The organism is Herbaspirillum sp. CAH-3, assembly GCF_009668275.1.
In the GTDB taxonomy this organism is placed as follows: Bacteria; Pseudomonadota; Gammaproteobacteria; order Burkholderiales; family Burkholderiaceae_D; genus Herbaspirillum; species Herbaspirillum aquaticum.
Genome location: NZ_VSWE01000017.1, coordinates 1 through 56,701, shown reverse-complemented (window position 1 = coordinate 56,701; position 56,701 = coordinate 1). Strand labels below are relative to the sequence as shown.

The following is a 56,701-nucleotide window of genomic DNA, read 5'->3' as shown; positions in this document are numbered from 1 at the left end:
CTGGCGGGCAACCTGGCCAGCGGCAAGTCGCCGATTGCGCGGCCCGAAGGGACGCCCGCCCCTTCCAATGCCGAGGCGCCGCCGCTGGATCCGCAGCAATTGCTGCGCACGCTGGGCCCGGCGATCACGCCACAGGCCAGCGCCCAGATCAACGCCGCGCCGGAGAACCAGCGCGCCGGCCTGATCCTGGGCAGTCCCGATTTCATGAAACGCTAATCTTGCCGAGGCTCGCATGAACCGCCGCCATTTCCTCCGATATCTGGGCGCTGCCGGTAGCGGCGCCATCCTGGTCCCGATCGGCCTGTCCGGCTGCGTCGTCGTGCCCACCGGTGACCAGACCATCAGCCGTGCCAGCCACACTCCCGGCAAGGTCGCCTACGGCTCCCCTGCCCCGCGCGCGCATGCCCAGGGTGACGGTGCGCCGCGCATGGTGGTGGTGTTCCTGCGCGGGGCCGTCGATGGCCTCAACGTGGTGGTGCCGCATGGCGATCCGCTGTACTACCAGGCGCGTCCGACCATTGCGGTGGCACGTCCCGGCCAGGCCAACGGCGCGCTGGACCTGACCGGTTACTTCGGTTTGCATCCGGCGCTGCAGCCGCTGATGCCGTACTGGGAAAGCGAGCAGCTGGCCTTCGTGCATGCATCGGGTTCGCCCGATGGCTCGCGCTCGCACTTCGAAGCGCAGGACTATATGGAAACCGGCACACCCGGCCAGCACAGCACGCGCGATGGCTGGCTCAACCGGGTGATGGATTACCTGCCGCCGGCCGAGTCGCCACTGCAGGCCATCAACGTCGGCAGCGCCACGCCGCGCATCCTGAGCGGCCACAACGTGGCGGCCAATCTGCAGACCGGGCGCGATGCCACGCGTCCGAGCATGATTGACCAGCCGCGCTGGAGCCAGGTCTTCGATCCGCTGTATGGCGGTGATGATGCGCTGGGCAAGGCCTATCGCGATGGCATGGCCGCGCGCAAGCAGCTCATGGCCGAGATCAACAGCCAGGAGCAGCAGATGGCCAACAACGGCGCGCCGTTGCCCAATGGTTTGTCCATGGACACGTCGCGTTTGGGCCGGTTGATGCGGCATGATCCGCGCATCCGCCTGGCCTTCCTGGCCGTAGGTGGCTGGGACACGCACATCGCGCAAGGCAACGGCACCGGTCAGCTGGCCGGGCGGCTGTCGCCGCTGGCCACCGGCCTGGCTACGCTGGCACGCGAACTGGGGCCGGCTTTCAATGACACGGTCATCGTGGTGATGTCCGAATTCGGCCGCACCTTCAAGGAGAATGGCAACGGCGGGACCGATCATGGCCACGGCAATGCGATGTGGCTGATGGGGGGCAATCTGCGCGGCGGCAAGATTTATGGACAGTGGCCGGGGCTGAACCAGACGGCCTTGAACGAAGGGCGCGACCTGGCGATCACGACCGATTTTCGTGCGGTCTTGTGTGCTCTGTCGGAGCGGCATATGCGCATCCCGGATCAGGCATTGGAGAAGATTTTTCCACAATATGCTGCGGGTACAAGACAAATTCCTGATCTCTTCATCTGATATTTTGCAGAGATCGCAGATACGTCAAACGTAAAAAAACCGCATCGAATCGATGCGGCTTTTCGCTTTTACCGCAGCTGTCCGAGTCATTCCGCCTCGGCAATCCACGCCGCCTGAATGGCTTCCAGAATGCGCTCACCAGAGCGATTGGGATCATCCTCAAATCCCTCCAGCTCCATCACCCAACGATGCAGGTCGGTAAAGCGGAGGGTCTTGGGATCGACGTCGGGAAACTTGTCGTAGAGTTCCTCGGCGATCTGCTGGGTGTCAGTCCATTTCATGTCAGTCTCCCCGGTGCCACGGCACCGAACGAAAACCCCGGAAGATCAGTGATTCTCCGAGGCGTGGTTGATGGTGTACTTGGGGATTTCGACGGTCAGGTCGTCTTCGCCCAGCACCACCTGGCAAGACAGGCGGGACGTCGCTTCCAGGCCCCAGGCCATGTCCAGCAGGTCCTCTTCCTTGTCGGTCGGGTCCCCAAGGGTCTCGAAGCCTTCGCGGATGACGACGTGGCAGGTGGTACAGGCACAGGACTTCTCGCAGGCGTGCTCGATGTCGATGTCGCTGTCCAGCAGCGCATCGCACAAGGTCTTGCCGGCGGGGGCATCGATCACCGAGCCTTCAGGGCAGAGGACCGGATGGGGGAGGATGACGATCTGGGGCATGGTGGCTCTCGTGTTTTCTCTATCGTGTCTACAGTGTGCGGGTGACGGAATCGCTTACGCGACTTCGTCGAGCTTCTTGCCAGCCAGCGCGGCGTGGACGCTGCGGTCCATGCGCCGTGCGGCGAATTCTTCCGTGCCATGCGCCAGCGCATCCACCGCCGCCTTGATGGCCAGGTGGTCGGCACCTTGCGCGGCGACGGTCACGGCGTCGATCTGCGCTTCGATGGCCACGCGCTCCTCTTCCGACAGCAGCGCGGCATCGGCCTGCAGGGCCGACCGCGTGGCCAGGACGATGCGCTCGGCTTCGACCTGCTCTTCGCGCAGGGCGCGGCGTTGCATGTCTTCATCGGCCGAGCTGAAGGATTCCTGCAGCATGCGGGCGATTTCATCGTCACCCAGGCCATACGAAGGCTTGACGGTAATGGAGGCTTCCACGCCCGAGGTCATCTCGCGCGCCGACACGGCCAGCAAGCCATCGGCATCGACCTGGTAGGTCACGCGGATGCGCGCCGCACCGGCGGCCATGGGCGGGATGCCGCGCAGTTCGAAACGGGCCAGCGAACGGCAGTCAGCCACCAGTTCGCGCTCGCCCTGCACCACGTGGATCGCCATGGCGGTCTGGCCATCCTTGAAGGTGGTGAATTCCTGCGCACGTGCACACGGAATGGTGGAGTTGCGCGGGATGACCTTCTCGGCCAGGCCGCCCATGGTCTCGATACCGAGCGACAGCGGGATCACGTCCAGCAGCAGCCAGTCGTCGCCCGGCGCACGATTGCCGGCCAGCAGGTTGGCCTGCACGGCCGCGCCCAGCGCCACTACCTTGTCGGGGTCGATGTTGGACAGCGGATTGGTCTTGAAGAACTCGCCCACCGCGCGGCGGATGTGCGGCATGCGGGTCGCACCGCCGACCAGCACCACACCATCGACATCTTCCACGGTCAGGCCGGCGTCGCGCAGGGCCTTGCGTACCGGCGCCACGGTCTTGGCGACCAGGTGCTGGGTGATTTCATTGAATTGTGCGGCGGTAATCGACAGGTGCACTTCTTCGCCGGACTTGAGCACGGCATCGATCTGCACTTCATCCTTGGTCGAAAGCAGTTCCTTGACCTCGCGCGCCTTGACCATCAGGAGGCGCGTATCTTCATCCGACAGCGGCTGCAGTTGCGCTTCGTGGCTGATCCAGCAGAACAGGCGATGGTCGAAGTCATCCCCGCCCAGCGCCGAGTCGCCGCCCGTGGACAGCACTTCGAAGACGCCGCGCGTGAGCTTGAGGATGGAAATGTCGAAGGTACCGCCGCCCAGGTCATAGACCGCGAAGATGCCTTCGGAGGCATTGTCCAGGCCGTAGGCGATCGCGGCCGCCGTCGGTTCGTTGAGCAGGCGCAGCACATTGAGGCCGGCCAGTTGCGCCGCGTCCTTGGTGGCCTGGCGCTGGGCATCGTCGAAGTAGGCCGGCACGGTGATGACGGCACCCACCAGGTCGTCACCCAGGGCATCCTCGGCGGTCTGGCGCAGCGTGGCCAGGATCTGGGCCGACACTTCCACCGGACTCTTCACGCCCGCCACGGTCTTGATCTGCACCATGCCAGGCTGGTCCTGGAAGTCGTAGGGCATGTTCTCGGCATGGGCGATGTCCTTGAGGCCGCGGCCCATGAAGCGCTTGACCGAGACAATGGTATTGCGCGGATCGATGGTCTGCGCGGCCTGGGCCTTGTAACCGATGTTGGCATGGCCGTTGGGCAGGTAGCGCACGATCGAGGGCAGCAGCACGCGGCCGTCGTCATCGGCCAGGACTTCGGGAATGCTGTTGCGCACGGTCGCCACCAGCGAATTGGTGGTACCCAGGTCAATGCCGACGGCCAGACGACGCTGGTGTGGCGCGGTGGACATGCCCGGTTCGGAAATCTGCAGTAAAGCCATAAGGTGTGGACTCGTCGTGGAGCGTTGGGGCGAAGTGACTCGCTGTTATTCGGGTAAGGCCATCCGGATGCCCAGGCCGATGAAGGCACAGCCTGCCAGGCGATTCAGATGGACGGAAGCGGAAGCGCGACGGCGGAAAACTGCACCGACGGCACCGGAAAAAAGCGCAATGGCGCTGAAGATGACGAAGGCTTGGGCGATGAACACCAGCGCCAGTACCAGCATCTGCAGGGCTTCATGGCCAGCCTCGCGCTGCACGAACTGCGGCAGGAAGGCGATGAAGAACAGCGTCACCTTCGGGTTGAGCATATTGGCCAGCACGCTCTGCCAGTAGATGCGGCGCAGCGGGACGGCAGCTGTGCCCTGCCCGCCTGCGGCCAAGGCAATACCGCTGGAAGCCGAGCGCAATGTGCGTATGCCGAGATAGGCGAGATAGGCCGCTCCCGCATATTGCAGCGCGTGGTAAGCCGGCGGATAGGCCTTGATGAGCGCAGCGAAACCCAGCACCGCCAGCAGCGTATGAAAGATCAGGCCTGAACAAAAACCGGCCGCAGCCACCAGCCCGGCCTTGCGCCCTTGAGCGATGCCGCGCGTGAGCACATAGATGTTGTCCGGACCCGGCGCCAGGGTCAGCGTCATCGCGGCCAGCAGGAACAGGAACAGATCGGGCATCGTGCGTCTCCGGTCAGCCTTCGATCAGGGCGAAAGCATCGCCGATCTCGGTGCCGAACTTGTCGAGGAACATCAGCTGGCGTACCAGCTTGCCGGCACCGGCGTAGTCACCCGCGTCCAGCAGCGCTTCGATGCGCGCGATCTCGGCTTTCTTCTCGCTCAGCAGTTCGGTGTTGAGCTGCTCCAGGGCGTCGATGTCCTTGCCGGCCTTGGCGTCGTCCAGTGTCTCGCGCCATTCCATCTGCTGCATCAGGAAGGCCGGGGCCATGGCGGTGTTGGATTCGGTCTGCAGGTCCACGCCGTGCAGTTCGCACAGGTAGCGGGCGCGCTTCAAGGGATTCTTCAGCGTCTGGTAAGCCTCGTTGGCCCGTGTGGCCCACTGCATGGCCACGCGCTTCTCGGCGTCGCTGGCGTGGGCGAACTTGTCCGGATGAGCCTGGCCCTGCACGCTGTGGAAAGCCTGCTCCAGCGCCTTCTGGTCGATGGCGAAGCGTTGCGGCAGCTGGAACAGGTCGAAGTGGTTTTGCATGGCTGAAAAATAAAAAGCCTGTCGGACTGCAACAGGCTTGGCACATCAGGGACAGCGGACGGTGACCGGGTCGGCCCCGCGCGGAGCGATCACGAGGCAGTCAGGCTATCACGATCCGGCTAAGCTATGGCCGCCTGCACCGCAAAGCCGGTGCGACGGCATCGACAAGAACTTGAAAATGCAGCTCAGATGCGGAAGCTTTCGCCGCAGCCGCACTCATCCTTGACATTGGGGTTCTGGAACTTGAACCCTTCATTGAGTCCTTCACGCGCGAAGTCCAGCTCGGTGCCATCGATGTAGGGCAAGCTCTTGGGATCGACGAAGACGCGCACGCCATGCGACTCGAAGACGGTGTCTTCGGACGATTGTTCATCCACATACTCCAGCTTGTAAGCCAGGCCGGAGCAGCCGGTGGTGCGCACACCCAGGCGCAGGCCGATACCCTTGCCACGGCGCTCCATGTAGCGGCTGATGTGTTTTGCTGCCTTCTCTGTCAACGTGATTGCCATGATGCTTGCCTTACGAAATCGAAAACGGCCTTGCTGTCTTGCCCGTCAAGCCGCTCAGGCGGCTTGCTGCTGTTCGCCGTGCTTGGCCTTGTAGTCCTGCACGGCGGCCTTGATGGCGTCTTCGGCCAGGATCGAGCAGTGGATCTTCACCGGCGGCAGCGCCAGTTCTTCGGCGATCTGGGTGTTCTTGATGGACAGTGCTTCGTCCAGGGTCTTGCCCTTGACCCATTCGGTCACCAGCGAGGACGAGGCGATGGCCGAACCGCAGCCATAGGTCTTGAACTTGGCATCCTGGATGACGCCATCCGCGCCGACCTTGATCTGCAGCTTCATCACGTCGCCGCAAGCCGGAGCGCCGACCATGCCGGTGCCCACGGTGTCGTCGCCCTTTTCGAAGGCGCCGACGTTGCGGGGGTTTTCATAGTGGTCGAGTACTTTTTCGGAATAAGACATGTTCTTTGCTCCCTAGATGATGGTTTCGACCATCGCCCTGCCCTGCTGCGGCTGCTGGCGATGGCTGGCAGAATCCTGGTTTAGTGGGCCGCCCACTGGATGGTGGACAGGTCCACGCCGTCCTTGTACATGTCCCACAGCGGGGACAGCTCGCGCAGCTTGCCGACCTTGCTCTTGATCAGCTCGATGGTGAAATCGATGTCTTCCTCGGTGGTGAAGCGACCGATGGTGAAGCGGATCGAGCTGTGTGCCAGTTCGTCGCTGCGGCCCAGGGCGCGCAGCACGTAGGACGGCTCCAGGCTGGCCGAGGTGCAAGCCGAACCGGACGAGACGGCGATGTCCTTGATGGCCATGATCAGCGATTCACCTTCCACGTAGTTGAAGCTCACGTTCAGGTTGTGCGGCACGCGGTGATCCATGTCGCCGTTGATGTAAGTTTCTTCGATCTCTTGCAGGCCCTTGGCCAGGCGGTCACGCAGCGCGCGGATGCGGGACAGTTCGCTGTCCATTTCTTCACGCGCCAGGCGGAAAGCTTCACCCATGCCCACGATCTGGTGCGTGGCCAGGGTGCCCGAACGCAGGCCGCGCTCGTGGCCACCACCGTGCATCTGCGCTTCGATGCGCACACGCGGCTTGCGGCGCACGTACAGGGCACCGATGCCCTTGGGACCGTAGCTCTTGTGGGCCGAGAAGCTCATCAGGTCGACCTTCCAGTTCTCCAGGTCGATCTTGACCTTGCCGGTCGCCTGGGCGGCGTCGCTGTGGAAGATGATGCCCTTGGAGCGGCAGAACTCGCCAATTTCCGGCACCGGCTGGATCACGCCGATTTCATTGTTCACCAGCATGACCGAGACCAGGATGGTATCCGGACGCACGGCGGCAGCGATCTGCTCGACCGTCACCAGGCCATTGTCCTGCGGCTGCAGGTAGGTGGCTTCGAAGCCCACGCGCTCCAGCTCGCGGAAAGTATCCAGCACCGCCTTGTGCTCGGTCTTGACGGTGATGATGTGCTTGCCCTTGGACTTGTAGAACTGCGCCGCGCCCTTGATGGCCAGGTTGTTGCTCTCGGTGGCGCCGGAGGTCCAGATGATCTCGCGCGAATCCGCGTTGACCAGCTTGGCCACTTCTTCACGCGCCTCTTCCACGGCCTTTTCAGCGGTCCAGCCGTACATGTGGCTGCGCGAAGCGGGGTTGCCGAACTGCTCGCGCAGGTAAGGGATCATCTTGTCGGCCACGCGCGGATCGACCGGGGTGGTCGCCGAGTAGTCCATGTAGATCGGGAAGTGCGGAGCCTTGATGGTCTCCAGCAGGCTTTTTTCCAGGGGTGCGTTCATAAGGTCCTTGCTCCAAATCAGGCTGCGGCTTGCGGGCGGTGCATCACCACCACGCTCTGCGAGTCGGCGGCACGGTGCTCGGCCGCCTTGGGTTCTTTTTGCTGGTCCACCAGGTCCTGGAGGGATACCGAATCCAGGTATTCGACCATCTTCTCGTTCAGGGTGGACCACAGCTCATGCGTCATGCAGCGTGCGCCGCCGGGATGGGCCGCGCTGTGGCAATTTTCCTTGCCACCGCACTGGGTTGCATCCAGGGGTTCGTCCACCGCGATGATGATGTCGGCAACCGACACGTCGGCCGCCTTGCGGGCGAGATTGTAACCACCGCCAGGCCCCCTCACGGACTCGACGATCTGGTGACGCCGCAACTTGCCGAACAACTGCTCCAGATATGATAAAGAAATTTCCTGGCGCTCGCTGATGGCCGACAGCGTGACGGGGCCCTTGCCCTGGCGCAAAGCCAGGTCAATCATCGCAGTCACGGCAAAACGGCCTTTGGTGGTAAGACGCATGAAGTTCGCTCCAGAAACAAATGCACCGGCGGGGCCGGTTACCCTGAATTCCCGAATATTTGAGTCAAGTATAGCAAACCCGAGTAATTCTGTCAGGTACCCTGCCTTTTCCTTCATATCGACCAAAACCTGGCCTGGCGCAAGCCGTCGAAAAAATCACTTGAAACTTGTCTGACCTCTTGCGCAAAGTGCGCTACTCTCACGGCTACGGCTGGTCCTGGCGTTGTGGCAGCTTATCGATCTGGTAAGATGGCGCGACTATGTTCACCCCGCCTGATGCGGACCGATCACAACCATTCACAATCCGGTCTGCCAGCGCTCCCGAGAAATAAAACGATATGGATGTAAGCGATACCCCCAACCCGCTGCTGCGCCCGCGCCGCAAGCCCCAGAGCCTGTCGCAGGAAGTGGTGGCGGCGCTGACCGCAATGATGAGCAGCGGCAGCCTCAAGCCCGGCGACAAGCTGCCTACCGAATCCGAGATCATGCAGACCCAGGGCGTGTCGCGCACCGTGGTGCGCGAAGCCATCTCGCGCCTGCAGGCGGCCGGACTGGTGGAAACGCGGCACGGCATTGGCACCTTCGTGTTGGAAGCCAAGAAGGGTTCCAACATCAACATCGACCCGGCCACCATCACCACCATGCGTGACCTGCTGGCGCTGCTGGAGCTGCGCATCAGCCTGGAGACCGAGACCGCAGGCCTGGCCGCATCGCGCCGCAGCGATGCCCAGCTGCAGGAAATCCGCGAGGCGCTGGACCTGTTCCATGCCAACCAGAAAAGCGGCGGTGACACCGTGGGCCCGGATTTCCGCTTCCACTTCGCCATCGCCAACGCCACCGGCAACCGTTATTTCATCGAGATCATCAGCCATCTGGGCATGGGGGTGATCCCGCGCAAGCGCATCAATACCGCCGAGCTGGCGCATGACCAGCAGGCCAGCTACCTGGAGCGGGTGCAGCGCGAGCATGAAGACATCTATGAAGCCATCGCGCGGGGCGACACCGAAGCGGCCCGCGCGGCCATGCGCAATCACCTCACCAACAGCCGCGAGCGCCTGCGCCGCGCGCAGCAGGAAGCCGAATCGGGCACGGCGGCCAACGCCTGACCGCCTTCAAGCCCAACCGGTCCGTGCTGCACGGACCGGCCCCCTCTGTACTTCTCTCCCTCTTCAGCAAGCACGCACCAGCCGGCGATCGCGTCGCCCGGGCTCGCCGCCAATCCCCTCCTCCATCCCTGCGCAAAACGTCATAACAAATTGCTGGCTTTCTGAAATCTTATGTTGTACGATGACTGATATCCTAATTGGATACAAGAAGACCAGAGACAACATTCATCCTAATGCCTCGTTTTCCAACCCATTCCTAACGGCGTCGAGCGAAACCATGTCCCAGTACACACCCCAAGACCTCAAACAGATCCTCTCTTCCGGCCTGCTGTCATTCCCGCTGACGGACTTCGACGAGCAAGGCGATTTCCGCCCCAAGACCTACATCGAGCGCCTGGAATGGCTGGCCCCCTATGGCGCCAGCGCACTGTTTGCCGCCGGTGGCACGGGTGAGTTCTTCTCGCTGGTCCCGGGTGAATATTCGGACATCATCCGCACCGCCGTCGACACCTGCCGTGGCAAGGTACCCATCATCGCCGGCGCCGGCGGTTCCACCCGCGCGGCCATCGCCTACGCCCAGGAAGCCGAGCGCCTGGGTGCCCACGGCATCCTGCTGATGCCCCACTACCTGACCGAAGCCAGCCAGGACGGCATCGCCGCCCACGTGGAAGCGGTCTGCAAATCGGTCAATTTCGGCGTCATCATCTACAACCGTGCGGTCTGCAAGCTCAACGCCGAGACCCTGCAACGCCTGGCTGACCGCTGCCCCAACCTGATCGGTTTCAAGGACGGCATCGGCGAGATCGAACCGATGGTGCATATCCGCCGCAAGCTCGGTGACCGCTTCACCTACCTGGGCGGCCTGCCGACCGCGGAAGTCTACGCCGCCGCCTACAAGGCGCTGGGCGTGCCGGTGTACTCCTCGGCGGTCTTCAACTTCATCCCCAAGACCGCCGTCGAGTTCTACCAGGCCATCGCCAAGGAAGACCACGACACCGTGGGCAAGCTGATCGATGACTTCTTCCTGCCCTACCTGGCCATCCGCAACCGCAAGGCCGGTTACGCCGTCTCCATCGTCAAGGCCGGCGCCAAGATCGTCGGCCACGATGCCGGCCCGGTGCGTACGCCCCTGACCGACTGCACGCCGGAAGAGCACGAAGAGCTGGCTGCGTTGATCAAGAAGCTGGGCCCGCAATAACGCGCGTCTGATCTGGTCGGAGCAATCAAGGAAGGGGGGCCGCAGGACACTGCGGCCCCCCTTCCTTTTTGGGCGATATGAAAGAAAGTGCAGGCGCTGTCCGAAAAAAAACCTCCGTGGCCCAAGCGACGGAGGTTTTCGTGAAGCAAAGCACCAACAATCAGAACTCTTCCCAATCCTGTGCATCGTCCTTGATGCGGCTGCTCGGGGCAGGCGGCGCGGCCTTGGCAGGCGGCAACTTGGGAGCAACCTTCGGTGCCGCCGCCGCAGCGGGCGCGGGCGGCGCCGGCTTCAAGGCAGGTGCAGCGGGTGCAACCGGGGCCGGCGGCGGTGCCATCGGTGCCGGACGCGGCTTGGCCGCCGGGCTGGCAACCTGGTGCGCATCGATCTTGAAGATGCTGACCGCACCGACCAGGTTGGTCGCCTGGGCCTGCAGCGATTGGGCCGCAGCGGCCGCTTGCTCCACCAGTGCGGCGTTCTGCTGGGTCACTTCATCCATCTGGGTGATGGCGCGGTTGACCTGTTCGATACCGGTGCTCTGCTCGCGGCTGGCTTCGGCGATCTCGCCCACGATGTCGGTCACGCGCTGCACGCTGGTGACCACTTCGCTCATGGTGGCACCGGCCTGCTCCACCAACTGGCTGCCGGCTTCGACCTTCTCCACCGAATCATCGATGAGCGACTTGATCTCCTTGGCAGCCGCCGCCGAACGCTGGGCCAGCGAGCGCACTTCGGACGCCACCACCGCAAAGCCGCGGCCCTGCTCACCGGCGCGCGCGGCTTCCACCGCCGCGTTGAGCGCCAGGATGTTGGTCTGGAAGGCGATGCCGTCGATCACGCTGATGATGTCGACGATCTTGCGCGAGGATTCATTGATGGCCTGCATGGTATCGACCACCTGCGCCACCACTTCCCCGCCCTTGCTGGCGGTGGAGGAGGCCGAATGCGCCAGCTGGTTGGCCTGCAGGGCATTGTCGGCATTCTGCTTGACGGTACCGGTCAGCTCCTCCATGGAGGCGGCGGTTTCTTCCAGCGAACTGGCCTGCTGCTCGGTACGCGAAGACAGGTCCATGTTGCCGGCGGCGATTTCCTTGGCATTGGTATCGATGCTGTCCGAACTGCTGCGTACGCGCGAGACCGTGGTCAGCAGCGCCTGTTGCATGCTGCGGATGGCCGAGAACAGGCGGCCGATCTCGTTGTTGCTGTGGACGTCGACCTTGGTGGTCAGGTCGCCATTGGCCACCAGATCCAGCAGATGCACGGCGCGGTTGAGCGGCGTGAGGACGATGTTGCGCAGCAGGAAATGCACTCCGATCACCAGGAACATGGCGCCGATCAGGCCTGCGATTACCATCCAGACCACCATGTTGTACTCACGGGTGCGCTCGCTGGCCGCATTGTCGTTGAGTTCCATGGCGCGTTTCTGGAATGCATCCAGCGCCTTGGAGAACCGGCCACCGGCCGGATTGATCTGCTTGTCATTCAATTCGGAGTAGGCGCCGGTGTCACCCGCCTTCAATTGGCTGGACGCCTTGGCCAGCAAATCGGAGAGGGCTCGCGCCGATTCGATCAGTTCCTTCTTGACCGCCGTTTCCTCACCGGCCAGATCGGGCAACTTGCTGAACTCGTCGACGAATTTGAGGCCGCGCTCGTAGCTGGCCTGGGCACTCTTGAGGGCCGCCTCGGTGACCGCAGGATCGTTCTTTTCCTTCTGGTTGGCATAGGCGCGCGTCAGCGCCGAGCGTGTACGGGTGGTGTCCTTGTAGGCGTCATTGATGACGATGACGTGCTCGGCAATCTCGTGCACGTACTCCGTCGCCTCGTTGGCGCGGCCCAGCGCAAAGATGCCCACAGCAGCACCCACTACGATCATGCATGAAAACAGCGCAAGCGCGCTCATCAGGCTGAAGCGAACCGTCAGATTTCGCATTCCCTCTCTCCGCTTAATATTTGTACAACACGTGAAATGAACAACATGGCACAGACGATACATCAGCGAGTCACGCTTCATATCGGCGGCAAACCAACCAAAACTCCCCCAATTCCCGGTTAGGGCGGCCAGCAAATGTCGGCTTTCGCATTGTGCACCGGCAACACCCGGGGCTGGCTGTTTTGGATCAAGCCAACTTCATATGACGAGGCCCAGATGTGAAAAAGCTTGCCGGGATGACATCCGGCAAGCTCGAAAAACAACATATCAAGGCTTCGGCAGGTGAAGCAAATCCCTTCAGGATCAGCGCACGCCGGGCAGGTCGATGATCTCGACCCAATTCGGATTGCGCCCCAGTGTGTAGCGGAAGACAGGGGTAAGTGCCCCGCTGTCGCGGTCGATGGCGTAGCTGGTCAGGCCGGCCTTCTGGCCGACAGCCAGCAAATAGCGCCCTTGCGGATCGATGTTGAAACCGCGCGGCTGGGTTTCGGTGGGAACGTTGAGGATGCGGGTCAGCTTGCCGCTGGCCGGCTCCACGCGATAGCCGGTGAGGGTGTTGGAGGTGCGCTCGGTGGCATAAAGAAAACGACCATCCGGGGTCAGGTGCAGGTCGGCGGCGGCCAGTTGTTCGCTGGTCTTGAAGCCATCGGGCAAGGCCGAGTCGCTGCCCTGCAGGGTCAGGGTGCCGGACTGGCGGTTGTAGCCATAGGTGTTGACGGTGGCATCGAGCTCATTGGTCGAATAGACGAAGCGCTGGTCCGGCGAGAACACGAAATGGCGCGGCCCGGCACCGGCCTTGGTGGCGACCGACGGCGGGCTGTTGGGTGCGACCGCGCCTGTGGCCGCGTCGAAGCGGTATTGCAGGATCACGTCGCTGCCGAGGTTGCTGGCAAAAACGAAGGCATTGTCAGGCGAAACCTGCACGCAATGCGCGTTCTTCCCGGTCGGGATCACTGCCAGCGGCGGCGACTGCACGGTGCCGTCGGCCCCGATGGCATTGACCGAGATCTTGTTGCCCGAGTAGGACGCCGCCAGCAGGTAACGGCCGCTGCGGTCGGTGGCGATGTTGGCCATGTTGTCGGCCAGTGGCGCCTTGGACAAGGCCTTGAGCTTGCCGCTCGCGGGATCGATGGCATAGCTCACTACCGAATAGGGCTGGCCGCGCAGCGCGGCGTAGAGGAATTTGTGGTCCGGGCTCAGGGCCAGCGGCATCACGGTGCTGCCCGTATCGACCTTGTCGATCAGGTTGACGCTGCCATCGCCATTGAGCTGGAGCACGTAGATGTCCTGGCTGTCGGCATTGGAGACGTAGGCGACGGTGGCCGCACCGGCATGCGTGGCGGCCAGGCTGAGGGCGGAAGTGGCGATCAAGGTGGCGAGGCGCGAAGAAGGTGAAGAAGGGGAAGAAAGGGTGTTGCTCATGCTGTCTCCTGGCGAATCATCTTGTTGTTGGCATCACGATGGAACAAAAAAAGGCCCGCAAGCGGGCCCCAAGGGAGGATCAGGTCACGGGTGCCGGATTGAACAGGGTCAGCGCGTTGTGCAGCTTCCATTGTTCGGCCCAGGTGCGCTTCTTGCCGCTGGCCACGTCCAGCATCAGCTGGAACAGTTCCCAGCCGACCTGCTCGATGGTGGCTTCGCCGCTGGCGATGCGCCCGGCGTTGACGTCCATCAGGTCATGCCAGCGCCGCGCCAGGTCATTGCGGGTGGCGACCTTGATGACCGGCACGGCCGCCAAACCATAGGGCGTACCCCGGCCCGTGGTGAAGATATGAAGATTCATGCCGGCCGCCAGCTGCAAGGTGCCGCAGATGAAGTCCGAGGCCGGCGTGGCCGCATAGATCAGGCCCTTCTGCTGCAGCTTGTCGCCCGGCGAGAGCACGCCCGAAATCGGGCTGGAGCCGGACTTGACGATGGAGCCCATGGCCTTCTCGACGATGTTGGCCAGTCCGCCCTTCTTGTTGCCGGGGGTGGTGTTGGCACTGCGGTCGACGCCGCCTTGCTTGAGGTAATTGTCGTACCAGTCCATCTCGCGGATCATGGCCTGGGCCACTTCCTCGTTGACGGCGCGAGAGGTCAGCTGGTCGATGCCGTCGCGCACTTCGGTCACTTCCGAGAACATCACCGAGGCGCCGGCGCGCACCAGCAGGTCGGTTGCAAAGCCCACTGCCGGGTTGGCCGTCACGCCCGAGAAGGCGTCGCTGCCGCCGCACTGCACGCCCACCACCAGGTCCGAGGCCGGGCAGGTTTCGCGACGGCGCTTGTCCAGTTCGGTCAGGCGCGCCTCGGCCATCTTCATGATGGAATCGATCATGGAGTTGAAACCGACGTGCTCCGCATCCTGCAGGCAGACCACGTAGGGCTCGCCGGCCTTGTGGATGGGGATCATGTTTTCCGGCAGCAGGCGGTTGGGCTGGAGCTTTTCGCAGCCCAGGCTCACCACCATGGCCTGGCCGCCGAAGTTGGGGTTCAGGCTGATGTTGCGCAGGGTGCGGATGGGGATGCCGGCATTGGGCGCATCGATGGCCACGCCGCAGCCGTAGGTGTGCTCCAGCGCCACCACATCTTCCACATTGGGATACTTGGGCAGCAGTTCGGCGCGGATGCGCTTGACCGCATGCTCCACCACCCCGGCCACGCATTGCACGGTGGTGGTGATGGCCAGCAGGTTGCGCGTGCCCACCGAGCCATCGGCATTGCGGTAGCCCTCGAAGGTATAGCCTTCCAGCGGCGGCTGCGGCGCCGGCTTCCTGGTGGCGATGGGCAGGTTGTCCAGTTCGCGCGCCGGCGGCATCTGCACCAGCGATTCCTCGATCCAGCTGCCCTTGGGGATGTCGCGCACGGCGTAGCCGATGGCCACGTCATAACGCACGATGGCTTCGCCCTGCTTGAGGTCGCGCAGCGCGATCTTGTGGCCCTGGGGAACGCGGTCGACCAGGGTCAGGCCATCGGGGAAGACGGTGCCGGCCGGCAGGCCGCCGTCATTGACGACGATGGCGACATTGTCGGTGTCGTTCATCATGATGTAGCGCGGAGTGAATGCCTGGCTGGCGGCGGTATCGGTGCTCATGCTAAGTCCCATACAACAGAGTGCTGCAATTCAAATGAAGGGCGGCCACTGCAACAGCGGCCGCCGGCAAAACGGATCAGGCGTCCTTGAGTTCGACGCGCTTGATTTCCTTGACGATGACAAGATAGCTGATCACGGTCACCAGCGCATTGATGCCCACGAAGACCAGGGCACCGGAGAAGGAACCGGTTTCCTTGACGATGTAGCCGATCACGATGGGAGTGGTGATACCGGCCACATTGCCGAACATGTTGAAGAGACCACCGGAGAGGCCCACGATCTGCTTGGGCGCGGTATCGGCCACCACCGCCCAGCCCAGCGCGCCCACGCCCTTGCCGAAGAAGGCCAGCGCCATGATGCCCACCACCATCCACTGCGCGTCGACGTAATTGCACAGGATCATGGTCATCGACAGCAGCATGCCGCCCACGATGGGGATCTTGCGCGACCAGGTGACCGACATGCCGCTCTTGATGAGACGGTCCGAGATCAGGCCGCCGACCACGCCTCCGATGAAGCCGCACACCGCCGGGATCGAGGCCACGAAACCGGCCTTGAGAATGGACATGCCACGCTCCTGCACCAGGTACACCGGGAACCAGGTCAGGAAGAAATAGGTGATCACGTTGATGCAGTACTGGCCGATGTAGACGCCCAGCAGCATGCGGTTGGACAGCAGCTGGCGGATGTAGCCTTTGCCCTTGGTGGAAGGTGCGGCGACCTTCTTGTTGTCCATGTCGACCAGGCCGCCCCCGGATTCGATATGCTGCAGTTCAGCCGCGTTGATGCGCGGATGATCCTTGGGGCTGTAGATGATCTTGCCCCAGACCATGGCCAGCAGGATGCCGACCACGCCCATGACGGTAAACACATGGTGCCAGCTGTAGGTATGCACGATCCAGGCCATCAGCGGCGTGAAGATCACGGCGGCGAAATACTGCGCCGAATTGAAGATGGCCGAGGCCGTGCCGCGTTCCTTGGTCGGGAACCAGGCCGCAACGATGCGGCCATTGGCCGGGAAGGACGGCGCTTCAGCCAGGCCCACCATGAAGCGCAGCAGGAACAGCGCGATCACGGCTGCGCCCGTGCTCATCCAGGTCACACCGGCCTGCAGGAAAGTGAAGAAAGACCACAGGGCGATGCTCCACATGTAGATCTTCTTGGAGCCGAAGCGGTCCAGCAGCCAGCCACCCGGCAGCTGCGCCAGCACATAGGCCCAGCTGAAGGCCGAGAAGATGTAGCCCATGGTGACCGGATCCAGCGACAGCTCGGTCTTCATGGCCGAACCGGCGATGGACAGCGTGGCACGGTCAGCGTAGTTGACGGTGGTGACGACGAACAGCAGGAACAGGATCAGGTAGCGGATATGGGTCGGCTTGCCGGCCGCCGCGCCGCTGGGGGTGTTGCTTTGCGCCAATTGGTTTCTCCAGGTCTCTCGCCATCCGCTCCGCCAGCCTGCCCCGGAAGCGCCGCCGCAGGAACGCGGACGGAGTGGCGTCAGGACTTGCCGGAGGTGTCTCTTGGCGTATTGTTGTGTGTTGAGGTGATTGTTATAAGACGTCATACAACAGCAAGCGCAGTATAACAGGACGCGAAGCGGACGCAAGCGGTGAATGTGAAGGAATCTGCACTTCAGGCTGGTTCCGGCGCGGCCAGGTTGTCTGACATGTCCCTCTGGCGCACTGACGAAGTGGCGCGGCGCAGGTATGATGCGCGCACTCTCCTACTCCGTGACCACCCGATATCCCCATGACATTCTCTTCCTCCGCCTCGCGCGGCTCTTCTGCCTGGCTCAAGCCGCTGCTGTTCGTCCTGGTGGCGGCCATCGGCCTCTACTATGTGAAGTGGTCGCCCTACTACCTGAAATCCTTCGTGGCCGCCGACAAGCACAGCATTGGCGGCTCCATCCTGGCCAATGCACCCACCGCGCCCTGGTCGGCTGCGCTGGAATATGCCACGGTCTACTTCCTGGCCATCTGGAAAGCCGCCGTGCTGGGCGTGCTGCTCGGCTCGCTGGTGCAGGTGCTGGTGCCGCGCGACTGGCTGCTGCGGGTGTTCGGCCGCGCCGGCCTCGGCTCGACCCTGCGCGGCGGCCTGTTCGCCTTGCCGGGCATGATGTGCAGTTGCTGCGCCGCGCCGGTGGTGGCGGGCATGCGCCGCCAGCAAGTGTCGGTCGGTGCCGCCCTGGCCTTCTGGATCGCCAACCCGGTACTCAATCCGGCCACGCTGGTGTTCATGGGCTTCGTGCTGGGATGGGATTTTGCCGTGCTGCGTTTGCTGGCGGGCGTGCTGCTGGTCGTGGGCGTCTCGCTGATCGCACAACGGGTGGCACAGACGGAAACCCTGCCACAGGCTGCTTTGGACGCAGTGGCTGCCGCCGAATATGAACCGATGGATGATGGCCGACATTTCCTGGTGCGCTGGGGCAGCAAGCTGTGGCAACTGTTCTGGACCACGGCACCGGTCTACATCGTGGTGGTGCTGGCACTGGGTGCGGCACGTGTGTGGCTGTTCCCGCAGGTCGATGCCAGCATGGGCAACAGCCTGCTGTGGATCGTGGCCCTGGCGGTGGTGGGGACGCTCTTCGTGATCCCGACGGCGGCCGAGATCCCCATCGTGCAATCCATGCTCTCGCTGGGCATGGGCGTGGGTCCGGCCGTGGCGTTGCTGATGACCCTGCCCAGCATCAGCTTGCCTTCGTTGCTGATGCTGCGCACATCCTTCACACCGCGCGTGCTCATGACCGTCACGCTGCTGACCATGCTCGTCGGGGCGGTCAGTGGGCTGGTGGCGGTGGTGTTGCTGTAAATTGATTCAGGGCCGGTACTGTCGCAGGAAGCTGACCACCTCGGTCTGCTGCCCTGCGAACAGCAGGCGGGAGCGCTTGGACTCCCGCTGGAAGGCATAGATGGGATCGTAGTATTCCGCCAGCAAGGCATCGATCCAGGCACGGTGCAAGTCGACCACGCCGTCTTTCTCCTGGCGCGCCAGCGCCGTTTCCATCATCTGCAGCAGGCGGCGGTAGCGCTGGTCGCCCAGGCGCTTGACCAGCTTGCCCAGGGCAGCCAGCAGATGGGCGCGATAGCGTTCAAAACCGTGGCGCGGATCCAGCGCCACGTACTCCTCGCACAAGCCACTGACGTAATCGCGCAGGATGCGCTCCACGCGCCCTTCCCGGCTGTCTTCCAGCCATACCATGGGCAGGCTCTGCATGCGCTGGTGCAAGGCCAGCGGCAAGGCGCAGGCACCGATGAGGCGGCTCTCGTCTTCCAGCGCAAACCATTGATGGCCTTGCGCCTGCAATTTAATGAGGGCAATGGCCAGGCGGTGCTCGAAGTCGATGGGCGCAGGCTGCGGGCTGGCGCGCTTGCCGAAGCTGGAGCCGCGATGATTGGCGTAGGCTTCCAGGTCCAGCGCGTTGTCGAGCTGCAGCAGCACGTCGGTCTTGCCGCATCCGGTCATGCCGCCCACCACCACGAAAGCGCAGTCTGCCAAGGCCTGGTCGATGGCTTCCATCAGGAAGTGGCGCAGCGCCTTGTAGCCGCCAGCCACGCGGGGATAGGCAATGCCGGCCTCGCTCTTCAACCACTGCTGGGTGATCTGCGAGCGCAGGCCGCCGCGGAAGCAATACAGGCAGCCTTCCGGATGCGCCCGTGCGAACTCGGCCCAGGCCGCAATGCGTTCTTCCTTCACCGATCCGCTGACCAGTTGATGACCCAGTTCGATGGCGGACTGCTGGCCCTGTTCCTTGTAGCGCAGGCCGACCTGATGACGCTCGCTGTCATTCATCAGCGGCAGGTTCACGGCCGTCGGGAACGCCCCCTTGCCGAACTCCACCGGCGCCCGCGCATCCAGCATGGGCGTATCGGCGAGGAAGAGCGCGCGGCTGGGCTGCAGATCGGCCATCAAAGCACCTCGACCGCGTAGCGCTGTCGTTCCACCAGTTCGCCGATGGGCGCCAGTTCCAGTCCGAGGGCGGCGGCGGTGGCGAGGAATTCCGGATTGGCTTCCGGCCGCACCGCCACCAGCAGGCCGCCGCTGGTCTGGGGATCGCACAGCAGGTTCTTCTGGGCTTCGCTGAGCGGACTGATCTTGCTGCCATAGCTCTCGAAATTGCGCCCGGTGCCGCCCGGCACGCAGCCTTCGGCCAGGTAATAAGGCACGCCCGGCAGGCTCGGCACCAGCGCGTGCTGGATGCGTGCGCTCACGCCGCTGCCTTCGCACATTTCCACCAGATGGCCCAGCAGGCCGAAGCCGGTCACATCGGTCATCGCAGCCACGCCCGCCAGCTTGCCGAAGCGGCTGCCGGGCTGGTTGAGCTGGCACATCCAGTCGCGCGCCGTGCCAACATCTTCAGGGCGCAGCTTGCCCTTCTTTTCTGCGGTGGTGAGGATGCCGATGCCCAGCGGCTTGGTGATGTACAACAGGCAGCCGGCGCTGGCGGTGTCGTTGCGCTTCATGTGGCGCTTCTCCACCACACCGGTCACGGCCAGGCCGAAGATGGGTTCCGGGGCATCGATGGAATGGCCACCGGCCAGCGGAATGCCAGCCGCATCGCAGGCCGCGCGGCCACCGCGCACCACTTCGCGCGCCACCTCCGGCGGCAGCACGTTGACCGGCCAGCCGAGGATGGCGATGGCCATGAGCGGATCACCGCCCATGGCGTAGATGTCGCTGATGGCATTGGTGGCGGCAATGCGGCCGAAGTCGAAGGGATCATCGACGATGGGCATGAAGAAATCGGTGGTGGAGACCACGCCGCGCTCTTCATCGATGGCATAGACGGCCGCATCATCGCGGGAGGCATTGCCGACCCAGAGTTTGGGATCGAGATGCTGGGCGCCGCTGCCGGCCAGGATGACGTCGAGCACCTGCGGCGAAATCTTGCAGCCGCAACCGGCGCCATGGCTGTATTGGGTCAGACGAATGGGGTCGCTCATGGGAAAGTCCTGGCTGGTCGGGGGGATGCCGATTCTAGCAGCGATTGCGGCGCCGGGATGAGCCCATGCCTCTGAATGGGCAGCCAGTCAATCACGACAGGCGTTCCAGCACCTCTGCGCAGCGAATCACTTGCAGGCCGAGATCTTCAGTCACCTCGTCACTGCCCTCGTATTCAAAGCCATTGCGAACATCATGCGCCCGTGCGAGCAAGCGCCAGACGTCGGGACCGACCTCCAGCGTGTGAGGCAGGCACTGGAACACCACATAGCGGCTGGCGGGCCGGAAACCCTGGCGCCGCAAGGCGGCCAGCGAGAACGCATACGCCGCGCTGTAGCCGAGGAGGAAACGGCCGGATATTGAAAGTCCTGGTGCCGAGGCATCTTTGAGCCGATCCCGGCCACTTTGGAGATGGGTATCGATTTCGGCCGCCGAAGGAGGCTCCGGCTTCAGTTGCCCCAACCTGAGGAGATTTTCAAGCTCATTGTGCCCCATCCTGTGCTCCGATCAATTCGATTTTCGGACCAGCCATCACGGAAACCAGAAAATGATTCCGTGCCGCGATCTTTTTCCGGAATTCAGCGGGGCGATACACCGTCAGGGAAATCTTCCTGCCCAGTCTTGCCTCCAGCGCCACCAGCTCGGGGTAGAGATCGGCACTGCCAAGGTCATCCGCCAGCACCAGCAAATCAATGTCACTGGCCGCCGTATCCAAACCCTTGGCAACCGACCCATACAAGAAGGCGCGCTCGATGCGTTCCGAAAAAGGCAGCAGCATAGCCTTGATGGTGTCGGCCACGCCAAAGGTCTTGCGAATAATGGCGCTCAGTTCCGAAAAAATTGGAGAGTCCGGATTGGGCTTGTAGAGCAAGACGCGCCCCACCTCTTCCCGCAGCAACAGCCCGGCCTCGGTCAATTTGCCAAGCTCGCGCTGAGCCGATGCAGAACTGATGCCGGTGCGGCTCATCAGTGCGCGCAGGTGCATCCCTTCCGGCCGCAGGAACAGCTGGCCGAGAATGGCTTGGATGGATTTGGAGAAAAGGGCGTCACTGAGGGTGCTCATGCGCTCAATTCTAGCTCAATTGCGCTAAATTTGAGCACAAGCAAACAGAGGTGATGCCTGGCAGGGCCAAAAACAAAAAAGCCCCGCAAGAAACTTGCGAGGCTTTCGTATTCTGGCTCCCCGACCTGGACTCGAACCAGGGACCTGCGGATTAACAGTCCGTCGCTCTACCGACTGAGCTATCAGGGATCAATTGAGGGCGCGATTATGAACGATTTTTTTCAGATTTACCAGAGTGGAAAACGAAAATTTTTTACATCGTTCTGCATCGTGGCGGCATAGCCCTGCCGCCCTTCGTGAGAGACCAACACACCAGCCTCACACTAATTGAAAAGGCCCCGCAATTGCTTGCGAGGCCTTCGCATTCTTTGGCTCCCCGACCTGGACTCGAACCAGGGACCTGCGGATTAACAGTCCGTCGCTCTACCGACTGAGCTATCAGGGAACAGCTGAGAAAAAGATTATGACGCGATTTTTACTTCATGTCAAAACTTTTTTCAGGGAAAGGCGCATTTTTTCATAGGAGAAAACGCCCTGCGCGACCCCATCCGCAGACGGGGCCGTGCATGCCAGTTACAGCACCTTGGCGATGGCGTCGACCACCACGTCGATGTTCTTGGTGTTGAGCGCAGCCACGCAGATGCGGCCGGTGTCGACGGCGTAGATCGAGAACTCGTTGCGCAGGCGTTCCACCTGGGCCTTGGTCAGGCCGGAGTAGGAGAACATGCCGCGTTGCTTGATGACGAAATCGAAGTCATGGCCAGGCGCCTTTTCCTTCAGCTTGGCCACCAGCAGCTGGCGCATTTCGCGGATGCGCACGCGCATCTCGGCCAGTTCGTCTTCCCACAGCTTGCGCAGTTCGGGCGATGCCAGGGCGGTTGCGACCACCTGGCCACCGTGGATCGGCGGGTTGGAGTAGTTGGTACGCACCACGCGCTTGAGTTGCGACAGCACGCGGGCAGCTTCTTCGGCGCTGGCGGCAGCGATGGACAATGCGCCCACGCGTTCGCCATACAGCGAGAAGGACTTGGAGAACGAGTTCGACACGAACAGCGGGCCGCCCGCTTCAGCGAAGCGGCGCACCACCTGGCCGTCTTCGGCGATGCCGTCGCCAAAGCCCTGGTAGGCCATGTCCAGGAAGGGAACCAGGCCGCGCGAGGTCACCACTTCAATGACTTGCGTCCACTGGTCGTCGGTCAGGTCGGCGCCGGTCGGGTTGTGGCAGCAGGCGTGCAGCAGCACGACCGAGCCGGTCTTCATGGTCTTCAAGGCTTCCAGCATGCCGGCGAAGTTCACGCCACGGGTGGCCGGGTCATAGTACGGATAGGCGTTGACCTTGAAGCCGGCCATCTCGAACAGGGCGCGGTGGTTTTCCCAGCTCGGGTCGCTGATCCAGACTTCGGTACCGGCCGGCGAGAAGTGCTTGAGGAAGTCGGCACCCAGCTTCAGCGCGCCAGTGCCGCCCAGGGCTTGCACGGTGATCGCACGCTTCTCGGTCACCACGGCGCTGCCGGCGCCGAAGACCAGCTCCTGCACCGCGCGGTCATAGGTGGCCAGGCCGTCGATGGGCAGGTAGGTACGCGGGGCCAGCTTGGCTGCCAGTTCCGCCTCGGCTTTCTTCACGCATTCCAGCAGGGGGACCTTGCCGTTGTCGTCGTAGTACACGCCCACGCCCAGGTTGGTCTTGGCCGGATTCTGGTCGGCGTTGTAGGCTTCGGTCACGCCCAGGATGGGGTCGCGCGGCGCCATTTCGATGGCGGAAAACAGGGAGGCGGAGACAGGTGCGTTCATCGTGATAACATGAAAAGTTAGCTGCAACAAAGCGCTGCAGAAGGAAATGGGTGCACAGGGAGAGATTCGGATGTGCACCTTTTTGCAACACTGCATTCTAACAAATGTGGATGGCCAATCACAGACACAGACAGGCCCAATTGCCTGCTGAATCTGCATGACACCATGTTCTATCGACATAACCCCGATCTGCACCCGTCCCGCGCCAGGCCGCCCCACCCAGTGGATGAGCTGGCTGCTGACGCGGCTTTGCGTCCGGTTTTGCCGGCTGGACAGGCGCAGATTGTGTCTTGAACTTCAGCATCCCGACAGCATTTGATGAATATTCACGCCTCCACCTTGCCTGTGTGCAACACCCCGCTTGCGGGCGTTGCCGGTTCTTCCTGCACCGTGGCGGCTCACCGGAACCCGCGCGACAAAGGCAACCCAGACCATGGCTGAACTGACCCCCATCAATACCGAGCTGGACGAGAGCAAGTTCGTCACCTTCCCCGACTCGCCCTTCAAGCTCTACCAGGTGTTTCCCCCGGCGGGCGACCAGCCGGCAGCCATCGACAAGCTGGTCGAGGGCGTTCACGACGGCCTGTTCTACCAGACCCTGCTGGGCGTGACCGGCTCGGGCAAGACCTACACCATGGCCAACACGATTGCCCGCCTGGGCCGACCGGCCATCGTGTTTGCCCCCAACAAGACACTGGCGGCACAGCTCTACAGCGAGTTCCGCGAGTTCTTCCCGCACAATGCGGTGGAATATTTCGTCAGCTACTACGACTACTACCAGCCCGAAGCCTACGTCCCCCAGCGCGACCTGTTCATCGAGAAGGATTCATCGATCAACGAGCACATCGAGCAGATGCGCCTGTCCTGCACCAAGTCGCTGATGGAACGGCGCGACGTGGTGATCGTGGCGACCGTCTCGGCCATCTACGGTATCGGTAACCCGAATGAATACCACCAGATGATCCTGACCCTGCGCGCCAAGGACAAGGTCTCGCAGCGCGACGTCATCGCCCGCCTGATCCAGATGCAGTACACCCGCAACGAAGTGGACTTCGGGCGCGGCACCTTCCGCGTGCGCGGCGACACGATCGATGTATTCCCAGCCGAACACGCCGAACTGGCCGTGCGCATCGAGACCTTCGACGACGAGATCGACAGCCTGCAACTGTTCGATCCGCTGACGGGCCGCGTGCGCCAGAAGATCCCGCGCTTCACCATCTATCCCGGTTCGCACTACGTGACGCCACGCTCGACCGTACTGCGCGCCATCGAAACCATCAAGGAAGAACTGGCCGAGCGCCTGGAATTCTTCCGCAAGGAAAACAAGCTCATCGAAGAACAGCGACTGGAACAGCGCACCCGCTTCGACATCGAGATGATGACCGAGATCGGCTTCACCAAAGGCATCGAAAACTATTCGCGCCATCTCTCCGGCGCCAAGCCGGGCGACCCGCCGCCAACGCTGGTGGATTACCTGCCCAAGGACGCCATCATGTTCCTGGACGAATCACACGTGCTGATCGGCCAGTTGAACGGCATGTACAACGGTGACCGCGCGCGCAAGGTGAACCTGGTGGACTACGGCTTCCGCCTGCCCTCGGCGCTGGACAACCGGCCGCTGAAGTTCGACGAATTTGAAAAGAAGATGCGCCAGACCATCTTCGTTTCGGCCACGCCGGCGGACTATGAAAACACCCATGCCGACCAGGTGGTGGAACAGGTGGTGCGCCCGACCGGCCTGGTGGACCCCATCATCGCCGTGCGTCCGGCCACCACGCAGGTGGATGACCTGATGCAGGAGATCCACGACCGCATCGCCAAGGACGAGCGCGTGCTGGTGACTACGCTGACCAAGCGCATGGCCGAGCAGCTGACCGAATTCCTCTCCGACAACGGCATCAAGGTGCGCTACCTGCACAGCGACATCGATACGGTCGAGCGCGTGGAAATCATCCGCGACCTGCGTCTCGGCACCTTCGATGTGGTGGTCGGCATCAACCTGCTGCGCGAGGGCCTGGACATTCCCGAGGTCTCGCTGGTGGCCATCCTGGATGCGGACAAGGAAGGCTTCCTGCGTTCCGAGCGCAGCCTGATCCAGACCATCGGCCGCGCCGCCCGCAACTTGAACGGCATGGCCATCCTCTATGGCGATGTGGTAACCGATTCCATGCACAAGGCCATCGGCGAGACCGAGCGCCGCCGCGCCAAGCAGCTGGCCTTCAATGCCGCCAATGGCATCGTGCCGACCGGTATCAAGAAGGAGATCCGCGAACTCATCGACGGCATCTTCAACCCGGCCCAGGCGCGCACCGAAATGATGGTGGCCGAGGAGAAGCGCAACTACGAATCCATGAGCGAGAAGCAAATCAGCAAGGAAATCAAGCGCCTGGAAAAGCAGATGCAGGAACACGCCAAGAACCTGGAGTTCGAAAAGGCAGCCGCGGCGCGCGACCAGCTGCAATTGCTCAAGCAGCAGCTCTTCGGCGCATCAGGCAGCGATTCGGCGGTGGCCTGATCCTGCGGGGAAGCCGGTCGGGCGGTATACAATGCTGCCACTTCATTGAACCGGCCGTGCCTCCCCTTCACTTTCCATGTCTTCCGTTGCCCCCCTCCCCGCTGCCCTGCTGGACCTGATCCATACCGCCCATCCCTCCTGGCATGCCGCCCTGCGCGCCGGCCTGCAGGCGATCCATCAAGCCGATCCCGCTTATCTGCCCACCCTGGCGCAGGACGATTACCTGCCCACCGAAGGCCGTCTGTTTGCTGCCTTCACCCAGCCCATGGACGCGGTGCGCTACGTGCTGATCGGCGAGGGCCCCTATCCGCGCGCGGCCAGTGCTACCGGCGTGTGCTTCATGGATGGCGCAGTGGGTTCGCTGTGGTCGGAAAAGGGCTTGTCCAAGCAGGTCAATCGCGCCACCTCGCTGCGCAATTTCATGAAGATGCTGCTGGTGGCCGAGGGCGCGCTGCAGGCGGGCCAGACCAGTGGCGATGCGCTGGCCGGTATCGCGGCGCAGGCCCAGGCGGATGTGGAAGGCAGCATCCAGACCCTGGCCGACCTGCAGGACAACCTGACTGCGCAAGGCTTCCTGCTACTGAATGCCAGCCTGGTGTTCCGCAGCCATGTGGCACCGGTCAAGGATGCCAAGGGCTGGAAACCCTTCTTTGAAACGGTATTGCGCGCCCTGGCCGAGCATGGCCAGGCACAGGACAAGTCCCTTCCCACGCTGGTGCTGTGGGGGAAGATCGCCGAGCAGCTGAGCGGACTGCCGCTGGTGGCGCAATTCCCGCGCGCGGTGGCCGAACATCCCTACAATCTCAGCTTCATCGAGCACAGCGGCATGCAGCAATTGTTTGCGCCCATGCAGCTGCTCAAGAAGCGGGCCTGAGGCGGCCCGCCTCGTTTTCCTCGCTCAGAACCTCGCTCAGAACTCTTCCCAGTCGTCGCCACCGCTGCTCTTGGGCGGCGCCTTCGGGGCGGCTTTGGGCGCGGCAGGCGCAGCCGCTTCGGCCGGTAGCGCCGGCTTGCTGGCGGGCTTGGCCTTCAGCGGCGCCGGCTTGGGCGTGATGTTGACCGGTGCCGGACGTGCTGCTGCAGCCGGCGGCGGGGCCGCATGATGAACCGGCGGCGTGATCGGAGCGCCGCCACCGCTTTCATCGAGCTTGAAGCCCGCCACCACCGCGGCCAGATGAGCTGCTTGCTCCTGCAGGGATTTGGCCGCGGCGGCCGCCTCTTCCACCAGCGCGGCGTTCTGCTGGGTCGCCTCATCCATCAGGGTCACGGCATTACCCACTTCGGTGATGCCGGCACTCTGCTCCTGGCTGGCTGAACTGATCTCACCCACGATGTCGGTCACGCGGCGCACGCTGGAGACCACTTCATCCATGGTCGAACCGGCCTGGGCCACCAGCTGGCTGCCCGCTTCCACCTTCTGTACCGAATCATCGATCAACTGCTTGATCTCCTTGGCGGCCGTGGCCGAACGCTGTGCCAGGGAACGCACTTCGGAGGCCACCACCGCAAACCCGCGTCCCTGCTCACCGGCTCGCGCCGCTTCCACTGCGGCGTTCAAGGCCAGGATATTGGTCTGGAAGGCGATGCCATCGATGACGCTGATGATGTCGACGATCTTGCGGGAGGACTCATTGATGGAGCTCATGGTGCTGACCACCTGGCCCACCACGGTACCGCCATGCACCGCCACATCCGAGGCCGACACCGCCAACTGGTTGGCCTGGCGCGCGTTGTCGGCGTTTTGCTTCACGGTGGAGGTGAGTTCTTCCATCGCCGATGCGGTCTCTTCCAGCGAACCGGCCTGCTGTTCGGTGCGTGCGGACAGGTCCATGTTGCCGCTGGCGATCTCGCTGGAAGAAACTTTCACGGACTCGCTGGCGCGCCGGATATCGAGCAAGGTGCGCGAGATCTTGTCGGCAAAGTGATTGAAGGCGCGCGATATCTGCGCCAGTTCATCCTTGCCGCTGGTGTCGAGCCGGCGCGTCAGGTCACCGTCACCCGAGGCGATTTCTTCCATGGCATTGCGCACCACGCCCAGGCGGCGCAGCAGGCGCGTGATGGTGTAGCTCAGCAGCAATGCCGCCGCGACGATGGCCACCACGGCCAGGATCACCGCCAGCGCCATCAGCGCCCCAACCGCATGCGTGGCCTCCCGATAATCCAGCGCCACCACCAGCGACCAGTCGGTGTTGTCGATGGGTTGCGTAAAGAGCAGATAGGGGACGCCGCCGATGGTCGCGCTGCCGCCCTGCTTCATCCCGGCCAGCGTGGCGGCGGAGAGATTCTGGTCCAGCGCCGACACCGGCTTCAAGGCCAGCTCCTTGTTGGGATGGGTGATGATGAGTCCATCCTTGCCGACGATGAAGGCAAAGCTGGATGGCGTGGGCTTGATGCCGGCCACGGTGCGCACCACGTTGTCCAGCTGCACGTCCGAACCCAGCACTGCCTGCAGGGTCCCCTTGTCGCTGACCGGCTCGGCGAAGGTCACCACCAGCTTGCCGGTGGTGGCGTCCACATAGGGGGCGGTGAGCACCGGCTTGCCGGCATCGACCGCCTGCTTGTACCAGGGCCGTGCGGTCGGATCGTAACCGGCCGGCATCGGGTGCAGGGCCAGCATGCGTTTGTCGGGATAGCCGATGTAGGCGTCGTCGAAGGAACCGGCCTCCTGGGCCGCCGCCACGATGGGCAGGACATCGCTTTGCTTCAAGGCCTGCTTCATGGCGCCGGTGATGATGCGCTTGCTGCGCACCCACTCGGTGATGTTGGCAGCGTAGCTTTCGGTGAGCTGGCGGGTCTGGGTGGAGATGCCCTCCAGCGTATCGCTGCGGACGGTGTAGATGTTGGCGCCACTGAGAACGATCATGGCTACCGCCACGATCAGTACGCATATGACGATCAGCCGGGCACGAAGTGAAGACAACATGGCGAACTCCCCTGTAAGAAGCAAAGACGCGAAACCTGCACGAACGGCAACATGTTTTATTTCCCCGACAACAAATATAGCAGCGCTGCACTACCGTGCGATGTCATTTTTGTTAAGAGGATCAAGAGGAAACTGACCAGGGAGGCAAGCGGGCATGGCTTTTCAGACATCGTGCCCGTAAACGGCAAATCCCCGCGACAGCGGGGATGAGGTGTTCAACGCAGCGTGCGCCTGGCCATGTTGGGGGCGCTGTCGGCCATGAGGCCGCCGTTGCGGGTGATACGGGCAATACAGGTACTGCGGGGCGTGACGGGTCAAGCAGGTGATGCGTCGGGCAGGGTCTGCCTCTGTGGGCGACTGCTGGCTGCCTGCTGCGGCCCCGAACGCGCGGAGCCGGTCTCTTCATCATCGTTCTTCAGGCGCATCGGGCCTGGTCCTGCCGGGTACTGCGGTACTTCAGTGCTGCGGGTGCTGCCATCAAGCAGGCCGCATCGGCATTCAGATCTGCGATTGCAGCTTCCAGACAGCGTGCAGGTGGCTGTGGTCCAGCTGGCGCAGGCGCACTTCCATTTCGAAATGGTCGGTCACGCCTTCGAAGTAGGCAGCATCATGCAGGTCGGTGGCATCGTTGCGCACGGGCTTCAAGGCGTGGGCGGCGATGACTTGCTGGACAGCAAACTTTGCCAGTTCCACCAGGGAGCGCAAATTGTTAGAAAAACCGGCATCTTTTGCAAATATACTGACGTTGTTCACGATGAATTCCTTCTGTTTGACGTTTGGGTGATTGAAGAATAAGGTCGCCCCTGCCTTTTGCAAAGCAACATTTTCCGTCACCTCTATAAGTTTTTCTTACAGCATGTCTTCATCCTTACCCCCGCTCAAGGCCCTCAAGGTGTTCGAAGCGGCAGTCCGGACGCGGAGTCTGACGCTGGCAGCCCATGAACTTTTCATCACCCATAGTGCGGTCAGCCAGCAGATCAAAACGCTGGAGGAGTATTTCGAACAACCGTTGTTTTTACGCCAGTCGCGTGGCGTGGAACCCACGGAAGCGGCCCTGGCCTTCTATGCCGAGGTCAAGGCCAGCCTGGACCGCATTGCGCTGGCGGCCGAACAGCTGTCCCTGGCCGGCAAGAGCCGCGTGGTGCGCCTCATCGCCGCCCCCTCGGTGGCAATGCGCTGGCTGATTCCGCGCCTGTCGCAGTTCCAGATCGACAACCCCCGTATCGAGGTGCGGGTCACCACCACCATGTCGGAGTATTTCGAGGATGTGAAGGATCCTTTCGACGTCATCATCTGGCGCAGCCCGCTGGAGCGCAGCGGCTATGACTGCGTGCGCTTCCTGGATGACGTGTCGGTACCGCTGGCTTCGCCGCACTTCCTGGAGACGCACCCGATCCGGGTGCCGCGCGATTTCGTGGAGGTGCCGCTGATCCACCTTTCCAGCCGTTCAGCGGCGTGGTCGCAGTGGCTGGGCAAGGCCGGGGTGGCGGTGCGGCGCAAGATGCCGGGGACGGTCTATGAACATTCCTTCCTGAGCCTGCAAGCGGCGGCCACTGACCAGGGGGTGGGCATGGGCACGCTGGCGCTGGTCGATGACGATCTGGCCGCAGGCCGGCTGGTGCGGCTGTTTCCGGAGGTCGTGCTGCACGGGGAGGGTTACCACATGCTCTATCGCAGCAGCGCCGACACCAATCCGGCACTGAAGACCTTCATCACGTGGTTGAAGCAGATGGGCCAGGCATCTTCATTCGATCCGCAACAGACCTGGCCGGCGGATTTTCCTGGCGAATATTGAGGGAGTCCGTCCCCGCGCCGGGCACGGGGACGACAGCGGCGAGGATCAGTCCGCAGACTTGAGCACATGCACCTTGCGGTCCGCGATCAAATCCTTGGACTTCTCGCGGTAGTCGGTCATGTGCGGCAGGGTGAAGTGCAGTTTCAGCGCTTCTTCGTCCTTCCACTTCTCGACGAAGGCGAAGGTATCCGGCCCCAGGGGGGCCTGGTTCGGGCCGAAGCCATCCACATCCACCACCAGTCCATACTCGATGCAGCCTTCCTCGGCGCGCACGGCAGCCAGGTTGGCGCGCGCGATGGCCAGCAGCGCTTCGCGCTGGCCGGGCTTGGCGGTGATGATGGCGACGACGGTAACGGTGCTCATGCGGGAATTCTCCTATGCAAGGTGACAGGCACCGCCAGGGCGACGGTGCGGGGCCACCAGCATACGCGATTTGTCCGCCCTCAGTTCAGACGGATCTTTTCCAGCAATTGCGTGATGTTGTAGCGCATCAGCGAGAGGTAGTCCGCAGCCGGGCCGTCCGCCTTGGACAGCGCATCGGCATACAGCTTGCCGCCTGCTGCCGTGCCGGATTCGCGGGCGATCTGCTGCAGCAGCTTGGGGTTGCTCATGTTCTCGAAGAACAGGGCCTTGATCTTCTCGCTGCGGATCTGGCGAATCAGCGCAGCCACATCACGGGCACTGGGTTCGCTATCGGTCGACACACCCTGCGCGGCCAGGAAGCGCACCTTGTAGCGGGCACCGAAGTATTCGAAGGCGTCATGCGAGGTGATGACCTTGCGCTTGGCATCCGGGATCTGGCTGAACTGGCGTGCAGCCCAGGCGTCCAGGTCCTGCAGCTTGGCGACATAGGCCTCGCCATTCTTGCGGTAGACCTCCGCACCCGCCGGGTCCAGCTTGGCCAGGGCGGTGACGATGTTGCGGGTGTAGACGATCACGTTCTGCGGGTCCTGCCAGGCGTGCGGATCGTCCTTGCCGTGATGTTCATGTCCTGCACCGTGGGCGTGATCGTCCTCGTCTTCACCCACGCGCTCGCGCGCCTTGATGCCGGCCGAGGCCACCACGATGGGGCCGCGGTAATTGGCCGACTGCGCCAGGCGCTCCATCCAGCCTTCGAAACCGAGGCCATTGACCACGATCAGCTTGGCACGCGAGACGGCCTTGATGTCATCCGGGGCCGGCTGGAAGACGTGCGCATCTTCATCCGGGCCGACCAGGGTAGAGACGGCGATGCGCTCGCCGCCGACATTGGCGACGACGTCGCCCAGGATGCTGAAGCTGGCCAGCACGGGAATGCGCTCGGCAGCGGACGCCGGCAGGCTCGCCGCCACGGCCAGGGCCGCCAGCAGCGCAGAGAGGGGACGAAACAGTTTCATGGACACTCCGGGGAAAGAGAAGCAGAAGAAAGCGGCAATAAACAGCAATAGACGGGGGAAAGTGAAGCCTCAGGCCTGCAGGTGCGGTCGCCGCAACAGGCGCGGCAGCCAGCCGCGCGGGGCCAACAGCAGCGAGGCGGCATACAGCACCCCCGCGCAGACGATGATGACGGGGCCGGACGGCACCGAGGCGTAATACGAGATCAGCAGCCCCGCATACCCGGCCAGCGCGGCCTGCAACACGCTGTTGCACAACTGTGCCGGCAAGGTGTCGTGCCACAGCCGCGCCGAGACCGCCGGCAGCATCATCAGGCCGACCGCCATCAGCGTGCCCAGGGTCTGGAAGGAGGCCACCAGGTTCATCACCACCAGCATCAGGAACACCTGCTGGTAGATCGCCCCGCCGCTGCGTCCGCCGCCCACGGCCATGTAGGAAGGATCGAAACTCTCCAGCAGCAGTCCGCGATAGAGCGCGGCGATGCCCAGTACGCTGGCGCTGGCCACACCGGCGATGAGCACCAGGCCTTCGCTGTCCACGCCCAGCACGTTGCCGAAGAGGATATGCAGCAGGTCGAGCTGGGTGCCGTGGCGCGAAATCAGGATCACGCCCAGCGCCAGCGCCACCACGTAGATGGCGGCCAGGCTGGCATCTTCCTTCAGTTCGGTATGGCGGCTGATCCAGCCGGCCACGGCCACCACCAGTACCCCGGCGGCGAATCCGCCGATGGACAGCGCCGGCAGCGACAGGCCGAAGAAGATGAAACCTACGGCCACGCCCGGCAGCACGGCGTGGCTCAAGGCCTCACCGAACAGGCTCATGCGGCGCAGGGTCAAGAGCACGCCCAGCGGGGCACTGCCCAGCGCCAGGGCAAAGGCAGCCACCAGTGCGCGGCGCATGAAGGAAAATTCCAGGAACGGCGCAATCGCCAGGCTCTGCAAGGTCGAGAGTGCGCTCATGCCCGGCCTCCCGGGGTGGCGGCATGGTGCGTGTGGGAATGCCCATGTGAATGTTCATGCTCATGCGCCCGCGACAAGGCCAGCACCTCCGCCTCGCTCACTTCGCACACGCCGGCGTGCTCATCAACTGCCTCGGCCATGGCCCGGGCGCGCTGCAGGTTCTCTTCGCACATGACCTCGGCAGTCTCGCCCCAGGCCACCACGTTGCGCGCCAGCAGCAAGGTCTGCGGGAAGGCGCGGCGCACCTGGTCGTGGTCGTGCAGCACCGCGATCACGGTACGGCGTTCCGCATGCCAGGCCGAGATGATGCGCAACAGGTCGCCGGTGGTGCGGGCGTCGATGGCATTGAAGGGCTCATCGAGCAGGATCACCTCGGCATCCTGCAGCAGGATGCGGGCAAACAGCACGCGCTGGAACTGCCCCACCGAGAGGCTGGAGACCGGACGCCCGGCAAAACCGTCCAGCCCCACGGCCGCCAGTGCCTGCACCGCACGCTGGCGCATGGCAGCGTCAATGCCGCCCCAGTTGCCCTTGGCCTGCCAGTAACCCAGTTGCACGCAGTCGATCACCGTGATGGGGAAGCTGCGGTCAATCTCGGCCTGCTGCGGCAGGTAGGCGATGCGGCGCGCATCCACATGGGTATGCACGCGCCCGTCATTGCAGCGGACCAGCCCCAGCATGGTCTTGAGCAAAGTGCTTTTGCCCGCCCCGTTGGGGCCGACGATGGCCGTCAGCGAACCGCGCGCAAAGGCGCCATTGACGTGGTGCAGGGCCGGATGGCGGCGATAGCTGACGGTGAGGTTGTCCAGCGAGATGGCAGCATCCATGTCAGCCCTCCCCCAAAGCCCAGTGCACGCCCAGCCACAACAGCAGGATCACGGGCGCAACGGCCAGCACACGCTGCCACCAGGGGCTGGCGAGCACGCCTTGCTTCAACAGGAATCGAGAGAGAAACGACACGGCAGGCAATCTGAGAAGAAGCAACCCGGACACCGGACAGCGCGGCCAGCCGGGCTGGCAAGAGCGCTTGCCCGTTGGCGCAACCAAGTTGCAGAAACAGGAAAAGCAGGCATTATAATGCAACCCTGTTGCAGAATGTAACAACACTGCAAATCTGTCCGTGGTCCGGGGCACAATGCGGCTCTCACGGCGGATTTTCTGCCCTGGTTTGCTGTCTGTATCCTTGCGTTGCCGGTTTGCCGCCCCCTTGAACTCCCTTTACAACAAGCACAAGAAAGAAGCCGCCCATGTTCCGATTCCGTCCATCGTTGCGCCTGATTCCTCTCGTCCTGCTGTCCGTTGCCAGCCTGCCTGCGCTGGCCGCCGATGAAGGCCATGACCATCATGGCAACCACCCCGCGCACGTGCACGGCGTGGGCAAACTGGACGTGGCCCTGGAAGGCAACACCCTGACCCTGCACCTGGACAGCCCGCTCATCAACCTGGTGGGCTTCGAGCACGCTGCCAGCAGCGGCAAGGACAAGGACACCGTGCGCGCCGCCGTCAAGAACCTGCGCGAGGTCAACCGCATGTTCGCCACCGATGCGGCCGCCCAGTGCAAGCCGGCCGAAGTGCAACTGGAGTCGGCCGTGCTGACACCGGCCCTGCTGGGTGAAAAGACGCCCGCCAGCAGCGCGCCGGCGCCGAACGACGGCCATGCCGACCTCGACGGCGATTTCACCCTGGTCTGCGCCAGCCCCGGCGCGCTCAATACGGTGGATGTGAGCGGCCTGTTTGCCGCCTTCCCCGGCTTCCAGCGCATCGACGTACAACTGGCCACGCCCAAGAAGCAAGGCGCGGTGCAACTGGTGCCGGGCAGCGCCCTGATCCCGCTGAACTGATGTTCCGATCCGCCGGGGCCACGCGCCCTGGCGAGGCAAGTCAGGCCAATGACAGGCGCAGGCGCTATGATCGGCCGTGCTGCCCTGCTTCGGCGCCTTCCGCGCTTTTCCTTCATGTTGTCATGACTCTTCCTGAACGCCCCTCCCCGGCCGCCGCCATTGCCATGCGCGAGCTGCGCTTCACCTGGCCCGGCCAGACGCACCCGGCACTGGCCTTGCCGCATTTCCAGGTCGCTGCTGGTGAACATGTTTTCGTCAGCGGCCCCAGCGGCAGCGGCAAGAGCACGCTGCTGGCGGCCATCGGCGGCATCGTCGTGCCGCAGGCCGGCACCGTGGAAGTCCTCGGCCAGCCCCTGCACAGCCTCTCTGCAGCGCGGCGGGATCGCTTCCGGGTGGATCACATCGGTTTCATCTTCCAGCAGTTCAACCTGCTGCCTTATCTTTCCATCCTCGACAACGTGCTGCTGCCGTGCCAGTTCTCGACTTACCGCAGGCAGCGCGCCGGCCAGCAAGGGGGCGATCTCAAGGACGTCGCGCAATCCCTGCTGGCGGCGCTGGATCTGGCGCCGCCCTTGTGGACGCGTCCCGTGACCCAGCTCTCCATCGGCCAGCAGCAACGCGTGGCCGCTGCACGCTCGCTGATCGGCCGCCCGGAAATCATCGTCGCCGATGAACCGACCTCGGCCCTGGACAGCGACCGCCAGCAAGCCTTCCTCAACCTGTTGCAGCGCGAATGCGCGCAGAGCGGCGCGGCGCTGGTCTTCGTCAGCCACGACCAGCGCCTGGCCGAGCGTTTCGACCGCCGCATCGCGCTGGAGCAGCTGAACCAGGCTGCCCGCCCCGAGGAGGCCGCATGAAGCTGCTCCTACGCCTGGCCGCGCGCAGCGCCTGGAACCGGCGCTTCACGCTGGGCCTGATGTTGCTGGCCATTGCCCTGTCTACTACCATGCTGCTGGGGATCGAACGGGTGCGCCATGAGGTGCGGGCCGGATTCTCGCAATCGGTCTCCGGCACGGACCTGGTGGTCGGTGCACGCACCAGTCCGATCCAGCTGATGCTGTACGCCATCTTCCGCATCGGCGGCGCCACCAACAACATGGGCTGGGACAGTGCCCAGGCCCTGGCGCGCAATCCGGCGGTAGCCTGGACCATCCCGATCTCCCTGGGTGATTCGCATCGCGGCTTCCCGGTGCTGGCCACCAATGGCGATTACTTCACCCATTTCCGCTACGGCAGCGGCCAGTCGCTCAAGCTGGCCCAGGGCCAGCCTTTTGCCGGTGTCTTCGATGCCGTGCTGGGGGCCGACGTGGCCGACAAACTGCACTATCACCTTGGTGATGTCATCGTGCTGGCCCACGGCATGGGCGGCATGGGCCTGACCCAGCATGCCGACAAACCCTTCAAGGTAGTCGGCATCCTGGAGCGCACCGGCACTCCGGTGGACCGCACGGTACACATCGGGCTGGACGGCATGCAGGCCATCCACCTGGACTGGGAAGGCGGCGCCCCCTTGCCGGGAGTGCATATCCCGGCCGAATTCGTGAAGAAATTCAACCTGACGCCCACCAGCATTACCGCCGTCCTGGTGGGATTGAAGAGCCGCGCCCGCGTCTTCGCCGTGCAGCGCGCCATTGCCGATGGCGATGGCTTCAAGGAGCCCTTGATGGCCGTGCTGCCGGGCGTAGCGCTGGATCAGCTGTGGGACGTGGTCGGCATCGGCGAGAACGCCTTGCTGGTGGTCTCGGGCATGGTAGTGGTGGTCGGACTGGCCGGGCTGGTGGCGGCCATCCTGGCCAGCCTGGGCGAACGGCGGCGTGAGCTGGCCATCCTGCGCTCGGTCGGTGCGCGTCCGCTGGATGTGCTCTGGCTGCTGTGCGTGGAAGGATTGGGCGTGATGCTGTGCGGCGTGCTGGCGGGGCTGTTGCTGCTCAGCGCCCTGGCCTGGGCCTTGGGACCGATGCTGGCCGCGCAGTTCGGCATCGCCTTGCACGCCACGTGGCCAGCCGCAGGCGAATTACAATTGCTGCTCTGGACCGTGCTGGCCGGGCTGGTGGCCAGCCTCTTGCCGGCCTGGCGCGCGTACCGCCTGAGCCTGTCGGACGGCCTGACCCCAAGAATCTGATCTGATTTGGATGCATTGATATGAAGTCTCTTTACTGGATAGGTGGCATTGTCGCCGCCGGCCTGCTGGTAGGCAGCGGCGTTCGCCTGCTGGCCCACGGCGATGCCCAGGCGGCCCCGGCAACGGCCCCTGCGCCCGCTGCGGCCGCCGCTGCCTCCACCGGCGCCCCGCTGGCCGGCGCAGTTCCCGCCGTGACCGCACGCGCTGATGCCGGCAGCACCGTAGCCGGTGTGGCCGCCGCCTCCAACGGCCCCTACAAGGTCGGCGACCAGCTGCAACAAAGCCCCGCCGTCACCGACAAGCCCTACCAGGCCTCGGGCAAGATGGTGAACGGTTTCCAGGAGATCGCCTGGGAATCCCTCATCCCCAAGGACTGGGATCCGATGGCGCCCTTCAAGGGCCTCAAGCTGGACCAGATGACCGATGACGATCCGCGTGCCGATGCGGCGCTGTGGAAGGCCAAGAAGTACTGGAAGGATGCGCCCGTCGATCCGGCCATGGAAGGCAAGGCGGTACGCCTGCCGGGCTTTGTGGTGTCGCTGGATCGCGAAGGCGAGGCCCTCAAGGAATTCCTGCTGGTCCCCTACTTCGGCGCCTGCATCCACGTGCCGCCGCCGCCGGCCAACCAGATCATTCATGTCAAGAGCGCCAAGGCCGTCAAGAATGTGCGCACCATGGATGCGGTGTGGATCAGCGGCGTGCTCAAGGTGGAACGCTCGGACTCTTCCATGGGCGCATCCAGCTACAGCATGAAGGCAGTCAGCGTTGAACCTTACAGCGCACCGGACAAAGGTTGAGTCCTCACACCGGACTGCTTATCCCCAATTTCCCCTCCCCGGCTCCCAAGGCCTGCCGCGTGCAGGCCTTATCCACATTTTTCGGGGGCAAGCTTGTGGACAAGGCTTTGACAAGCCACCCAAACCCTTGATTCTTCAGCGCTTTTTTCTCCCGCCTCGGCTGCGCGCATTCGTGGTGCAGGCCGCTGCCGCGCATCACCCGGCCAGGACTTGTCCCCGTCACCTGGCCGGATATCCACATTTTTTGGGAGCAAGCCTGTGGAGAAGCGCTGGGCAAGTCAGGCAAGGCCTTGATTGCAAAGGACTTTCCTCTACCGAGGCAGCAGGAGGCAAAAAACGGGCAGTCCGCTGCACCCAACAAGCGTTGCACCACGCGCAACGATATCCACATTTTCTGGGAGCAAGCTTGTGGAGAAGCACTTGACAAGCCACTCAAGCCATTGATTCGAAACAACTTTTCAATATCGCAACAGCGGCTGGCAAACGTCGTCAAAACAGGTGCGATCGAGGCTTTTCAGCTCGCCGCGCGCTCGAAAAGCCGCCTTGCCTGCCGCTTCACGCAGGATATCCACACATTTTGGGAGCAAGCCTGTGGACAAGCGCTTGACAAGACACCCAAGCCATTGATTACAAAGGAAAAACCTCGCCAGACGCAAACCCGGGCAGTTTTTTGGCGAATCTGGCCATCCGCCGCAAAGCCGCGCCCAGACTGGCCGAGCGGGGTGATATCCACACTTTTTGGGTGCAAGCCTGTGGAAAAGCCTTGGACAAGCCACTCAAGTCATTGATTATCAAGGTTTTTTTGGAAAATGACGCGACATGGGCAGCAGCCTGTCCCTGGCACCGCTTGCATGGATATCCACATTTTTTGGGAGCAAGCCTGTGGAAAAGCGCTGGGTAAGCAGACCAAGTCTTTGATTGCAAAGGGAAATCACTGCCAGGGCAGCAGATGGGCAAGCAGGGGAAAAGACAGGGAAGGTACAGAGCGAAGAAAGCGATGGGCAGGCCCCGGTGACGGAGCCTGCCCTGAAGGGAGGGACGCACCCCGCGCCGCGCACCGGCAAGCTTGCGCCTGACGGGAAGGGAGGACCGCGGCTTCCATCACGTGTGCGACCTGCCGGGTTACGACGCCACTGTCCGGCCTGGGCGTGAAGCATGAAGCGAGGAGAACTGGCTGCCCGGGAAAAAAGGCCTGCGACGCGCTCGCATCGCAGGCAACAACATCTGCACCGAGTCAGAGGAGACAGGCGCAAGTCTAGTGGCAGCGTATGACCGCGCCATGACAGTGCACTGGCATATGAAGGAAAAAGCGGGAGAGGAGGCTGAAGGGGAAAAGTGATACTGAAAATGTCATGAAGCCGTCATAACGGCGCACTATAGTGTGAACCTTAGTGCGGTACATGCAACCGATATGCATGATCGCATGGTGTGTTGGACATCTGTCCAGCACACCCTCCTCTCGGAGGCGTCCGCCTCCATGACATTCCCGGAATAAATTGCTGAAGAAAAACGACGACCGTCTTACCAGACGCCTTCGATGGCCGTGGCCTGCAGCTTGATGCGCGAGACTTCGCCATCGGCGCCTTGCAGGGCCAGGTCGTCCGGCATCGCCTTGGGCGGCTTGCGGAACCATTCCAGGCACAATTGCGACAGGTTGGTCAGCGCCTTCTTGGCCATGAACTGCTGCAGCAGCTCGCGCGTCAGCTCCAGGTTGGAAGCCAGGTAGAAGTCTCCCGGCTTGGCCAGCGCCTGCACATCCGCGCTCATGCGCTGCAGGTCCTTCTGGAACATCTGGCGCGGCACCGGCAAGGGGTGGCCAGCCGAGACCAGCAGCTCCTGGAACAGCGGCGCCATGAAATCGAGCGCATAGCCGTCGCACTGTACCCAGGCGTGGAAGGCATCCTGGTGGCTGGTCACGCTTTGGCCGTCCTCACCCAGCGAACCGAAGGACAGCGCACCGCCGCCATCTTCACGAATCAGGTAGAACGCCGCACCGGCGACGGGGAAGGCATTGCGCTTGTAGAACTTCTTGAGGATCTGGGCGGCGGTGACGGAAAAGAAGAAACTGGCGGCCGGGATGTCCGCTTCCACGCTGTGCAGCACGGAATGGATGACGCGGAAGATGCGTTGGTAATCGGCCAGGGGAATCAATGGGCGCAGGTTCTGCGCGGAGGAATGTGAGCTTTGCATGGGCGCTATTTTCGCATGGAAAAGAACGGGCAAGCCGCTAGGCCGCTTCACGGGAATGCCGGACTGCACACACCCGTTGCGTGACGCGCTTTGGAACAAAAGCGGCATCACGACTTGCCGTTCCACCCTCAAGACATGTTTGCTGCGCAAAACTCTACTGCTACTGCTACTACTTCTACCGCTACTTCAACTGCTGCTACGCACTGCAACTGCAACTACGACTGCAAATCAATTGCAAAACGAAACGACATTGGCTCACTGCTGTACTACGTACTAAGTACTACTGACTGCTCACTGCTACTGCGGATACTTGCTGTTGTTGCAGGCACTACCCCTAATGCCACGCAACGGTACTAGCTTTGCTGCTTCACTCCCCCTCACTTCACTTCCCCTCACTTCCCCTACGATCCCTCGCCCCCAGGCACGTCTCCCCTGGTATTCAATCCGGCTTTTTCGGCTCCTGCATGAAGCAGGTGCAATCGACATCGTGATACTGTGCACAGTGCTGCAACGACGGCCGGGTCAGGCCATTGTTGAACAGGGAACGCTCCTGGGCATCCACCGCCACGTAGCGCAAGGCCGAAGCCATGACCTGCTGGTCGCGCTGGCCGACATCCTCCAGCGACACTTCCAGGCTGCCCCACTCCTTGTCGGTCTTGATGAAGAGATACATCAGCACGGTGCAGAAGACCAGGTAACTGATGAACATCAGGGTGATTTCACCCGGTACGGATTCGGTAACGAAATGCATGGCTGGCTCCAAAAGCAAGATACTTGGTCAAGGTCTTGCGTGCCAGTCGTGACCCCGCTGTATGGTCGGGGGTCCGGAGCACAGACCGTGTTTCATTGGTTCCCATGGTAGTGGCCCGACGTGATCGCGAACATCGGGGAATTCCTGATCCGGCAACGCCACTTGCCAGCTCGACAGCAGCCTGGGCTCAGGCTTTGCGGCGCATCAAGCTCTGCCATGCGCCGTGAAAGTTACGTGAATTTCAAGCCCGCATGCTGCAGGGAAACAGCCGAAAAAAAACCCGCCAGGCTTGCGCGTGGCGGGTTCAGGCTCGAATTGTCCAAGTCCAAGGACGTCTGAGGAGACGCCCTCAATGTACCGGGCCAGGCAGCGGCTGAAAACGAAGCATTCGTCATGCGCTTATGCTCGTGGCGCATAAGCCGCACGCTGCCGCTCTCAGCCGGCCTTGACGGGCAGCCAGCGCTCCACCAGCCGGGTCCAGAAGGCGGCGCCCACGGGGATGTTGGCATCATTGAAATCGTAGCCCGCGTTGTGCAGCATCGGCTGGCCCTGACCATTGCCTACGCGCAAGAAGCAGCCGGGACGCTGTTGCAGGAAGTAGGCAAAATCCTCGCTGCCGGCGATGGGACCGAAGGGCGCGATCACCTTGTCCGCCCCCACCAGTTCTTCGGCCACGCTGCGGGCGAATTCGGTCTCTGCATCGCTGTTGACCAGCACCGGATAGCCACGCAGGTACTCGATATCGGCCCGCGCACCGTAACTCTCGGCATGCAGCGCCACCAGCGCGCGGATGCGTTCTTCCAGCAACGCGCGCACCTCGGGCTTGAAGGAGCGCACGCTCAACTCCAGCGTGGCAAATTCCGGAATCACGTTGGAGGCCTTGCCCGCATGCAGGCTGCCGACGGTGACTACCGCCGTTTCCATCGGATCGACATTGCGCGAGACCACCGTCTGCAAGGCCATCACCAGGCTGGCTGCGGCCACCACCGGATCGACCGACAGGTGCGGACGCGCCGCATGGCTGCCGCGCCCGGTGAGGCGGATCTTGACGGTATCGCAGGCCGCCATGAAGGGGCCGCTGCGGAACATGAAAGTGCCCGCTTCCACGCCCGGATGATTGTGGATGCCGAAGACGGCATCGCAGGGAAAGCGTTCGAACAGCCCATCGGCCAGCATCTTCTGCGCGCCGCTGTCGAAGCCGGCTTCTTCGGCCGGCTGGAAAATCAGGTGCAGCGTGCCATCGAAGCGGCGCGTGCGCGCCAGGTGCTTGGCCGCGCCCAGCAGCATGGCGGTGTGGCCATCATGGCCGCAGGCGTGCATGGCGCCGGGCTTGACGCTGGCCCACTCCAGGCCGGTTTCTTCGTGGATGGGCAAGGCATCCATGTCGGCGCGCAGGCCGATGCTGCGAGTGCTGCTACCCGACTTGAGGGTGGCGACCAGGCCATTGCCGCCGATGTGGCGGGTGACGGCATAGCCCCACTCCTGCAGGCGCGAGGCCACCAGGGCCGCGGTATCGACCTCCTCGAAGGACAGTTCAGGATGCTGGTGCAGGTGGCGGCGGATGCCAGTGATTTCGTCGTGGATATCGTGCAGGTCGGCGACCTCGCACAGGGCGTGTTCATGGGGGTGATTCATCGTTTCTCCGTGGGGGATGGGCGTCGCGCCAGTACCTCGCCGCCCTGCTCGGCCAGGTCCCAGAACAGGCCCGCCATCAGCTGCAGCGACTCGCGCGACACGCTGGCCAGTATATGCTCGTTGGGCGCATGCTGTGAGCAGGCCGGATAGGAGTGCGGCACCCACAGCGTGGGCAGGCCCAGGGTCTCGGAGAAGACATCGTTGGGCAGCGAGCCACCCAGGTTGGGCAGCAAGGTCGGCTTCTTGCCGGTACTCTCCTGCAGCGATGCCAGGCACCAGCGCACCCATTCGTCATCCGGATCGAGCCGGGTTGCGGAGAACTGCACGCCCGACAGCGTCACCTGCACATCGTCGTATCCATGTTCGTCCAGATGGGCGCGGATGTGTTCGATGAAATGCGCGTCATCGCTGCCCACCACGAAGCGGATCTGGCAATGCGCGGTGGCACGTCCGGGAATGGCATTGACGGGCGCTTCCGGATTGCCGGTCTTGAAGGCCAGCACTTCCAGCGTATTCCAGCCGAAGACGCGCTCGGCGGGCGTGAGGTCGGGCTCGCCCCAATCCGCATCGATCTCGGGATCGGTAGGGCCGCCACCCAGCTTGACGTTGGCCAGGGCTTTGCGCACGCTGTTGGGCAGGCTCTCCGGCAGCAGCGCCGGCACGCGGATGGCGCCGCGTTCATCGACCAGGCAGGCGATCGCATTGGCCAGGCGCACGCCGGGATTGCGCAGCAGCCCGCCCCAGTTTCCGGAGTGATGGCCGCCGTCGCGCAGGTGGCAGGTCAGATCAAAGTTGCAGCCGCCGCGCGAGCCCAGGAACATGGTTGGCGTGGGGGCATTCACGCGCGGGCCGTCGGAGGCGATGAAGAGATCGGCCTTCAGGCGCTCGGCATACTGGCGGCAGACTTCGTTCAAGCCGGGTGAACCGGTTTCTTCGCCCATTTCCAGGATCAGCTTGACGTTGTAGCCGAGCTTGCCGCCACGCACCTTCATGACTTCTTCCAGCGCGGCCAGGTTGATGGTGTGCTGGGCCTTGTTGTCGGCGATGCCGCGTCCGTACCAGCGTTCGCCCTCGACCACGATCTCCCACGGCGAGAGGCCGGCGCGCCATTGCTTGTCATAGCCGCGCACCACGTCGCCATGACCGTAGGTGAGCAAGGTGAAGGCGGCCCCCTCTTCGATGCGCTCGGCGATCAGGAAAGGGCTGCCGCCTGGCAGCGGGTTGTCGATCACTTCGCAGTCAAAGCCCAGCGAGACCAGGTAGGGCGTGATCTCCTGGTGCAAGTAGTCGTAGAGGATGGGCAGGCTGGCCGCTTCCTGGCTTTCGGTACGGATGGCCACGCGGCGCTTCAGGGTTTCCATGAAACGGCCGTCGTCGAAGTAAGCCTGTACGCCGGCGATGGCTTGTGCTCTGCTCATGCTGCTGCTCCTTGGTCTTTTTCAGTTTGGTTCATGTGGTCAGGCGGCTGCCGCCAGCGCCGGAATGCCCAGGCCCGGATCGGGCGTCAGCGCCGAGGCCAGCAGCATGCGGGTATACGGATGCTGGGGATCGCTGAAGAGTTGTTCACGCGAGGCCAATTCCACGATGCTGCCCTTGTTCATCACGGCCACCCGGTCCACCAGGTGCTCCACCACGCCCAGGTCGTGGCTGATGAAGAGATAGGTCAGCCCGAACTCGGCCTTCAGGTCCAGCAGCAGGTTGAGGATCTGCGCCTGCACCGACACATCCAGGGCCGAGGTCGGTTCATCGCAGATGAGGATGTCGGGCCGCAGGATCAGTGCCCGGGCAATCGCCACCCGCTGGCGCTGGCCGCCGGAGAGCTGGTTGGGATACTGCGTGTGGGTGCGTTCCGGCATGCCGACCAGATCGAGGATCTGGCGCACCTGGCGAGTGCGCTCGGCAGCGTTGCCGATGCCATGCAGCTTCAGCGGCAGGCCGACGATCTCGCCGACGGTCTTGCGCGGATTGAGCGAGGAATACGGATCCTGGAAGATCGGCTGGATGTGCCGTGCATGCGCACGGCGCTCGGTCGGATCGACCTCCTGGCCGTTGATGAGCACGTTGCCCGAGGTCGGTGCCAGCAGGCCCAGCAGCATCTTGGCCAGGGTGCTCTTGCCGCAGCCGGACTCGCCGACCAGCCCCAGGGTCTCGCCGCGATACAGACGCAGCGACACGTCATCGACCGCCTTGAGTTGACCCGGTGCCTGGAACAGTCCGCGCTTGAGCGGATACACCTTCGACAAGGCGCACAGCTCGAGCGCGATGTCGTCCAGCGGTGGCCGTGGTGTCAAGGACGTGTTCATGCTGCCACCTCCATCGCCGCCACCGGCACATCGAGCTTGAAACAGCGCGCCTCATGCGGCAAGCCGGGACTGCCCTGCTGCACCATGGGCGGATCCTGCTCACAAGCACTGTCGGCCAGGGTGCAGCGATTGCGGAAGGCGCAGCCGCTGACCTGGCCCACCAGGCTGGGTACCACGCCCGGAATGGCTTGCAGCCGGCTGCCCGGCAAGGTCTTGCCGCGCACGGGGATGCAATTGAGCAAGCCACGTGTATAGGGATGGCGCGGCTGCGCGAACAGTTGCGCCACGCCGCTGGTCTCCACCACCTGCCCCGCATACATCACGGCCACGCGATCGGCGATGCGCGAGACCACGCCCAGGTCATGGGTGATGAAGATGACAGCCGTGCCGAACTCCTGCTGCAGTTCGCGGATCATGCGCAGGATCTGCGCCTGGATGGTCACGTCCAGCGCGGTGGTGGGTTCGTCGGCGATGATCAGGTCCGGGCTGCACATGAGCGACATGGCGATCATCACGCGCTGGCGCAGGCCGCCGGAGAGCTGGTGCGGATACTGGCGCAGGCGGTCTTCGGCGTTGCTGATGCCGGTCCGGTGCAGCAGGTAGAGCGCACGTTCGCGCGCCTCGCCCCGGGTCACGCCCGGTTGCTGCAGCATTGCCTCGCAGAGCTGGTTGCCCAGCGTATAGGCGGGGTTCAGCGAGGTCATCGGCTCCTGGAAGATCATCGACATGCGCTTGCCGCGCAGTTGCATGCGCTGCCGTTCGCTCATGGTATTGAGATCGGCGCCATCGAAGAGGATGTGGTCGGCACTGCATTGCGCCTTGCGCGGCAGCAGGCCCATCAGGGCCAGCGAGGTCATTGACTTGCCGCAGCCGGACTCGCCGACCAGGCACAGCATTTCTCCCTTGCGCACCTGGAAATCGATGCCGCGCACGGCGTGCAGCATGCCGTTTTCGGTGGGCAGGTCCACCTTCAGGTTCTTCACGTCCAGCAATATGCTCATGGTGTGCTCCTTGCGTGAACCCTAAGTTAGTTGCGGCCGTCGGGCGCGTTGACATCGCGCAGGCCATCGCCGACCAGGTTGATCGCCAGCACCAGCAGCGCCAGCGCCACACCTGGAATGACAATCACCCAGGGCTTGAAGAACATGTAGGTCTTGCCCTCGGCCACCATCAGGCCCCACGAGGGCGTGGGCGGCTGTACGCCCAGCCCGAGGAAGGACAGCGTGGCTTCCAGCAGGATGGCATGGGCCATTTCGAGGGTAGCCACCACGATCAGCGCCCCCATGATGTTGGGCAGGATCTCGCGCAGCAGGATGTAGGGAGTCGACGCCCCGATGGCCTTGGCGGCCGCGATGAATTCGGCATCGCGCAACTGCTGCGTGGCCGAGCGCGTGACCACCGCAAAGCGGTCCCACAGCAACAGCCCCAGCAGCACGATCACCACCTTCAGCGAGCCACCGACCAGCGAGGCCATCGCCAGCGCCACCAGCACCACCGGCATGGCCAGCCGCGTAGTGATGAGATAGCTGATGACGGCATCGGTGCGCCCGCCGAAATAACCGGCCAGCACGCCCAGCGTGGTGCCGATCAGGCCCGAGATCAGCGCGGCGGCAATACCGATGGTGAGCGAGACGCGCGCACCGAAGATCAGGCGCGACAGATAATCGCGGCCCAGCTTGTCGGTACCGAGGATATGCTCCCAGCTGCCCTGGGCCTGCCACACTGGCGGGATCAGGCGGGCCGTGACGTCCTGCTCGAAGGGATCATGCGGTGCCAGCAGCGGTGCGAAGATCGCGGCCAGCACGATGATGGCCAGGAACAGTGCGCCCAGCACCAGGCCGCGATGGCCCAGCAGGCGGCGCAGCTTGCGGCGCCATGCGGGCAGCGGTGGCAAGGCCGCACTCAGCATGGCGGGGGGAGGCAAAGTGGATGATGAGGTTGCGCTCATGTCGTCTCCAGACAAGATCAGCGGGTACGGATGCGCGGGTCCAGCAGCGCATTGATGACATCGGCCAGGAAGGTCAGGCCGATGTAGAACATGGCGATGATGAGCACCACGGCTTGCACCACCGGATAGTCGTTGCGCGAGATGGCATCCCAGGCGAGCTGGCCCAGGCCCTGCATCGAGTACACGGACTCGATGACCACCGAACCACCCAGCATGAATCCCAGCTCAACTGCCGCCAGCGCCACCACCGGGATGACCGCATTGCGCAGCGCGTGCTTGAACACCACCCGCGATTTGGAAAGCCCCTTGGCGCGCGCCGTGCGGATGTAGTCCGAACCCAGCACCTCCAGCATGCCCGAGCGGGTCAGCCGCATCATGGCCGGCATGGCGTAGTAGCCCAGGGCCACGGCGGGCAGGATGAAATGCTGCCAGCTCTCGTTGCCGGCCACCGGCAGCCAGTGCAGGGTGACCGCAAAGATGAGGATCAGCGTCAAGCCGAACCAGAAGCTGGGCATGGCCTGCCCGACCACGGCAATGAGCAGCGCCGTGCGATCCAGCCAGGTATCCCGGTAGAGCGCCGCCAGCACGCCTAACGGAATGGCGGTCAGGATCGCCAGCAGCAAGGCGCTGCCGCCCAGTTTGAAGGTGATCGGCAGGCGTTCGGAAATCATTTCCATCACCGGCCCCTGGAAGTAGAAGGACTTGCCGAAGTCGAGCTGCACGGCGCGGCCCAGCCAGTCCACGTATTGCGTGGTCAGCGGACGGTCCAGGCCGAACTGGGTACGCACCGATTCGACCTGGGCCGCCGTGGCTTCCGGGCCGGCGATGGAGACCGCCAGGTCACCGGAGAGATGCAGCAAGGTGAAGCTGACGACGGACACCGTCAGCGCCACGCACAAGGCGATGGCGAGGCGGCGCAGGAGGTAGATCAACATGGCGATCCTTCCTTGCAAGGGCTGGGCGGATGACGTCAGGAGCGGCGCACGCAGAATGTGCGCCGCCGGTTTTATTTCCAGGAAGCTTCGTAGAAGCGCGGCAACTCGTCCGGATATCCCTGGAACTTCAGCTGCGCATTGAAGGCATAGAAGGTCGAATAGGAGAACATCGGTGCCACGTAAGCCTGCTTGGAAATGAGTTCCTGCGCCTTGGTGTAATTGGCCTTGCGCACCGCCGGGTCGATGGAGGTATCGGCGGTCTGCAGGAACTGCTGCAATTGCGGATCCTTGGTGATGTCATCGGCACCGCCCTTGAAGTAGACGCCGGCAAAGGCCGAGGTATCGTTCATCGAGAAGGAGTCCCATGAATAAAAGCTCATGGGTGTCTTGCCACCGCGGTATTCGGTCTGCAGGGCCGCGAACTTCATGTAATGCAGCCGTGCGCGGATGCCGACCTTGCGCAGGTCGCCGATGATGGCTTCGGCGATTTCACGTTCGCGGTAAGCGTAGATGTCGGTATCGAAACCGTTCGGATAACCGGCCGCTGCCAGCAGCTCCTTGGCCTTGGCCGGGTTGTAGTCAAACTTGATGGCGGCATTGCTGTCGCAGCCGAACTGCGTGCGGAAGCAGGCGGTATAGACCGGCTGGCTGCCGCCGCGCATGAGGTTCTCGGCATAGCCCTTGCGGTTGATGGCGTAATTGACCGCCTGGCGCACGCGCACATCCTTGAAGGGAGAGTTGGGTGCGGAGGTACCGGTGGTATCCAGGGTGATGAAGCCCACGCGCATGGTCTCGCCGCTCTGCACGGTCAGCTTGGGATTGGTCTTGAGCGAATCGGCCTGGTCGGGCGGCACGCGCCAGATCCAGTCGATGGCCCCGGTCATCAGTTGCGCGGCGCGCGTTTCCGGATCGGGAATCACCACGAACTTGATGTTGCCGATGGAGGGCTGGCCCTGCGGGCTGTCCTTGAAGTAGTTGCCGTTCTTGACCAGGGTTACGCCCTGTCCCGGGGTCACGCTGGTGACCTTGTAGGGACCGGTGCCGATGGGGGCCTTGGAAAAGCCTTCCAGCCCGACCTTCTTGAAGTAGGCCGCCGGGTAGATGGGCAGCGGGCCGGCCAGGTATTCGACGGCTGCCGGGAACGGCCCCTTCAGGTTGATGCGCACCTGGTAGTCGCCCAGCTTGTCGACGCTCTTGATCCAGTCGGTAGTCTGGCGCGTGACCGCCTTGGATTCCGGCGAGACGGCATAGTTGAAGGTAAACACCACATCGTCGGCGCTGAACTTGTCGCCGTTCTGGAATTGCACGCCCTGGCGCAGATCGAGCACCAGCGCGGTGGGCGACTCCCATTTCCAGGCGGTGGCCAGTTGTGGCTTGTATTCGTTGGTCTTGGGATCGCGATAGATCAGCGTGTCCCAGATCAGGTGCGCCAGGATCACGCCTTCGCGCAGGTTGTTGTGGTACTGGCTGATGTTCTCGACTTCGCTGTCGGAAGCGTAGATGAGGGTATCGTTGGCCTTGCCGGCATGGGCTGCCATCGCGCTCATGGCCCCCGCCACGAGTACCGCGCAACGCGACCAGCGCATGAGGGATTTCGGTAGTGCGTTCATTCCTGCCCCTTCGTTTGAATAAGACAAATGAGAAAAAACCGCGACGTCGAAGGCGATACTAGGCTAGGATTTATCGATGCCACAATCATCAAATTTCTAAGCCTGCATTGCCGAATACAGAACGCATAAATGCTGCACCACAATGAGACCACCCTGGCAAAAGCCGCATCGCTGCTGGGCTGCGGGGCGTGGAGCAGGTGCAGCATCGCAGTGCGCGCACAGCCCGCGCGCATTGCACCAAAGCCGTGAAGCACGCACCAAATAAAGCGGGAAATTATTTGCACCGACCGGGTAACGTGCCGGTCAGCCCTGGTCAGGATTGAAGGAGTTACCGGATGAAATCTCAGCAACTGCAAGACACCGCGCTGCGCTACTTTCTCGAAGTGGTGCGCTGCGGTTCCATCAGCGAGGCCTCGCAGCGTCTCAACGTGGCCAGCTCGGCCATCAGCCGCCAGATCAGCAGCCTGGAAGAGACGCTCGATACGGTCCTCTTTGAACGCCGTCCACGCGGCATGGTGCTCTCGGCAGGTGGCGAGATGCTGGCCGCGCATGCGCGCAAGATGGCGCTGGAAGCCGACCGCGTGGTGGCCGACCTGCAAGCCTTGAAAGGCTTGCGCAGCGGGCGGGTGCGGCTATCGGCCTCGGAAGGTTTTGCGATCGATTTCCTGCCGCGCCTGATCAACGCGTTCCAGAAAAAATATCCGGGCTTCGTGTTCCAGCTCTTCGTGGGCGCGCCGGCGGTGGTGTCACGCCAGGTCCGCGAAGGCAATGCCGATATCGGCCTGACCTTCGCGCGCCTGCCCGAGCCGGAGATCAAGGTCGTGCATCGCCAGCCCGGCCCGATTGCGCTGGTGATGCGCAATGATCATCCGCTGGCGCGTTTTCGCCATGTGTCGCTGGGCCAGCTCAAACCCTATCCCCTGGCCCTGCCCGACCCGACCACCACGCTGCGGCAATTGTTCGACATCGCCTGCAGCCGCCAGCAGATGGTGATCGAACCGGTGATGACCAGCAATTACATCCAGTCGCTGCACAACTACGTGCTCGACAACGACGCGCTTTCCATCACCGGCGACGTCACCGTGCGCTACCGCATCGAGCGCGGTGAGCTGACCATGCGGCCGATCCGCGATTGCCCCAGCGATGGCCGCTTCGTCGAAGTGCAGACCCTGGCCGGACGGACCTTGCCGCGCAGTGTCGAGATCTTCCTGGATTACCTCGTGGCGGAATTGAGCAAGGACCTGTAAACGCCACGCGGCCGCTGCAGGAGCGGCCGCGTGGTCTCTGCCTTTCAGTTTTTTCAGCGTGTCAGCGCATCGCTCAGAAGCGCCAGCTGGCCTTGATCGCCGCCGACTGGTTGATGAAACCGCTGCGGCCTTCGGCATCGAAGCGCAGGGAGATATCGGCCGCTTCCACCAGCTTGAAGCGGTAACTCACACCGGCCTTCAACAACCAGGGCGAACGTGCGGGTCCGGGCGTGGTGAAGGACTGGCCGGGCGCACCGGCATAGGTGGCCACGAGCTCATCGCGATCGTTGATGACGTCATAGCTGGCACCCACGTAGGTACTGAGCTGCGACGAGGCCGTCAGCGCATAGTTCAGGCGCGCCGCCGTGCCGAGCAACAACGCCTGGCTGCGCTTGCCCTGCACCGACAGGTCCAGGTCCCCTGCCCCGCGCTCGGCGTAGGACGGGCTTTGCAGCCGGGTGTAATCGAGCTGCAGGGCCGGTACCAGGCTCATTGCTTCACTCAGGGCCAGCGTGACCGATACGTTCGTGCCGACATGCGCATTCCAGCTCTGGTAGCGGCTGCTGGCGATGCGATTGAGGCCGCCGAATTGCATCTGGCGATCGAGGCGGTTGCCATTGCGGCCCAGGTCGGCTTGCCATCCCAGCGACAGCTCACCCAGCGGCAGGCTGCCGTAGAGGGCCAGCATGTTGGATTCGATGCGGCTGCGGCTGCCGGTGCCGGTGATGGCGGTGTTGCCGCTGGCATTGGTATTGGCATAGGCGTAGGACAGGCCGACCCGTGCGCTGTCGAACTCCATCTCGGCACCGGTGGCCAGGCCCGAGGTGCTGGCGCTGAAGCCGGACTCGCCGCCCCTGTCGCCCTGGTTGGTGCGGGATTCGAAAGGCATGATCCACACTTGGCGGTCCCTGCCTGCCTCGCCTGAGGACAAGCCACTGCCGGCCACGGCGGCGCCCATGTTGCCGGTCTCGGTGCGGGTGGCGATGACGCGATTGACGGAAGCCATGGTGCCGCGAATGGCACTGGCGCTGACGTCCCTGGGCAGGGTCTGGCTGACGGCACGCAGCAGGCTTTCGGGATCGGGCATGCGACCCAGTGCGGTGACCACCTGGACCATGTCCGCCGTGGAGGGTTGCCGGATCTGGCGATCCAGCACCGGCGCTACCCGCGCAGCGGCCGTGGCGGCGGCGATGAGCGTTGCCGAGGGGCGCACTGTGGGGGCGGCGGCCGGAGCAGGTTTGACTGCTGCAGGGGTTGCGGGGGTGGCGGATACTGCAGCGGCCGCAGCTGCGGGGGCAACGGGTGCCGGCGTGGCGACCGCCGGTACAGTCGCCGCCGCCGGGGCCGTTGCCTGTACAGTTGGCACGGGCGGAGTAGAAGCCTGTGGGCTCGACGCCTGTACGGCTGGTGCCGGTGGAGTGGATGCCTGCGTTCCCGTTACCTGTACAGTTGGCGCAGGTGTCGTGGATGCCTGCGTGTTGGTTGCCGGTACGGCGGGCGCAGGCGTACTGGATGCCTGCGTATTCGTTGCCGGTGCGGCGGGCGTAGGTGTACTGGATACCTGCGTGTTCGTTGCCGGTACGGCGGGCGCAGGTGTACTGGATACCTGCGTGTTCGTTGCCGGTACGGCGGGCGCAGGTGTACTGGATACCTGCGTGTTCGTCGCCGGTACGGCGGGCGCAGGTGTACTGGATACCTGTGTGTTCGTTGCCGGTACGGCGGGTGCAGGTGTACTGGATACCTGCGTGTCCGTTGCCGGTACGGCGGGCGCAGGTACCGTGGATACCTGCGTATTGGTGGCCTGTACGGTTGGCACCGGTGTAGAGGACACCGGCGTGGGAGAGGCCGGCGTTGCAGCCGCGTCGGGCGTCAGCGTTGCCTGGGCGACTTGCCCAATGCTGGTCACGTCAACGATATTGAGGTCCACGGCAGTGGCCGACACCACAGGCTTGAAATCGAACAGCAGCGAATTGTCGGTGACATTCAGGCGCGGTGCCGTGAGGCTGCCGGCCGTGACCACGCCCGCCAGCGTCTGGCCCGCTCCCAGGGTGGCGGTCTTGTAGACATCCACGGCCAGGCCCGCGTCCGGCGCAAAGCTGGCCGCCCCGGTGACGGCCAGCTTGCCGTATTGGGTGGCACTGGCCACACCCACCGTCAGGGTCTGGTCCACCGCCAGGCTGAAGGCCGGCACGCTCAATGTGCCGGCGGTGATGGTGGTGTTGCCGCTGTAGCTGAGCGGACCGAGCACGCGCAAGCTTCCCTCCCCCTGCTTGACCAGGCTGCCGCGGGTGCTGCCATCGGCAATGCCACTGCCGAGCGTGAAGTTGAACGCCTGCGTATCGATGCTGCCCACGCCGCTGATGCGCACTGCATTGTTCACGGAGAGATTGTCGGCGGCAGCACGCAGGCGGGTGCCGTCGAGCATGGCCAGCGCGCCGGAGCCCAGGGCGGTGGAAGACGCCACGCCCAGGGTGCCACCCTCCAGGCGGGTGCCCCCGGAGTAGCTGTTGTTGCCGGAAAGTGTCAGGCTGCCGTCGCCGCTCTTGACCAGGCTGCCGATGTAGTCGGCATCGGTCTTTTTCTGGACGGCAGCAAGATAGGCCGTCTGGCCGTTGTAATTGCCCAGCGCCAGGGTGGCCGCCACGGTATCGGCGTCGACCTTCTGCAGGTAGGCCAGGAGCTGGTCCCGGCTCAGCAAGGCGCCACTGCCGGACTGCTTCAGAATGGCGGCCGCCAGTGCATTGGCAGCCACTGCCTTGTCGGCATTCTGGAAAGCGGTGTTGTCCGTCTTTTTCTTGCTGGCCTGGTAGACGGCGTTGAGCTGGGCACGCGTCTGCACCAGCGCCAGGGCGGCATCGTAGCCGCTGTCGACCTGGGCCGTGAGTTTGGCCATGGCGCTGTCGACGGCGGCCTGCAAGCTGGCGGGGGACAGCGCCTGCCAGGCGGCCAATTGCGCCTTGTCGTCACTCTTGCGCTGGATCAGCGCAGCTTCGGAGATGTCGTTGCTCCAGCTATCGCTGCTGCCAGCGGCAACATTGGCGTTGAAGACGCCCAGCAATTGCCCAGGACCGTTCAAGGCCTTGTTCAAGTCCGGCACGCCCCAGCCAAACATGGCGTTGGGTACGTCCACCGCGCCACTGCCCAGGTGCTTGGCGGTGGTCAGCAGGATGGTACGGATGGCCTGGTTGTCGAGGGTGGGATAGCGTTCCATCAGCAGACCCAAGGCACCGGTCACGTGCGGGGCGGCCATGGAGGTGCCGGAGGCGTTGACCAGATCGGTGTCGGACGTGATGTTCAGGCTGGTGATGGCCGAACCGGGCGCGGAGACGCACCAGTACCTGGCCAGGCCGCACTGGTTCGAGAAGCTGGGCAGCACCGAACTGGCATTGATGGCGGCCACCGCGATCCAGTTCTGTTCCAGCTCCAGCCGGAAGTAGGGCAACGCCGAGCGGATATTGACGTTGGCCTTGCCGGTATTGCCGGCTGCCCAGACCATCAGCGTGTTGGATTCTTTGGCCACATCGGCGGCGGCATCCAGCCAGGTTTTCTTGCTGCCACCTTGCAGGCGATCGTAGGCTGCGGCCACGCCACCGATGCTGCCGAAGTCATCGCGCGAATCCGGACTGCCCCAGCTGCTGTTGATGGCCCGCACGCCCGCGCTGGCGAGGTTGCCATAGGCGGCCTTGAAGTAGTTGTAGTCCATGTTCACGCCATAGACCGAACTGTCGGTGCCGTTGGTATTGGTGATGTAGTAGTCGCTGGCGAAGGCCACCCCCATGATGCCCGTGCCATTCCTGGCCGCCGCGATGGAGCCGGAGACGTGGCTGCCGTGCTTGTCGTTGAGCGAACTCAGTGCGCCGGTGGTGCTGAAGGCATCTCCCGCCTTCCAGCCTTGTCTTCCATCCTGGAATTGTGATCCGTCGTTGGCGTAGGTGCCGGTGACGGCCAGGGCTTTGACGTTGCGGGTAACGAACTCGGCATGGGTCAGCAAGAGCCCGGAATCGACCGCGCCCAGCTTGATGCCCAGGCCGGTGAAACCGGCGGCGTAGGCGTACTGGGCATTCATGGCACCCAGTCCCCAATCGGTCTGGAATTCCTTGTTGCCCGTCCAGCTGGCCAGGGCGGCCGCCGAGTCGGCGGTGGTACTGCCATCGTAGTTCACGAAGCTCTGGGCGGCGGCGTGCAGGCTCAGGGCCGGGCCCAGGGTCAGCAGTACAGCGGCACACAGACGGTGCTGGCGCAGGCCGGCAGGCGGCATGGGGCAGGCGGATTTGCCCTGCTTCTTCTTGTGTTTCATCTTCCCTTCCTCGGTCGATCTTTTGGAATTGGCCGGGTCATCGGGAAGGCAAACCCCGTCCCCCGTCCTTCTTGTCGTCGCCCCTGGGTGCCGGTTCAGGCCGGCTTTTGTAGGGGCGCATTGTCGGGGGAGGAGACCTTTCTGTGCATTGTCTTTTGGTGCTGTTCAGGCCGGAGGGAGGTGAAGCTTCGTGCGTCGGATGAAAGGACGACAGGAAGAAGAACAAGCCGCTGCCCGGCCTGCAGTCGGCCGTGGACGGGGTGTTCGCCAATGCAACGCGGCCGCTGCAGGAGCGGCCGCTTTTCAGCTTTTCAGCTTTTCAGCTTTTCAGCTTTTCAGTACATCGATCAGAAGCGCCAGCTGGCCTTCACGGCGGCCGAATGGTTGATGAAGCCACTCCTGCCTTCGGCGTCCAGGCGCAGGGAGACGTCGGTCGCACCCGGCAGCTTGAAGCGATAGCTCACGCCGGCCTTCAGCAACCATGGCGAGTGGGCGGGCCCGGCCGTGGTGAAGGACTGGCCAGGTGCACCCGCATAGGTGGCCACCAGGTCATCGCGGCCGTTGATGAGATCGTAGCTGGCACCGAGGTAGGTGCTGATCTCCGACGTCGTCGAGAGCGCGTAGTTCAGCCGTGCGCCGGTACCGAGCAACAGGTCCTCGCTGCGTTTGCCCTGCACGGACAGGTTCAGGTCTCCTGCCCCGCTCTCCACGTAGGACAGGCTTTGCAGGCGGGTGTAGTCGAGCTGCAAGGCCGGTACCAGGTGCATTGCTTCATTCAAGGGCAGTGAGAACGAAAGCGTTGCACCCAGATGCGCATCCCAGGCCTGGTAGTTGCTGCGGGCGGTACGGTTGATGCCTCCGAAGCGCATCTCGCGCGAGAGGCGGTTGCCGTTGCGGCCGACATCAGCCTGCCAGGCCAGCGACAGGTCGCCCACCGGAACCTTGCCGTACAAGGCCACTACATTGGACTCGATGCGGCTGCGGCTACCGGTCCCGGTGAGGGTGGTGTTGCCCTTGGCACTGGTGCTGGCGTAGGCGTACGACAGGCCGATACGTCCGTGCTCCAGTTCCATTTCGGCACCGGTCGCCATACCCCAGGTGCTGGCACTGAAGCCTGATTCGCCATTGCGGTCGGCCTGGTTGCTGCGCGATTCGAAGGGCATGAGCCAGACCTGGCGATCACGCCTGGCCTCGCCGGAGGACAAGCCGCTGCCCACACCGGCGCCGACGTTGCCGGCATCGTTACGGGTGGCAATGACGCGATTGACCGAAGCCATGCTGCCACGGATGGCACCGTCGCCGACGTTGCTGGGCAAGGTCTGGCTGGCGGCGCGTTGCACGGCGGTCGCGTTGGGCAGGCGAACCAGCGCAGCAGCAACTTCAGCCATGTCGCGGCTGGAGGGGTTCAGGACCTGCTGGCCGAGCACCGGGGTGACCGGGGCTGCGGCAGCGGCGGCGATCATGGTGGGTGAGGGGCGGATGACTTGAGCCGGTGTTGGCGATTTTGCCGGTGTTGCTACTGGTGCTGCAGCAGTCACCCCAGTTGCTGCGGGGGACGTGGCTGCACCGGATGCAGGAGACTTAGTTCCACTTGCTGCTGGAGCTGCGGTTCCGCCTGCTGCCGGAGGCATGGTTCCGCCCGCTGCTGGAGGTGTGGTTCCACCTGCTGTCGGAGGCGTGGTTCCACCTGCTGTCGGAGGCGTGGTTCCACCTGCTGTCGGAGGCGTGGTTCCGCCTGTTGCTGGAGGAGTGGTTCCACCTACTGCTGGAGGTGGGGTTCCTCCTGCTGCTGGAGGCGTGGTTCCGACTGCTGCTGGAGGCGTGGTTCCGACTGCTGCTGGAGGCGTGGTTCCTCCTGCTGCTGGAGGCGTGGTTCCGACTGCTGCTGGAGGCGTGGTTCCGACTGCTGCTGGAGGCGTGATGCCACCTGCTGCTGGAGGTGTGCTTGCACCTGCTGCTGGAGGCGTGGTTCCGCCCGCTGCTGGAGGGTTGGTTCCGCCTGCTGCCGGAGGTGTGGTTCCCCCTGCTGCTGGAGGCGTGGTGCCACCTGCTGCCGGAGGCGTGGTTCCGCCCGCTGCTGGAGGGTTGGTTCCGCCTGCTGCTGGAGGTGTAGTTCCGCTTTCTGCCGAAGGCGTGGTGCCACCTGCTGCCGGAGGCATGGTTCCGGCTGCTGCTGGAGGGTTGGTTCCGCCTGCTGCTGGTGGGTTGGTTCCGCCT

The 56,701-nt window shown here is 63.5% G+C and carries 52 protein-coding genes and 2 tRNA genes (1 of these 54 cut by a window edge); 16 read left to right on the top strand and 38 right to left on the bottom strand.

The annotated features are described in order from the left end of the window. Together FYB76_RS21170 and FYB76_RS21165 are read left to right on the top strand one after the other, a co-directional pair. Positions 1–216, top strand: the end of a protein-coding gene (locus FYB76_RS21170) for a DUF1800 domain-containing protein (RefSeq protein WP_154134948.1). 1,326 nt of this gene lie to the left of the window's left edge; only the last 216 of its 1,542 coding nucleotides appear in the window; its start codon lies beyond the left edge, outside the window; it ends in the stop codon at positions 214–216. A 16-nt stretch (positions 217–232) separates the two neighbouring features. Beyond that, complete coding sequence (locus tag FYB76_RS21165; protein WP_154134947.1) at positions 233–1,552, top strand: DUF1501 domain-containing protein; 1,320 nt, start codon at positions 233–235, stop codon at positions 1,550–1,552. A gap of 86 nt (positions 1,553–1,638) precedes the next feature. Here the strand turns inward: FYB76_RS21165 and iscX are convergent, their stop codons facing one another. The 9 genes from iscX to iscR form a co-directional block, all read right to left on the bottom strand. Next, positions 1,639–1,833: a Fe-S cluster assembly protein IscX gene (iscX, locus tag FYB76_RS21160; RefSeq protein ID WP_154134946.1), complete on the bottom strand. Its 195-nt coding sequence runs from the start codon at positions 1,831–1,833 to the stop codon at positions 1,639–1,641. Positions 1,834–1,878: 45 nt separating this feature from the next. Then, a complete protein-coding gene (gene fdx / locus FYB76_RS21155) occupies positions 1,879–2,217 on the bottom strand; it encodes an ISC system 2Fe-2S type ferredoxin (protein ID WP_088756995.1) in 339 nt (112 codons plus the stop codon). A 54-nt stretch (positions 2,218–2,271) separates the two neighbouring features. Beyond that, complete coding sequence (gene hscA / locus FYB76_RS21150; protein ID WP_154134945.1) at positions 2,272–4,137, bottom strand: Fe-S protein assembly chaperone HscA; 1,866 nt, start codon at positions 4,135–4,137, stop codon at positions 2,272–2,274. Between the two features lie 45 nt (positions 4,138–4,182). Further along, positions 4,183–4,809, bottom strand: coding sequence for a LysE family translocator (locus tag FYB76_RS21145; RefSeq protein ID WP_088756997.1), 627 nt, complete (start codon positions 4,807–4,809; stop codon positions 4,183–4,185). A gap of 13 nt (positions 4,810–4,822) precedes the next feature. After that, on the bottom strand, positions 4,823–5,338 hold the full coding sequence (gene hscB, locus FYB76_RS21140; protein WP_154134944.1) for a Fe-S protein assembly co-chaperone HscB: 516 nt from the start codon (positions 5,336–5,338) through the stop codon (positions 4,823–4,825). 185 nt (positions 5,339–5,523) lie between these two features. Beyond that, a complete protein-coding gene (gene iscA / locus FYB76_RS21135; protein ID WP_006712826.1) occupies positions 5,524–5,847 on the bottom strand; it encodes an iron-sulfur cluster assembly protein IscA in 324 nt (107 codons plus the stop codon). A gap of 54 nt (positions 5,848–5,901) precedes the next feature. Further along, complete coding sequence (iscU, locus tag FYB76_RS21130; protein WP_034331342.1) at positions 5,902–6,300, bottom strand: Fe-S cluster assembly scaffold IscU; 399 nt, start codon at positions 6,298–6,300, stop codon at positions 5,902–5,904. Positions 6,301–6,380: 80 nt separating this feature from the next. Beyond that, positions 6,381–7,634, bottom strand: coding sequence for an IscS subfamily cysteine desulfurase (locus tag FYB76_RS21125; protein WP_034331343.1), 1,254 nt, complete (start codon positions 7,632–7,634; stop codon positions 6,381–6,383). A gap of 17 nt (positions 7,635–7,651) precedes the next feature. Continuing rightward, entirely contained in the window at positions 7,652–8,146 is a 495-nt protein-coding gene (iscR, locus tag FYB76_RS21120) for a Fe-S cluster assembly transcriptional regulator IscR (RefSeq protein WP_034331344.1), read from the bottom strand. 338 nt (positions 8,147–8,484) lie between these two features. Between iscR and FYB76_RS21115 the strand changes: the two genes are divergently transcribed. Both FYB76_RS21115 and kdgD read left to right on the top strand, forming a co-directional pair. Beyond that, positions 8,485–9,252 carry a FadR/GntR family transcriptional regulator gene (locus FYB76_RS21115; RefSeq protein WP_088756999.1) on the top strand — a complete coding sequence of 256 codons (768 nt, stop codon included), beginning with the start codon at positions 8,485–8,487 and terminating at the stop codon, positions 9,250–9,252. Positions 9,253–9,529: 277 nt separating this feature from the next. Next, entirely contained in the window at positions 9,530–10,450 is a 921-nt protein-coding gene (kdgD, locus tag FYB76_RS21110) for a 5-dehydro-4-deoxyglucarate dehydratase (RefSeq protein ID WP_088757000.1), read from the top strand. 160 nt (positions 10,451–10,610) lie between these two features. Here kdgD and FYB76_RS21105 read toward each other — a convergent pair whose 3' ends face one another. The 4 genes from FYB76_RS21105 to FYB76_RS21090 all read right to left on the bottom strand — a co-directional run bounded on the left by FYB76_RS21105 (position 10,611) and on the right by FYB76_RS21090 (position 16,867). Further along, positions 10,611–12,380, bottom strand: coding sequence for a methyl-accepting chemotaxis protein (locus FYB76_RS21105; protein ID WP_154134943.1), 1,770 nt, complete (start codon positions 12,378–12,380; stop codon positions 10,611–10,613). A 303-nt stretch (positions 12,381–12,683) separates the two neighbouring features. Further along, positions 12,684–13,802 (bottom strand): beta-propeller fold lactonase family protein, encoded by a 1,119-nt coding sequence (locus FYB76_RS21100; RefSeq protein ID WP_154134942.1) that lies wholly within the window; start codon positions 13,800–13,802, stop codon positions 12,684–12,686. Between the two features lie 79 nt (positions 13,803–13,881). Beyond that, the gene (gene garD, locus FYB76_RS21095) at positions 13,882–15,450 is read right to left on the bottom strand and encodes a galactarate dehydratase (protein ID WP_145604046.1); all 1,569 of its coding nucleotides are present in this window, start codon (positions 15,448–15,450) and stop codon (positions 13,882–13,884) included. A gap of 76 nt (positions 15,451–15,526) precedes the next feature. Next, the gene (locus FYB76_RS21090; RefSeq protein ID WP_088757004.1) at positions 15,527–16,867 is read right to left on the bottom strand and encodes an MFS transporter; all 1,341 of its coding nucleotides are present in this window, start codon (positions 16,865–16,867) and stop codon (positions 15,527–15,529) included. Between the two features lie 332 nt (positions 16,868–17,199). Between FYB76_RS21090 and FYB76_RS21085 the strand changes: the two genes are divergently transcribed. Continuing rightward, positions 17,200–18,258 carry a permease gene (locus FYB76_RS21085; RefSeq protein WP_088757005.1) on the top strand — a complete coding sequence of 353 codons (1,059 nt, stop codon included), beginning with the start codon at positions 17,200–17,202 and terminating at the stop codon, positions 18,256–18,258. 6 nt (positions 18,259–18,264) lie between these two features. On the opposite strand, the gene mnmH is transcribed toward FYB76_RS21085, so the two are convergent. From mnmH to FYB76_RS21050, 7 genes are all read right to left on the bottom strand, one after another. Then, the gene (mnmH, locus tag FYB76_RS21080) at positions 18,265–19,356 is read right to left on the bottom strand and encodes a tRNA 2-selenouridine(34) synthase MnmH (protein WP_154134941.1); all 1,092 of its coding nucleotides are present in this window, start codon (positions 19,354–19,356) and stop codon (positions 18,265–18,267) included. Then, positions 19,356–20,390: a selenide, water dikinase SelD gene (gene selD, locus FYB76_RS21075; RefSeq protein ID WP_154134940.1), complete on the bottom strand. Its 1,035-nt coding sequence runs from the start codon at positions 20,388–20,390 to the stop codon at positions 19,356–19,358. Before selD ends, mnmH begins: the two co-directional genes overlap by 1 nt. A 91-nt stretch (positions 20,391–20,481) precedes the next feature. Beyond that, complete coding sequence (locus FYB76_RS21070) at positions 20,482–20,883, bottom strand: hypothetical protein (protein WP_154134939.1); 402 nt, start codon at positions 20,881–20,883, stop codon at positions 20,482–20,484. Beyond that, positions 20,870–21,451: a nucleotidyltransferase domain-containing protein gene (locus FYB76_RS21065; RefSeq protein ID WP_008330388.1), complete on the bottom strand. Its 582-nt coding sequence runs from the start codon at positions 21,449–21,451 to the stop codon at positions 20,870–20,872. The genes FYB76_RS21070 and FYB76_RS21065 overlap by 14 nt, the downstream gene beginning before the upstream one ends. Before the next feature lie 113 nt (positions 21,452–21,564). After that, positions 21,565–21,640, bottom strand: a tRNA-Asn gene (locus FYB76_RS21060). Positions 21,641–21,820: 180 nt separating this feature from the next. Further along, positions 21,821–21,896: transfer RNA gene (locus tag FYB76_RS21055), tRNA-Asn, on the bottom strand. A gap of 128 nt (positions 21,897–22,024) precedes the next feature. Further along, the gene (locus FYB76_RS21050) at positions 22,025–23,242 is read right to left on the bottom strand and encodes an amino acid aminotransferase (protein ID WP_008330389.1); all 1,218 of its coding nucleotides are present in this window, start codon (positions 23,240–23,242) and stop codon (positions 22,025–22,027) included. Positions 23,243–23,675: 433 nt separating this feature from the next. Between FYB76_RS21050 and uvrB the strand changes: the two genes are divergently transcribed. Beyond that, entirely contained in the window at positions 23,676–25,757 is a 2,082-nt protein-coding gene (gene uvrB / locus FYB76_RS21045) for an excinuclease ABC subunit UvrB (protein ID WP_154134938.1), read from the top strand. Positions 25,758–25,833: 76 nt separating this feature from the next. Continuing rightward, positions 25,834–26,631, top strand: a complete 798-nt coding sequence (locus tag FYB76_RS21040) for a uracil-DNA glycosylase (RefSeq protein WP_154134937.1) — start codon at positions 25,834–25,836, stop codon at positions 26,629–26,631. A 36-nt stretch (positions 26,632–26,667) separates the two neighbouring features. Here FYB76_RS21040 and FYB76_RS21035 read toward each other — a convergent pair whose 3' ends face one another. Both FYB76_RS21035 and FYB76_RS21030 read right to left on the bottom strand, forming a co-directional pair. Further along, a complete protein-coding gene (locus FYB76_RS21035; RefSeq protein WP_154134936.1) occupies positions 26,668–28,680 on the bottom strand; it encodes a methyl-accepting chemotaxis protein in 2,013 nt (670 codons plus the stop codon). A gap of 498 nt (positions 28,681–29,178) precedes the next feature. Then, positions 29,179–29,433: a hypothetical protein gene (locus FYB76_RS21030; protein ID WP_088757012.1), complete on the bottom strand. Its 255-nt coding sequence runs from the start codon at positions 29,431–29,433 to the stop codon at positions 29,179–29,181. Positions 29,434–29,536: 103 nt separating this feature from the next. Here FYB76_RS21030 and FYB76_RS21025 point away from each other — a divergent pair, with 103 nt between their 5' ends. Next, the gene (locus FYB76_RS21025; RefSeq protein WP_154134935.1) at positions 29,537–30,475 is read left to right on the top strand and encodes a LysR substrate-binding domain-containing protein; all 939 of its coding nucleotides are present in this window, start codon (positions 29,537–29,539) and stop codon (positions 30,473–30,475) included. A gap of 45 nt (positions 30,476–30,520) precedes the next feature. Here the strand turns inward: FYB76_RS21025 and FYB76_RS21020 are convergent, their stop codons facing one another. The 5 genes from FYB76_RS21020 to FYB76_RS27010 all read right to left on the bottom strand — a co-directional run bounded on the left by FYB76_RS21020 (position 30,521) and on the right by FYB76_RS27010 (position 33,768). Next, complete coding sequence (locus tag FYB76_RS21020; RefSeq protein ID WP_039784852.1) at positions 30,521–30,838, bottom strand: putative quinol monooxygenase; 318 nt, start codon at positions 30,836–30,838, stop codon at positions 30,521–30,523. A gap of 80 nt (positions 30,839–30,918) precedes the next feature. Then, positions 30,919–31,851, bottom strand: a complete 933-nt coding sequence (locus FYB76_RS21015) for a metal ABC transporter substrate-binding protein (protein ID WP_088757014.1) — start codon at positions 31,849–31,851, stop codon at positions 30,919–30,921. Positions 31,852–31,920: 69 nt separating this feature from the next. After that, complete coding sequence (locus tag FYB76_RS21010) at positions 31,921–32,808, bottom strand: metal ABC transporter permease (protein WP_088757015.1); 888 nt, start codon at positions 32,806–32,808, stop codon at positions 31,921–31,923. Next, on the bottom strand, positions 32,805–33,635 hold the full coding sequence (gene aztA / locus FYB76_RS21005; protein WP_088757016.1) for a zinc ABC transporter ATP-binding protein AztA: 831 nt from the start codon (positions 33,633–33,635) through the stop codon (positions 32,805–32,807). Before aztA ends, FYB76_RS21010 begins: the two co-directional genes overlap by 4 nt. A 1-nt stretch (position 33,636) precedes the next feature. Beyond that, the gene (locus tag FYB76_RS27010; protein WP_255475328.1) at positions 33,637–33,768 is read right to left on the bottom strand and encodes a hypothetical protein; all 132 of its coding nucleotides are present in this window, start codon (positions 33,766–33,768) and stop codon (positions 33,637–33,639) included. 287 nt (positions 33,769–34,055) lie between these two features. Here FYB76_RS27010 and FYB76_RS21000 point away from each other — a divergent pair, with 287 nt between their 5' ends. From FYB76_RS21000 to FYB76_RS20980, 5 genes are all read left to right on the top strand, one after another. Then, a complete protein-coding gene (locus FYB76_RS21000) occupies positions 34,056–34,649 on the top strand; it encodes a DUF2796 domain-containing protein (protein ID WP_088757017.1) in 594 nt (197 codons plus the stop codon). Positions 34,650–34,771: 122 nt separating this feature from the next. Beyond that, positions 34,772–35,506, top strand: coding sequence for an ABC transporter ATP-binding protein (locus FYB76_RS20995; RefSeq protein ID WP_154134934.1), 735 nt, complete (start codon positions 34,772–34,774; stop codon positions 35,504–35,506). Next, the gene (locus FYB76_RS20990) at positions 35,503–36,771 is read left to right on the top strand and encodes an FtsX-like permease family protein (protein WP_088757019.1); all 1,269 of its coding nucleotides are present in this window, start codon (positions 35,503–35,505) and stop codon (positions 36,769–36,771) included. The genes FYB76_RS20995 and FYB76_RS20990 overlap by 4 nt, the downstream gene beginning before the upstream one ends. A 20-nt stretch (positions 36,772–36,791) precedes the next feature. Next, the gene (locus tag FYB76_RS20985; RefSeq protein WP_154134933.1) at positions 36,792–37,568 is read left to right on the top strand and encodes a DUF3299 domain-containing protein; all 777 of its coding nucleotides are present in this window, start codon (positions 36,792–36,794) and stop codon (positions 37,566–37,568) included. 290 nt (positions 37,569–37,858) lie between these two features. Beyond that, positions 37,859–38,356 carry a hypothetical protein gene (locus FYB76_RS20980; RefSeq protein WP_154134932.1) on the top strand — a complete coding sequence of 166 codons (498 nt, stop codon included), beginning with the start codon at positions 37,859–37,861 and terminating at the stop codon, positions 38,354–38,356. Positions 38,357–39,089: 733 nt separating this feature from the next. On the opposite strand, the gene FYB76_RS20975 is transcribed toward FYB76_RS20980, so the two are convergent. The 9 genes from FYB76_RS20975 to FYB76_RS20935 form a co-directional block, all read right to left on the bottom strand. Next, positions 39,090–39,758, bottom strand: a complete 669-nt coding sequence (locus FYB76_RS20975; protein WP_134222890.1) for a DUF2026 family protein — start codon at positions 39,756–39,758, stop codon at positions 39,090–39,092. Between the two features lie 439 nt (positions 39,759–40,197). Continuing rightward, on the bottom strand, positions 40,198–40,509 hold the full coding sequence (locus tag FYB76_RS20970) for a hypothetical protein (protein WP_088757022.1): 312 nt from the start codon (positions 40,507–40,509) through the stop codon (positions 40,198–40,200). Between the two features lie 435 nt (positions 40,510–40,944). Continuing rightward, complete coding sequence (locus FYB76_RS20965) at positions 40,945–42,144, bottom strand: M20 aminoacylase family protein (RefSeq protein WP_154134931.1); 1,200 nt, start codon at positions 42,142–42,144, stop codon at positions 40,945–40,947. Continuing rightward, complete coding sequence (locus FYB76_RS20960; protein WP_154134930.1) at positions 42,141–43,562, bottom strand: M20 family metallopeptidase; 1,422 nt, start codon at positions 43,560–43,562, stop codon at positions 42,141–42,143. Before FYB76_RS20960 ends, FYB76_RS20965 begins: the two co-directional genes overlap by 4 nt. Before the next feature lie 39 nt (positions 43,563–43,601). Beyond that, positions 43,602–44,447, bottom strand: coding sequence for an ATP-binding cassette domain-containing protein (locus FYB76_RS20955; protein WP_088757025.1), 846 nt, complete (start codon positions 44,445–44,447; stop codon positions 43,602–43,604). After that, a complete protein-coding gene (locus FYB76_RS20950) occupies positions 44,444–45,448 on the bottom strand; it encodes an ABC transporter ATP-binding protein (protein ID WP_154134929.1) in 1,005 nt (334 codons plus the stop codon). Before FYB76_RS20950 ends, FYB76_RS20955 begins: the two co-directional genes overlap by 4 nt. 26 nt (positions 45,449–45,474) lie before the next feature. Continuing rightward, a complete protein-coding gene (locus FYB76_RS20945) occupies positions 45,475–46,395 on the bottom strand; it encodes an ABC transporter permease (RefSeq protein WP_154134928.1) in 921 nt (306 codons plus the stop codon). 17 nt (positions 46,396–46,412) lie between these two features. Then, positions 46,413–47,330 carry an ABC transporter permease gene (locus FYB76_RS20940; protein WP_044530432.1) on the bottom strand — a complete coding sequence of 306 codons (918 nt, stop codon included), beginning with the start codon at positions 47,328–47,330 and terminating at the stop codon, positions 46,413–46,415. A gap of 71 nt (positions 47,331–47,401) precedes the next feature. Then, positions 47,402–48,940 carry an ABC transporter substrate-binding protein gene (locus FYB76_RS20935; protein WP_154134927.1) on the bottom strand — a complete coding sequence of 513 codons (1,539 nt, stop codon included), beginning with the start codon at positions 48,938–48,940 and terminating at the stop codon, positions 47,402–47,404. 335 nt (positions 48,941–49,275) lie between these two features. Here FYB76_RS20935 and FYB76_RS20930 point away from each other — a divergent pair, with 335 nt between their 5' ends. After that, positions 49,276–50,187 (top strand): LysR family transcriptional regulator, encoded by a 912-nt coding sequence (locus FYB76_RS20930; RefSeq protein ID WP_088757030.1) that lies wholly within the window; start codon positions 49,276–49,278, stop codon positions 50,185–50,187. 73 nt (positions 50,188–50,260) lie between these two features. On the opposite strand, the gene FYB76_RS20925 is transcribed toward FYB76_RS20930, so the two are convergent. Together FYB76_RS20925 and FYB76_RS20920 are read right to left on the bottom strand one after the other, a co-directional pair. Continuing rightward, positions 50,261–54,484 (bottom strand): S8 family serine peptidase, encoded by a 4,224-nt coding sequence (locus FYB76_RS20925; RefSeq protein WP_154134926.1) that lies wholly within the window; start codon positions 54,482–54,484, stop codon positions 50,261–50,263. Positions 54,485–54,831: 347 nt separating this feature from the next. Then, on the bottom strand, positions 54,832–55,947 hold the full coding sequence (locus FYB76_RS20920) for an autotransporter domain-containing protein (protein ID WP_154134925.1): 1,116 nt from the start codon (positions 55,945–55,947) through the stop codon (positions 54,832–54,834). Positions 55,948–56,075: 128 nt separating this feature from the next. On the opposite strand from FYB76_RS20920, the gene FYB76_RS20915 reads away from it, so the two are divergent. Together FYB76_RS20915 and FYB76_RS20910 are read left to right on the top strand one after the other, a co-directional pair. Continuing rightward, a complete protein-coding gene (locus FYB76_RS20915) occupies positions 56,076–56,405 on the top strand; it encodes a hypothetical protein (protein WP_154134924.1) in 330 nt (109 codons plus the stop codon). 24 nt (positions 56,406–56,429) lie between these two features. After that, positions 56,430–56,597, top strand: a complete 168-nt coding sequence (locus tag FYB76_RS20910; RefSeq protein ID WP_154134923.1) for a hypothetical protein — start codon at positions 56,430–56,432, stop codon at positions 56,595–56,597. The last annotated feature ends 104 nt before the right edge of the window (positions 56,598–56,701 follow it).

Excerpts from the sequence above, each read along its gene's own strand:
- FYB76_RS21165 (WP_154134947.1), top strand. The coding sequence starts at position 233 with ATGAACCGCCGCCATTTCCTCCGATATCTGGGCGCTGCCGGTAGCGGC.
- FYB76_RS21125 (WP_034331343.1), bottom strand. The coding sequence starts at position 7,634 with ATGAACGCACCCCTGGAAAAAAGCCTGCTGGAGACCATCAAGGCTCCG.
- FYB76_RS20965 (WP_154134931.1), bottom strand. The coding sequence starts at position 42,144 with ATGAATCACCCCCATGAACACGCCCTGTGCGAGGTCGCCGACCTGCAC.
- FYB76_RS21085 (WP_088757005.1), top strand. The coding sequence starts at position 17,200 with ATGACATTCTCTTCCTCCGCCTCGCGCGGCTCTTCTGCCTGGCTCAAG.
- FYB76_RS20940 (WP_044530432.1), bottom strand. The coding sequence starts at position 47,330 with ATGTTGATCTACCTCCTGCGCCGCCTCGCCATCGCCTTGTGCGTGGCG.
- FYB76_RS21040 (WP_154134937.1), top strand. The coding sequence starts at position 25,834 with ATGTCTTCCGTTGCCCCCCTCCCCGCTGCCCTGCTGGACCTGATCCAT.
- FYB76_RS20955 (WP_088757025.1), bottom strand. The coding sequence starts at position 44,447 with ATGAACACGTCCTTGACACCACGGCCACCGCTGGACGACATCGCGCTC.
- aztA (WP_088757016.1), bottom strand. The coding sequence starts at position 33,635 with ATGGATGCTGCCATCTCGCTGGACAACCTCACCGTCAGCTATCGCCGC.
- FYB76_RS21020 (WP_039784852.1), bottom strand. The coding sequence starts at position 30,838 with ATGAGCACCGTTACCGTCGTCGCCATCATCACCGCCAAGCCCGGCCAG.
- hscB (WP_154134944.1), bottom strand. The coding sequence starts at position 5,338 with ATGCAAAACCACTTCGACCTGTTCCAGCTGCCGCAACGCTTCGCCATC.
- FYB76_RS20975 (WP_134222890.1), bottom strand. The coding sequence starts at position 39,758 with ATGCAAAGCTCACATTCCTCCGCGCAGAACCTGCGCCCATTGATTCCC.
- iscX (WP_154134946.1), bottom strand. The coding sequence starts at position 1,833 with ATGAAATGGACTGACACCCAGCAGATCGCCGAGGAACTCTACGACAAG.
- FYB76_RS21100 (WP_154134942.1), bottom strand. The coding sequence starts at position 13,802 with ATGAGCAACACCCTTTCTTCCCCTTCTTCACCTTCTTCGCGCCTCGCC.
- mnmH (WP_154134941.1), bottom strand. The coding sequence starts at position 19,356 with ATGGCCGATCTGCAGCCCAGCCGCGCGCTCTTCCTCGCCGATACGCCC.
- FYB76_RS20930 (WP_088757030.1), top strand. The coding sequence starts at position 49,276 with ATGAAATCTCAGCAACTGCAAGACACCGCGCTGCGCTACTTTCTCGAA.
- FYB76_RS21105 (WP_154134943.1), bottom strand. The coding sequence starts at position 12,380 with ATGCGAAATCTGACGGTTCGCTTCAGCCTGATGAGCGCGCTTGCGCTG.
- FYB76_RS21035 (WP_154134936.1), bottom strand. The coding sequence starts at position 28,680 with ATGTTGTCTTCACTTCGTGCCCGGCTGATCGTCATATGCGTACTGATC.
- FYB76_RS20960 (WP_154134930.1), bottom strand. The coding sequence starts at position 43,562 with ATGAGCAGAGCACAAGCCATCGCCGGCGTACAGGCTTACTTCGACGAC.
- FYB76_RS21115 (WP_088756999.1), top strand. The coding sequence starts at position 8,485 with ATGGATGTAAGCGATACCCCCAACCCGCTGCTGCGCCCGCGCCGCAAG.
- FYB76_RS20990 (WP_088757019.1), top strand. The coding sequence starts at position 35,503 with ATGAAGCTGCTCCTACGCCTGGCCGCGCGCAGCGCCTGGAACCGGCGC.
- garD (WP_145604046.1), bottom strand. The coding sequence starts at position 15,450 with ATGAGCACCGATACCGCCGCCAGCCAGGCATTCACTCCGCGCTACATC.
- kdgD (WP_088757000.1), top strand. The coding sequence starts at position 9,530 with ATGTCCCAGTACACACCCCAAGACCTCAAACAGATCCTCTCTTCCGGC.
- FYB76_RS21050 (WP_008330389.1), bottom strand. The coding sequence starts at position 23,242 with ATGAACGCACCTGTCTCCGCCTCCCTGTTTTCCGCCATCGAAATGGCG.
- iscR (WP_034331344.1), bottom strand. The coding sequence starts at position 8,146 with ATGCGTCTTACCACCAAAGGCCGTTTTGCCGTGACTGCGATGATTGAC.
- uvrB (WP_154134938.1), top strand. The coding sequence starts at position 23,676 with ATGGCTGAACTGACCCCCATCAATACCGAGCTGGACGAGAGCAAGTTC.
- FYB76_RS20925 (WP_154134926.1), bottom strand. The coding sequence starts at position 54,484 with ATGAAACACAAGAAGAAGCAGGGCAAATCCGCCTGCCCCATGCCGCCT.
- FYB76_RS21025 (WP_154134935.1), top strand. The coding sequence starts at position 29,537 with ATGTCTTCATCCTTACCCCCGCTCAAGGCCCTCAAGGTGTTCGAAGCG.
- FYB76_RS21145 (WP_088756997.1), bottom strand. The coding sequence starts at position 4,809 with ATGCCCGATCTGTTCCTGTTCCTGCTGGCCGCGATGACGCTGACCCTG.
- FYB76_RS20920 (WP_154134925.1), bottom strand. The coding sequence starts at position 55,947 with ATGATCGCCGCCGCTGCCGCAGCCCCGGTCACCCCGGTGCTCGGCCAG.
- FYB76_RS20945 (WP_154134928.1), bottom strand. The coding sequence starts at position 46,395 with ATGAGCGCAACCTCATCATCCACTTTGCCTCCCCCCGCCATGCTGAGT.
- FYB76_RS21070 (WP_154134939.1), bottom strand. The coding sequence starts at position 20,883 with ATGGGGCACAATGAGCTTGAAAATCTCCTCAGGTTGGGGCAACTGAAG.
- FYB76_RS20995 (WP_154134934.1), top strand. The coding sequence starts at position 34,772 with ATGACTCTTCCTGAACGCCCCTCCCCGGCCGCCGCCATTGCCATGCGC.
- hscA (WP_154134945.1), bottom strand. The coding sequence starts at position 4,137 with ATGGCTTTACTGCAGATTTCCGAACCGGGCATGTCCACCGCGCCACAC.
- FYB76_RS21010 (WP_088757015.1), bottom strand. The coding sequence starts at position 32,808 with ATGAGCGCACTCTCGACCTTGCAGAGCCTGGCGATTGCGCCGTTCCTG.
- FYB76_RS20935 (WP_154134927.1), bottom strand. The coding sequence starts at position 48,940 with ATGAACGCACTACCGAAATCCCTCATGCGCTGGTCGCGTTGCGCGGTA.
- FYB76_RS20950 (WP_154134929.1), bottom strand. The coding sequence starts at position 45,448 with ATGAGCATATTGCTGGACGTGAAGAACCTGAAGGTGGACCTGCCCACC.
- selD (WP_154134940.1), bottom strand. The coding sequence starts at position 20,390 with ATGAGCGACCCCATTCGTCTGACCCAATACAGCCATGGCGCCGGTTGC.
- FYB76_RS21065 (WP_008330388.1), bottom strand. The coding sequence starts at position 21,451 with ATGAGCACCCTCAGTGACGCCCTTTTCTCCAAATCCATCCAAGCCATT.
- iscA (WP_006712826.1), bottom strand. The coding sequence starts at position 5,847 with ATGGCAATCACGTTGACAGAGAAGGCAGCAAAACACATCAGCCGCTAC.
- FYB76_RS20970 (WP_088757022.1), bottom strand. The coding sequence starts at position 40,509 with ATGCATTTCGTTACCGAATCCGTACCGGGTGAAATCACCCTGATGTTC.
- iscU (WP_034331342.1), bottom strand. The coding sequence starts at position 6,300 with ATGTCTTATTCCGAAAAAGTACTCGACCACTATGAAAACCCCCGCAAC.
- FYB76_RS20985 (WP_154134933.1), top strand. The coding sequence starts at position 36,792 with ATGAAGTCTCTTTACTGGATAGGTGGCATTGTCGCCGCCGGCCTGCTG.
- FYB76_RS21000 (WP_088757017.1), top strand. The coding sequence starts at position 34,056 with ATGTTCCGATTCCGTCCATCGTTGCGCCTGATTCCTCTCGTCCTGCTG.
- FYB76_RS21015 (WP_088757014.1), bottom strand. The coding sequence starts at position 31,851 with ATGAAACTGTTTCGTCCCCTCTCTGCGCTGCTGGCGGCCCTGGCCGTG.
- fdx (WP_088756995.1), bottom strand. The coding sequence starts at position 2,217 with ATGCCCCAGATCGTCATCCTCCCCCATCCGGTCCTCTGCCCTGAAGGC.